Source organism: Litoreibacter sp. GN1-5, from assembly GCF_055693805.1.
The window spans coordinates 173015-226841 of record NZ_JBVFUP010000001.1 but is presented as its reverse complement, the minus strand read 5'-3'; the positions used below and the strand labels follow the sequence as shown (position 1 = coordinate 226841).

At 53.6% G+C, this 53827-nt stretch carries 59 protein-coding genes and 2 pseudogenes (2 of these 61 cut by a window edge); 30 read left to right on the top strand and 31 right to left on the bottom strand.

What is annotated here, in order from left to right; all coding sequences use genetic code 11:
• On the top strand, positions 1 to 398 hold the final stretch of the coding sequence (locus tag ACZ1HF_RS01120) for a DMT family transporter (RefSeq protein WP_472655781.1). The gene continues 466 nt to the left of window position 1, outside the view; the window shows 398 of its 864 coding nt (coding positions 467-864); its start codon lies off the left edge, out of view; its stop codon occupies positions 396 to 398.
• 3 nt (positions 399 to 401) lie between these two features.
• Complete coding sequence (locus ACZ1HF_RS01115) at positions 402 to 1352, top strand: lysophospholipid acyltransferase family protein (protein WP_472655780.1); 951 nt, start codon at positions 402 to 404, stop codon at positions 1350 to 1352.
• Here the strand turns inward: ACZ1HF_RS01115 and ACZ1HF_RS01110 are convergent.
• Together ACZ1HF_RS01110 and ACZ1HF_RS01105 are read right to left on the bottom strand one after the other, a co-directional pair.
• Positions 1304 to 2002, bottom strand: a complete 699-nt coding sequence (locus tag ACZ1HF_RS01110) for a DUF1223 domain-containing protein (RefSeq protein WP_472655779.1) — start codon at positions 2000 to 2002, stop codon at positions 1304 to 1306. The two genes, ACZ1HF_RS01115 and ACZ1HF_RS01110, sit on opposite strands and share 49 nt — an antisense overlap.
• Before the next feature lie 83 nt (positions 2003 to 2085).
• A complete protein-coding gene (locus ACZ1HF_RS01105) occupies positions 2086 to 2532 on the bottom strand; it encodes a methyltransferase family protein (protein ID WP_472655778.1) in 447 nt (148 codons plus the stop codon).
• A gap of 186 nt (positions 2533 to 2718) precedes the next feature.
• Between ACZ1HF_RS01105 and ACZ1HF_RS01100 the strand changes: the two genes are divergently transcribed.
• Positions 2719 to 3198, top strand: a complete 480-nt coding sequence (locus tag ACZ1HF_RS01100) for a hypothetical protein (RefSeq protein WP_472655777.1) — start codon at positions 2719 to 2721, stop codon at positions 3196 to 3198.
• Positions 3199 to 3248: 50 nt separating this feature from the next.
• Here the strand turns inward: ACZ1HF_RS01100 and acnA are convergent, their stop codons facing one another.
• Positions 3249 to 5939, bottom strand: a complete 2691-nt coding sequence (acnA, locus tag ACZ1HF_RS01095) for an aconitate hydratase AcnA (RefSeq protein ID WP_472655776.1) — start codon at positions 5937 to 5939, stop codon at positions 3249 to 3251.
• A 165-nt stretch (positions 5940 to 6104) separates the two neighbouring features.
• Between acnA and ccmA the strand changes: the two genes are divergently transcribed.
• The 4 genes from ccmA to ccmD all read left to right on the top strand — a co-directional run bounded on the left by ccmA (position 6105) and on the right by ccmD (position 8465).
• The gene (gene ccmA / locus ACZ1HF_RS01090) at positions 6105 to 6728 is read left to right on the top strand and encodes a heme ABC exporter ATP-binding protein CcmA (protein WP_472655775.1); all 624 of its coding nucleotides are present in this window, start codon (positions 6105 to 6107) and stop codon (positions 6726 to 6728) included.
• A complete protein-coding gene (ccmB, locus tag ACZ1HF_RS01085; RefSeq protein ID WP_472655774.1) occupies positions 6725 to 7381 on the top strand; it encodes a heme exporter protein CcmB in 657 nt (218 codons plus the stop codon). Before ccmA ends, ccmB begins: the two co-directional genes overlap by 4 nt.
• Before the next feature lie 144 nt (positions 7382 to 7525).
• Positions 7526 to 8299 carry a heme ABC transporter permease gene (locus ACZ1HF_RS01080; protein WP_472655773.1) on the top strand — a complete coding sequence of 258 codons (774 nt, stop codon included), beginning with the start codon at positions 7526 to 7528 and terminating at the stop codon, positions 8297 to 8299.
• Positions 8292 to 8465: a heme exporter protein CcmD gene (gene ccmD / locus ACZ1HF_RS01075; protein WP_472655772.1), complete on the top strand. Its 174-nt coding sequence runs from the start codon at positions 8292 to 8294 to the stop codon at positions 8463 to 8465. The genes ACZ1HF_RS01080 and ccmD overlap by 8 nt, the downstream gene beginning before the upstream one ends.
• Here the strand turns inward: ccmD and ACZ1HF_RS01070 are convergent.
• The 3 genes from ACZ1HF_RS01070 to ACZ1HF_RS01060 all read right to left on the bottom strand — a co-directional run bounded on the left by ACZ1HF_RS01070 (position 8462) and on the right by ACZ1HF_RS01060 (position 9690).
• Positions 8462 to 8962, bottom strand: a complete 501-nt coding sequence (locus ACZ1HF_RS01070; protein ID WP_472655771.1) for a MarR family winged helix-turn-helix transcriptional regulator — start codon at positions 8960 to 8962, stop codon at positions 8462 to 8464. The two genes, ccmD and ACZ1HF_RS01070, sit on opposite strands and share 4 nt — an antisense overlap.
• A gap of 69 nt (positions 8963 to 9031) precedes the next feature.
• Positions 9032 to 9295: a succinate dehydrogenase assembly factor 2 gene (locus tag ACZ1HF_RS01065; protein WP_472655770.1), complete on the bottom strand. Its 264-nt coding sequence runs from the start codon at positions 9293 to 9295 to the stop codon at positions 9032 to 9034.
• Complete coding sequence (locus ACZ1HF_RS01060; RefSeq protein ID WP_472655769.1) at positions 9292 to 9690, bottom strand: helix-turn-helix domain-containing protein; 399 nt, start codon at positions 9688 to 9690, stop codon at positions 9292 to 9294. The genes ACZ1HF_RS01065 and ACZ1HF_RS01060 overlap by 4 nt, the downstream gene beginning before the upstream one ends.
• A 97-nt stretch (positions 9691 to 9787) precedes the next feature.
• On the opposite strand from ACZ1HF_RS01060, the gene ACZ1HF_RS01055 reads away from it, so the two are divergent.
• The 3 genes from ACZ1HF_RS01055 to ACZ1HF_RS01045 all read left to right on the top strand — a co-directional run bounded on the left by ACZ1HF_RS01055 (position 9788) and on the right by ACZ1HF_RS01045 (position 12011).
• Entirely contained in the window at positions 9788 to 10990 is a 1203-nt protein-coding gene (locus ACZ1HF_RS01055) for a pyridoxal phosphate-dependent aminotransferase (protein WP_472658946.1), read from the top strand.
• A gap of 46 nt (positions 10991 to 11036) precedes the next feature.
• A complete protein-coding gene (locus ACZ1HF_RS01050) occupies positions 11037 to 11450 on the top strand; it encodes a RidA family protein (protein WP_472655768.1) in 414 nt (137 codons plus the stop codon).
• Between the two features lie 153 nt (positions 11451 to 11603).
• Complete coding sequence (locus tag ACZ1HF_RS01045) at positions 11604 to 12011, top strand: hypothetical protein (RefSeq protein ID WP_472655767.1); 408 nt, start codon at positions 11604 to 11606, stop codon at positions 12009 to 12011.
• An 18-nt stretch (positions 12012 to 12029) separates the two neighbouring features.
• Here the strand turns inward: ACZ1HF_RS01045 and ACZ1HF_RS01040 are convergent, their stop codons facing one another.
• The gene (locus ACZ1HF_RS01040) at positions 12030 to 13382 is read right to left on the bottom strand and encodes an MATE family efflux transporter (RefSeq protein WP_472655766.1); all 1353 of its coding nucleotides are present in this window, start codon (positions 13380 to 13382) and stop codon (positions 12030 to 12032) included.
• Between the two features lie 151 nt (positions 13383 to 13533).
• Between ACZ1HF_RS01040 and parE the strand changes: the two are divergent.
• Positions 13534 to 15479, top strand: a pseudogene (gene parE, locus ACZ1HF_RS01035) (DNA topoisomerase IV subunit B).
• 246 nt (positions 15480 to 15725) lie between these two features.
• Here the strand turns inward: parE and ACZ1HF_RS01030 are convergent.
• From ACZ1HF_RS01030 to ACZ1HF_RS01015, 4 genes are all read right to left on the bottom strand, one after another.
• On the bottom strand, positions 15726 to 16454 hold the full coding sequence (locus tag ACZ1HF_RS01030) for a BglII/BstYI family type II restriction endonuclease (protein WP_472655765.1): 729 nt from the start codon (positions 16452 to 16454) through the stop codon (positions 15726 to 15728).
• Between the two features lie 5 nt (positions 16455 to 16459).
• On the bottom strand, positions 16460 to 17107 hold the full coding sequence (locus tag ACZ1HF_RS01025; RefSeq protein WP_472655764.1) for an MT-A70 family methyltransferase: 648 nt from the start codon (positions 17105 to 17107) through the stop codon (positions 16460 to 16462).
• A 63-nt stretch (positions 17108 to 17170) separates the two neighbouring features.
• Positions 17171 to 18082, bottom strand: a complete 912-nt coding sequence (gene thyX / locus ACZ1HF_RS01020) for an FAD-dependent thymidylate synthase (RefSeq protein WP_472655763.1) — start codon at positions 18080 to 18082, stop codon at positions 17171 to 17173.
• Between the two features lie 76 nt (positions 18083 to 18158).
• Positions 18159 to 19748 carry a hypothetical protein gene (locus tag ACZ1HF_RS01015; protein ID WP_472655762.1) on the bottom strand — a complete coding sequence of 530 codons (1590 nt, stop codon included), beginning with the start codon at positions 19746 to 19748 and terminating at the stop codon, positions 18159 to 18161.
• A gap of 236 nt (positions 19749 to 19984) precedes the next feature.
• On the opposite strand from ACZ1HF_RS01015, the gene ACZ1HF_RS01010 reads away from it, so the two are divergent.
• Together ACZ1HF_RS01010 and ACZ1HF_RS01005 are read left to right on the top strand one after the other, a co-directional pair.
• Positions 19985 to 20893, top strand: coding sequence for a DUF817 domain-containing protein (locus ACZ1HF_RS01010; RefSeq protein WP_472655761.1), 909 nt, complete (start codon positions 19985 to 19987; stop codon positions 20891 to 20893).
• Positions 20890 to 21317, top strand: a pseudogene (locus ACZ1HF_RS01005) (VOC family protein). Before ACZ1HF_RS01010 ends, ACZ1HF_RS01005 begins: the two are co-directional and overlap by 4 nt.
• Before the next feature lie 72 nt (positions 21318 to 21389).
• Here the strand turns inward: ACZ1HF_RS01005 and ACZ1HF_RS01000 are convergent.
• The 5 genes from ACZ1HF_RS01000 to yajC form a co-directional block, all read right to left on the bottom strand.
• Entirely contained in the window at positions 21390 to 21752 is a 363-nt protein-coding gene (locus tag ACZ1HF_RS01000; protein WP_472655760.1) for an Mth938-like domain-containing protein, read from the bottom strand.
• A 7-nt stretch (positions 21753 to 21759) separates the two neighbouring features.
• On the bottom strand, positions 21760 to 22509 hold the full coding sequence (locus tag ACZ1HF_RS00995; RefSeq protein WP_472655759.1) for a TSUP family transporter: 750 nt from the start codon (positions 22507 to 22509) through the stop codon (positions 21760 to 21762).
• Positions 22506 to 23477, bottom strand: a complete 972-nt coding sequence (secF, locus tag ACZ1HF_RS00990; protein ID WP_472655758.1) for a protein translocase subunit SecF — start codon at positions 23475 to 23477, stop codon at positions 22506 to 22508. Before secF ends, ACZ1HF_RS00995 begins: the two co-directional genes overlap by 4 nt.
• Positions 23478 to 23480: 3 nt before the next feature.
• On the bottom strand, positions 23481 to 25082 hold the full coding sequence (secD, locus tag ACZ1HF_RS00985; RefSeq protein WP_472658945.1) for a protein translocase subunit SecD: 1602 nt from the start codon (positions 25080 to 25082) through the stop codon (positions 23481 to 23483).
• Between the two features lie 75 nt (positions 25083 to 25157).
• On the bottom strand, positions 25158 to 25475 hold the full coding sequence (gene yajC, locus ACZ1HF_RS00980; RefSeq protein ID WP_472655757.1) for a preprotein translocase subunit YajC: 318 nt from the start codon (positions 25473 to 25475) through the stop codon (positions 25158 to 25160).
• A gap of 157 nt (positions 25476 to 25632) precedes the next feature.
• On the opposite strand from yajC, the gene ACZ1HF_RS00975 reads away from it, so the two are divergent.
• From ACZ1HF_RS00975 to ACZ1HF_RS00950, 6 genes are all read left to right on the top strand, one after another.
• A complete protein-coding gene (locus ACZ1HF_RS00975; protein WP_472655756.1) occupies positions 25633 to 26370 on the top strand; it encodes a trypsin-like serine peptidase in 738 nt (245 codons plus the stop codon).
• A 79-nt stretch (positions 26371 to 26449) separates the two neighbouring features.
• A complete protein-coding gene (gene serS / locus ACZ1HF_RS00970; protein ID WP_472655755.1) occupies positions 26450 to 27742 on the top strand; it encodes a serine--tRNA ligase in 1293 nt (430 codons plus the stop codon).
• Positions 27743 to 27774: 32 nt separating this feature from the next.
• Positions 27775 to 28473: a hypothetical protein gene (locus ACZ1HF_RS00965; RefSeq protein WP_472655754.1), complete on the top strand. Its 699-nt coding sequence runs from the start codon at positions 27775 to 27777 to the stop codon at positions 28471 to 28473.
• Between the two features lie 56 nt (positions 28474 to 28529).
• Positions 28530 to 29315 carry a 5'/3'-nucleotidase SurE gene (surE, locus tag ACZ1HF_RS00960; RefSeq protein WP_472655753.1) on the top strand — a complete coding sequence of 262 codons (786 nt, stop codon included), beginning with the start codon at positions 28530 to 28532 and terminating at the stop codon, positions 29313 to 29315.
• Entirely contained in the window at positions 29312 to 29965 is a 654-nt protein-coding gene (locus tag ACZ1HF_RS00955) for a protein-L-isoaspartate(D-aspartate) O-methyltransferase (protein WP_472655752.1), read from the top strand. Before surE ends, ACZ1HF_RS00955 begins: the two co-directional genes overlap by 4 nt.
• Positions 29966 to 30010: 45 nt before the next feature.
• Positions 30011 to 31213 carry a peptidoglycan DD-metalloendopeptidase family protein gene (locus ACZ1HF_RS00950; RefSeq protein ID WP_472655751.1) on the top strand — a complete coding sequence of 401 codons (1203 nt, stop codon included), beginning with the start codon at positions 30011 to 30013 and terminating at the stop codon, positions 31211 to 31213.
• A gap of 68 nt (positions 31214 to 31281) precedes the next feature.
• On the opposite strand, the gene ACZ1HF_RS00945 is transcribed toward ACZ1HF_RS00950, so the two are convergent.
• The 6 genes from ACZ1HF_RS00945 to ACZ1HF_RS00920 form a co-directional block, all read right to left on the bottom strand.
• The gene (locus ACZ1HF_RS00945; RefSeq protein WP_472655750.1) at positions 31282 to 31917 is read right to left on the bottom strand and encodes a hypothetical protein; all 636 of its coding nucleotides are present in this window, start codon (positions 31915 to 31917) and stop codon (positions 31282 to 31284) included.
• 14 nt (positions 31918 to 31931) lie between these two features.
• A complete protein-coding gene (locus tag ACZ1HF_RS00940; RefSeq protein WP_472655749.1) occupies positions 31932 to 33914 on the bottom strand; it encodes an OmpA family protein in 1983 nt (660 codons plus the stop codon).
• A 191-nt stretch (positions 33915 to 34105) separates the two neighbouring features.
• Positions 34106 to 34942: an ATP-binding protein gene (locus ACZ1HF_RS00935; RefSeq protein WP_472655748.1), complete on the bottom strand. Its 837-nt coding sequence runs from the start codon at positions 34940 to 34942 to the stop codon at positions 34106 to 34108.
• Positions 34939 to 35796, bottom strand: coding sequence for a twin-arginine translocase subunit TatC (gene tatC / locus ACZ1HF_RS00930; protein WP_472655747.1), 858 nt, complete (start codon positions 35794 to 35796; stop codon positions 34939 to 34941). Before tatC ends, ACZ1HF_RS00935 begins: the two co-directional genes overlap by 4 nt.
• Positions 35797 to 35799: 3 nt before the next feature.
• The gene (gene tatB, locus ACZ1HF_RS00925) at positions 35800 to 36318 is read right to left on the bottom strand and encodes a Sec-independent protein translocase protein TatB (protein ID WP_472655746.1); all 519 of its coding nucleotides are present in this window, start codon (positions 36316 to 36318) and stop codon (positions 35800 to 35802) included.
• A gap of 24 nt (positions 36319 to 36342) precedes the next feature.
• Positions 36343 to 36558 (bottom strand): twin-arginine translocase TatA/TatE family subunit, encoded by a 216-nt coding sequence (locus tag ACZ1HF_RS00920; RefSeq protein ID WP_472655745.1) that lies wholly within the window; start codon positions 36556 to 36558, stop codon positions 36343 to 36345.
• Positions 36559 to 36766: 208 nt separating this feature from the next.
• On the opposite strand from ACZ1HF_RS00920, the gene ACZ1HF_RS00915 reads away from it, so the two are divergent.
• Together ACZ1HF_RS00915 and ACZ1HF_RS00910 are read left to right on the top strand one after the other, a co-directional pair.
• Positions 36767 to 37444, top strand: coding sequence for a helix-turn-helix transcriptional regulator (locus ACZ1HF_RS00915; protein ID WP_472655744.1), 678 nt, complete (start codon positions 36767 to 36769; stop codon positions 37442 to 37444).
• Positions 37445 to 37641: 197 nt separating this feature from the next.
• The gene (locus tag ACZ1HF_RS00910) at positions 37642 to 38403 is read left to right on the top strand and encodes a hypothetical protein (RefSeq protein ID WP_472655743.1); all 762 of its coding nucleotides are present in this window, start codon (positions 37642 to 37644) and stop codon (positions 38401 to 38403) included.
• A gap of 25 nt (positions 38404 to 38428) precedes the next feature.
• Here ACZ1HF_RS00910 and ACZ1HF_RS00905 read toward each other — a convergent pair whose 3' ends face one another.
• The gene (locus ACZ1HF_RS00905; RefSeq protein ID WP_472655742.1) at positions 38429 to 38854 is read right to left on the bottom strand and encodes a DUF6314 family protein; all 426 of its coding nucleotides are present in this window, start codon (positions 38852 to 38854) and stop codon (positions 38429 to 38431) included.
• A gap of 211 nt (positions 38855 to 39065) precedes the next feature.
• Between ACZ1HF_RS00905 and purB the strand changes: the two genes are divergently transcribed.
• Together purB and ACZ1HF_RS00895 are read left to right on the top strand one after the other, a co-directional pair.
• Positions 39066 to 40382, top strand: a complete 1317-nt coding sequence (gene purB / locus ACZ1HF_RS00900; RefSeq protein WP_472655741.1) for an adenylosuccinate lyase — start codon at positions 39066 to 39068, stop codon at positions 40380 to 40382.
• A 246-nt stretch (positions 40383 to 40628) separates the two neighbouring features.
• A complete protein-coding gene (locus ACZ1HF_RS00895; protein WP_472655740.1) occupies positions 40629 to 41702 on the top strand; it encodes a flagellar motor switch protein FliG in 1074 nt (357 codons plus the stop codon).
• Positions 41703 to 41854: 152 nt separating this feature from the next.
• On the opposite strand, the gene lon is transcribed toward ACZ1HF_RS00895, so the two are convergent.
• On the bottom strand, positions 41855 to 44269 hold the full coding sequence (lon, locus tag ACZ1HF_RS00890; protein WP_472655739.1) for an endopeptidase La: 2415 nt from the start codon (positions 44267 to 44269) through the stop codon (positions 41855 to 41857).
• Positions 44270 to 44533: 264 nt separating this feature from the next.
• Between lon and ACZ1HF_RS00885 the strand changes: the two genes are divergently transcribed.
• Together ACZ1HF_RS00885 and ACZ1HF_RS00880 are read left to right on the top strand one after the other, a co-directional pair.
• Positions 44534 to 45007 (top strand): hypothetical protein, encoded by a 474-nt coding sequence (locus ACZ1HF_RS00885; protein WP_472655738.1) that lies wholly within the window; start codon positions 44534 to 44536, stop codon positions 45005 to 45007.
• Positions 45007 to 45363 (top strand): hypothetical protein, encoded by a 357-nt coding sequence (locus tag ACZ1HF_RS00880; RefSeq protein WP_472655737.1) that lies wholly within the window; start codon positions 45007 to 45009, stop codon positions 45361 to 45363. The genes ACZ1HF_RS00885 and ACZ1HF_RS00880 overlap by 1 nt, the downstream gene beginning before the upstream one ends.
• Positions 45364 to 45368: 5 nt before the next feature.
• On the opposite strand, the gene tgt is transcribed toward ACZ1HF_RS00880, so the two are convergent.
• Positions 45369 to 46499, bottom strand: a complete 1131-nt coding sequence (gene tgt / locus ACZ1HF_RS00875) for a tRNA guanosine(34) transglycosylase Tgt (protein ID WP_472655736.1) — start codon at positions 46497 to 46499, stop codon at positions 45369 to 45371.
• A gap of 298 nt (positions 46500 to 46797) precedes the next feature.
• On the opposite strand from tgt, the gene ACZ1HF_RS00870 reads away from it, so the two are divergent.
• From ACZ1HF_RS00870 to ACZ1HF_RS00855, 4 genes are all read left to right on the top strand, one after another.
• The gene (locus ACZ1HF_RS00870) at positions 46798 to 47004 is read left to right on the top strand and encodes a cold-shock protein (protein WP_472655735.1); all 207 of its coding nucleotides are present in this window, start codon (positions 46798 to 46800) and stop codon (positions 47002 to 47004) included.
• 124 nt (positions 47005 to 47128) lie between these two features.
• Complete coding sequence (locus ACZ1HF_RS00865) at positions 47129 to 47362, top strand: YdcH family protein (protein ID WP_472655734.1); 234 nt, start codon at positions 47129 to 47131, stop codon at positions 47360 to 47362.
• Positions 47363 to 47600: 238 nt separating this feature from the next.
• Entirely contained in the window at positions 47601 to 47825 is a 225-nt protein-coding gene (locus tag ACZ1HF_RS00860) for a hypothetical protein (protein WP_472655733.1), read from the top strand.
• A 299-nt stretch (positions 47826 to 48124) separates the two neighbouring features.
• The gene (locus tag ACZ1HF_RS00855; protein ID WP_472655731.1) at positions 48125 to 48349 is read left to right on the top strand and encodes a hypothetical protein; all 225 of its coding nucleotides are present in this window, start codon (positions 48125 to 48127) and stop codon (positions 48347 to 48349) included.
• 34 nt (positions 48350 to 48383) lie between these two features.
• Here ACZ1HF_RS00855 and ACZ1HF_RS00850 read toward each other — a convergent pair whose 3' ends face one another.
• The 3 genes from ACZ1HF_RS00850 to ACZ1HF_RS00840 form a co-directional block, all read right to left on the bottom strand.
• Positions 48384 to 48611, bottom strand: coding sequence for a hypothetical protein (locus ACZ1HF_RS00850; protein WP_472655730.1), 228 nt, complete (start codon positions 48609 to 48611; stop codon positions 48384 to 48386).
• Between the two features lie 142 nt (positions 48612 to 48753).
• Positions 48754 to 49389, bottom strand: coding sequence for a ParA family partition ATPase (gene parA, locus ACZ1HF_RS00845; protein ID WP_472655729.1), 636 nt, complete (start codon positions 49387 to 49389; stop codon positions 48754 to 48756).
• An 81-nt stretch (positions 49390 to 49470) separates the two neighbouring features.
• Positions 49471 to 49674, bottom strand: a complete 204-nt coding sequence (locus ACZ1HF_RS00840) for a dodecin family protein (protein ID WP_472655728.1) — start codon at positions 49672 to 49674, stop codon at positions 49471 to 49473.
• Between the two features lie 113 nt (positions 49675 to 49787).
• Here ACZ1HF_RS00840 and ACZ1HF_RS00835 point away from each other — a divergent pair, with 113 nt between their 5' ends.
• Positions 49788 to 50357 (top strand): gamma-glutamylcyclotransferase family protein, encoded by a 570-nt coding sequence (locus ACZ1HF_RS00835; RefSeq protein ID WP_472655727.1) that lies wholly within the window; start codon positions 49788 to 49790, stop codon positions 50355 to 50357.
• Here the strand turns inward: ACZ1HF_RS00835 and ACZ1HF_RS00830 are convergent.
• The 3 genes in view from ACZ1HF_RS00830 to glpD are tightly spaced (at most 29 nt apart) and all read right to left on the bottom strand, a layout consistent with a single transcriptional unit that may run on beyond the window.
• Positions 50331 to 51722 (bottom strand): MATE family efflux transporter, encoded by a 1392-nt coding sequence (locus ACZ1HF_RS00830; protein WP_472655726.1) that lies wholly within the window; start codon positions 51720 to 51722, stop codon positions 50331 to 50333. The two genes, ACZ1HF_RS00835 and ACZ1HF_RS00830, sit on opposite strands and share 27 nt — an antisense overlap.
• Positions 51723 to 51751: 29 nt before the next feature.
• Positions 51752 to 53239, bottom strand: a complete 1488-nt coding sequence (glpK, locus tag ACZ1HF_RS00825; protein ID WP_472655725.1) for a glycerol kinase GlpK — start codon at positions 53237 to 53239, stop codon at positions 51752 to 51754.
• Positions 53240 to 53264: 25 nt separating this feature from the next.
• Positions 53265 to 53827: the final stretch of a glycerol-3-phosphate dehydrogenase gene (glpD, locus tag ACZ1HF_RS00820; protein WP_472655724.1), read on the bottom strand. It continues 1039 nt past the right edge of the window; 563 of the gene's 1602 nt are visible here — the last part of the coding sequence; the start codon falls outside the window, past its right edge; the stop codon is at positions 53265 to 53267.

Sequence of the window (53827 nt, the reverse complement as noted above, 5' to 3'; positions counted from 1 at the left end):
GAACGATCTGCTATTCAGCCTACACGCTGGCCACTCGTTATGCTGGCCGGGACGAAGATGTCTGGACCTCGCTCTTCTACACCGCCACCGTTGCAACACTGGTCCTGTCATTGATGGTTCCTTTCTTCTGGCAAAAACTGAACATCGGGGACCTCGCCTTCATGGGATTGTTGGGAATATTGGGCACAATCGGGCAGCTTTTGCTTATCCGTTCTCTGTCGCTGGCCCCCGCCTCACTGCTTGCACCATTTTCTTATGTAGCCCTGATCTTTTCGACGATCTGGGGTGTGGCGTTCTTTGCGAGTTACCCCGATCCACCAGTCTATATCGGCGCGCTTGTGATCGTGGGTGCGGGACTTTATGTCTGGCATCGCGAAACAAAAACAAAACAAAGTTAGACCATGGCATCGGGACCAACCTCCCCCACCGGGCGCAAAAGCCCGATAGACTTTCTATCCAATCTGGCGATCCGCGCGATCATCGGGCTGGCCATGGTTGTGCCTTACCGGCTGCGCGTTCCTATGGCGGGCTGGATTGTCTCGCGACTTGTCGCACCCATCGCGGGGTATTCCAATCGTGTGCGCGAAAACCTTGCCTATGTCTGCCCCGATCTGCCGGAAGCAGAAGTCAAGCGCCTGATCCGAGCTGTCCCCAATAATGCTGGCCGCACCTTGATCGAGATTTATTCTGGCAAATCGTTTACTGCGCGATTTGCACATGCCCCCTTGACCGGCCCCGGTGTCACCGCGCTGGAAGAAGCCCATGCCGCAGAACGCCCCGTCGTGCTGGTCACAGGGCATTTCGGAAACTACGACGCCCCGCGCGCAGCGCTCTTGGCGAAGGGCTTTCGTGTCGGCGCTCTCTACCGCGAAATGAATAATGGATATTTCAACCCGCATTATGTTGCCGCGATCTCGCAAATTGGAGAGCCCGTTTTCCCGCGTGGCCGCAAAGGCCTGTCGGGGTTCATCAAGTTTCTGCGGGGTGGCGGTATGGCAGGTTTTCTGATGGATCAATATATGTGGGATGGGGCTGATCTGAAATTTTTCGGCAAAATCGCCCCAACCGCCTTATCTGCCGCCGAGCTGGCCTTGAAGTACGATGCACTTGTTGTGCCGGTCTACGGCATTCGACAACCCAATGGTCTGGACTTTGAAGTGGTTTGCGAAGCACCCATCCCCCATTCTACGCCAGAAGACATGACGCAGGCGTTGAACGATTCACTGGAAGCACTGGTGCGCCAACATATGGATCAATGGTTCTGGATACACCGCCGTTGGAAACCGAACCGCGAAAGACCGGCTCAATCGACCCGCGATACAGCCAGCACTGGCCCGGATGTTCCGTCCTGAATAATCACGACGCTGGGCGCGTCCCCTGTAACATCTGCACGAAGGCTCAATGGGCCAGACCCATCCCAATCGCCCACACGTGTCCAGCTTGTCACAACATTCGTATAAGTTAGGCTGTGGCCTGCGTTTTCACCACGGGCAATCTCTACAATCTCTTTTGGCGAATATTGCACAAGTTGAACAGCCATATTTGTCGGTAGTTTGCTCAGGGCCTGCGCATCAACCTGTACCGATGAACCATTGCGTGTCGCAGTCAGTTCAACTGTTGATGCTCCGGCTTTATGGCGTTGTATCTGATCCGCCAGTTCCATGGCTTTTGTTCCAACCACATGATCGACCCCACCAACAACCATTTGCGGTGTATAGATCATCTGGCTGCCAGCCCTTGCAGCATAAGATTTCTGACGTGTTGTGAAAGCAGGGCTCGCGAACTGATCAGTCCAGCCCAGATAATCCCAGTAATCTACATGAAGCGATAAAGGCATCACATCGTTACGTGTCGCCAACTCACCCAGCAGCTTGTCGGCTGGCGGACAGGAAGAACACCCTTGCGATGTAAAAAGCTCAACCAGAACCATATCGGCGCTTGCCATAGTCGGCGTAATGAACCCAAGGCAAACGGCCAAGGCGCTGGTTAGAATTTTTCGCATACGAACTTTGATTCCTTTTCAGTCTGATTTCACCCTAAGCAAATCATCTAGGCGACGCCAATCAAGCCTTTGCGAGAATCGCGTCATAACCACCGCCTTGTCTTTTGCAGGTAGGCTTCTGCTTCGGAACCGAATGCCTGCATCAAACCATGTTCCTCTGGCGCAATGAACCGCCGGGTTATTACCCCAACGAAAAAGGGCAATAAGATCAAACAGGCAGGTTGACCTCGCCCAATAATTGCACCCAGAAGGATGACCCCCATTCCCAGATAGATCGGATTACGGGAAATGCGGTAAGGCCCTTCCACGATTAATACCTGTGGTGTGTGATGCGGCTCGATAGTCGTCTTGCGGCGCCAAAACCAATAGGTGGACCAGAAGATCAGGGCCAAGCCAGCCCAGATCAGACCCCAACTTAACAGCGTTAAAAACGAGCTTCCCGGATTGCCGGGGATCACCCAGGCAATACCCCAGTTTAAACCTAAAAACCCAACAAGCCAGATTGGCGGAAGATCCGGAAAACCTTTCATACCACTCACCAAAACAGCCCCGGAGCAATATTGTCAAACCACACAGTATCGCACCAAAATCCTGCTGCGATAGATTCAGTAGTCGTCCAGTCGCTGATATGCCCCACAAATGTCCTGATACTGCCTTTCGTCAGCCACCTTAATCTATTGAAAGCCACCTTGAACAATAAGTCGAGGATAAGAGAATTGTATAAAAATATTATTTTGGGCTTCAGCGCTGCCTTTCTGGTCGCCTGCGGCAATCCGGTTGAGGTCACGCAACCACCGGTGAATGTGACCCACACACAAAGTACGAAGAAAAATCTTCAGCGGTATCAGCCTGTTACAATATCGAGCAGGGTCAAAGAAGGTAAGAACAACAAACTCACCGCTGCCCAATGCCAATTGCAGGCCGACACGTTCAGAGCAGCTTTCACAACACCTGCGATTGTACGCATTCCGATTTACGGGGTCTCTTCTGAGCATTTGCTTGTCACCTGTAAAATCGGCAACAGAAGCAAAACGGTAACGCGGGAACCTTACAATGAAACACTCGCCAATGTCAGATCAAGTGGCTCAGGCGGCGGTCTGATCGGCGCCATCGTTGCGTCAGGAATTGCTGCTGGCAGAGGGAACAGAAAAGGCGACACATGGGCCTATCAAGACATACAGGTAGACTTCAAATAAATACGGACAGGGGCGCGTTGTCGTATACGCGCCCCGCCCATGTTTGGTAATTAGGCTGCTTTGGCCAAATCGCGCAGGACGTAATGCAGCACACCGCCATGTTCGATATATTCCTTCTCGATGGCAGTATCGATGCGGCACTTCACTGTAATTTCTTTCGAGCTGCCATCTGCCGTTGTGATTGTGCATGGCACTTCACTCAACGGCTTCAAATCACCCTCAAGTCCCGTAATGCTCACCGTTTCTTCGCCAGTCAATCCCAGCGATTTACGGGTATCACCGCCAGTAAACTCAAACGGTATCACACCCATTCCAACCAGATTGGACCGGTGGATCCGCTCAAAGCTTTCGGCAATCACAGCTTTCACACCTAATAGCGCCGTGCCTTTCGCAGCCCAATCACGTGAAGACCCGGCCCCATATTGCTCACCCGCAAAGATCACCAGATCACGGCCTTTTGTCTGATAGGACATTGCCGCATCAAAGATTGACATCTGCGATCCATCTGGCCCCTTGGTATAGCCGCCCTCAACCCCATCAAGCATTTCGTTCTTAATGCGGATATTGGCGAATGTTCCACGCATCATGATCTCGTGGTTGCCACGGCGCGATCCGTAGCTGTTGAATTCACGCGGGGCGACCTGGCGGTCAATCAAATACTGGCCTGCTGGTGTGCTTTCCTTGAACGACCCGGCTGGGCTGATATGGTCAGTCGTTACCATATCACCCAAGAGCGCCAGAACTTTGGCATCCTTGATATCCGAGATGACCCCGGCCTCGGGCGCCATATCCTGGAAATAAGGAGGGTTCTGAACATAAGTGCTGGTTGGCGGCCAGTCATAGGTCAGGCTGTCAGTCGTCTCAACACCTTGCCATTTCTCGTCACCCTTGAACACATCCGCATATTTCGATTGGAAAGCCTGACGCGTCACCGTTTTCTCGACAAGTTCTGCAATTTCGGCTTGCGACGGCCAGATGTCTTTCAGGAAGACATCCTTACCATTTTTGTCTTGACCCAGAGGTTCCGTGGTCAGGTCAATATCCATTGTGCCTGCCAGCGCATAGGCAACCACCAGCGGTGGTGAGGCCAGATAGTTTGCGCGCACATCGGGGCTGATCCGTCCCTCAAAGTTACGGTTGCCCGACAGCACTGACACGGCCACCAGATCGCCTTCTGCAATTGCTTCGGACAATTCCTGCTGGATCGGGCCCGAGTTTCCGATGCAGGTCGTGCAGCCATAGCCCACAAGATTGAACCCGATAGCGTCCAGATCGTCTTGCAAACCTGCTGCTTCCAGATAGGCGGAAACCACCTGTGACCCGGGCGCCAGCGAGGTTTTCACCCATGGCTTGCGGTTCAACCCCAACTCATGCGCCTTGCGTGCCACCAACCCGGCCCCGATCATGACATAAGGGTTCGATGTGTTGGTGCAGGACGTGATCGAGGCGATCACAACCTTGCCCGAAGACATCGGATATGCCTCACCATCTACAGCAACCTCCTTGTCCATCGGACGTTTGAAGGTCTCTTTCATCTCTTGCGAAAACGCCGCTTTCGCTTCGGTCAATGCAACGTAATCTTGTGGCCGTTTCGGCCCCGAGATCGCAGGGACAATCGTGCCCATATCAAGGCTCAGCGTGTCCGTGTAAATTGGTTCATAATCAGCGTCACGCCAGAAGCCGTTCTCTTTGGCATAAGCCTCAACAAGCGCAATCGTATCTTCATCACGACCTGTCGTATTCAGGTAGCGCAGGGTTTCCGCATCAATTGGGAAAAATCCGCAGGTTGCCCCATATTCCGGTGCCATGTTGCCGATAGTGGCCCGATCTGCCAGTGGCAAACGGTCCAGCCCGTCACCATAAAATTCAACGAACTTGCCCACGACGCCTTTCTCGCGCAGCATCTCGACCACTTTCAACACAAGGTCCGTTGCCGTCGTGCCTTCCACCATGGACCCTGTCAGCTTGAAGCCCACAACCTCCGGGATCAACATCGAGATCGGCTGGCCAAGCATCGCAGCTTCCGCCTCGATCCCCCCAACACCCCAGCCCAAAACGGCTGCACCATTGACCATGGTTGTGTGGGAATCTGTACCAACCAGCGTATCGGGATACGCAACCAGATCACTGGCCTGATCCATATCCGACCAAACAGTCTTGGCAAGGTATTCAAGGTTCACCTGATGGCAAATCCCAGTGCCGGGCGGAACCACACGGAAATTGTTGAACGCTGATTGGCCCCATTTCAGGAATGTGTAGCGCTCCATATTTCGTTCATATTCGCGATCCACATTCATCTGAAACGCGCGCGGGTTGCCAAACTCGTCGATCATGACCGAGTGGTCAATCACCAGATCAACCGGGTTCAGCGGGTTGATCTTTTCCGCATCACCGCCCAGCGCGACAATTCCGTCACGCATCGCCGCAAGGTCCACAACCGCTGGAACACCGGTGAAATCCTGCATCAGAACGCGGGCGGGACGGTACGCAATCTCACGCGGGTTTTTACCACCCTTCGCGCCCCATTCGGCAAACGCCTTGATGTCATCCACGCTGACAGTCTTGCCATCTTCGAAGCGCAGCATGTTCTCTAACACCACTTTCAGCGCGGCAGGCAGCTTTGAGAAATCCCCAAGCCCAGCTTCTTGGGCCGCCTTGATAGAATAATATGCGTAGCTTTTGCTTCCCACTTTTAGCGTTTTGCGGGTCTTTGCGGTATCCTGTCCAACGACGATCGGCATCTCATGGCTCCTTGGATTGGCTGTGATAACTGTATCTGCCAGCCTCTTGCCTCAAGCTGGACCAGCAATCAAGTGGTCACAGGCAGTTTTGGTATGCAATTGTATACAAATTTACTCCTATCCTCTCCCTTCCCGAGCGTTGAGCTTTGCGATAAGCGGGTTGGAATGGATTTTTTAGTCTCAAATCTTGCCTGCCAACGCGGCGACCTTACGGTCCTTTCGGATCTGAGTTGTCACGTCAATGCGGGAGAGGCTTTGATACTGCGCGGACCCAACGGGGCAGGCAAAACGACACTTCTGCGTTGCATTGCGGGCCTTACACCGCCGGTTGCAGGGCAAATGTCCTTCACCCCGGATGATGTCGCCTATGCAGGCCACGCAGATGGGTTGAAATCGCAGCTTTCCGTAGCTGAAAACCTGCGCTTCTGGGCTGCCATCTATGGCACTGCTGATCCTGACGCCGCAATCGAGGCATTCGATCTGGCACCACTGCTTGATCGTCGGACCCAATTCCTATCTGCCGGTCAAAAGCGTCGCCTATCGCTTGCCCGGCTGCTTCTGACAGGCCGCCCGCTTTGGGCTTTGGATGAGCCCACCGTATCGCTCGACACCGCTACAGTTGCAAAATTTGCAGCCGCTGTCAGTCGCCATCTGGCTGGCGGAGGCGCTGCTATCATCGCAACCCATATCGATCTGGGCTTACCCGACGCCCGTATTCTCGACATCAGCCCGTTTCGCGCCACGGGTCAGGCCGAGACCGATCCATTTCTGGACGAGGCTCTGTCATGATCGCCCTCCTACGCCGCGACCTGATGCTCGCAATTCGCGCGGGCGGCGGCTTCGGTCTCGGGCTTGCCTTCTTCCTGATCCTTGTCACATTGGTTCCCTTTGGGGTCGGCCCCGAGACTTCTGTCCTGTCGCATATCGCGCCTGGCATTCTGTGGGTTGGCGCACTACTTTCCTGTCTTCTGTCGCTTGACCGCATTTTCCAACTGGATTTCGAAGACGGCACGCTTGATTTGCTTGCTACAGCCCCACTGCCGCTTGAGGGCGTTGCCATTGTCAAAGCCCTTGCGCATTGGATCACTACCGGTTTGCCCTTAACCCTTGCAGCGCCGGTTCTTGGCATCCTGATGAACCTACCGGCTACCGCTATTCCATGGTTGATTGCCTCACTGGCCCTTGGCACGCCTGCCCTATCGATGCTGGGAACATTCGGTGCCGCCTTAACCGTCGGATTGAAACGCGGCGGCTTGCTCATCTCGCTTCTTGTACTGCCGCTTTACATTCCGACCCTGATCTTCGGTGCAGAAGCCGTCCGGCGAGGCACCGATGGCCTGAATGCGACAACACCGCTGATCTTTCTGGCAGGCATCACCGCAGGCACTATCGCATTGCTGCCGTTTGCCACCGCGACAGCCTTGCGCATCAACCTCAAATAATCGTCATTTTTGGATGAATAGCAAAAGCTCATAAAAGTCAAACCACCGAATAAACAAACCCGCGACGTAGAACGCGTCACAATTTAGGCAACTTCCCTGCGTGCCCCATTGTCGCGCGCATGTGCGATTGCCTAATGTCATCATATGTCGATCTGGGAATATGCAAATCCGAAACGCTTCATGCAAACGTCCGCTTGGGCGCTGCCGTATTTTGCCATAGCTTCTGTAGCGTGTTTGGTGGTCGGCTTGATCTGGGGGTTCTTCTTCACACCGGATGATTTCCGACAGGGATCGACCGTAAAAATCATCTACCTGCATGTCCCTTCAGCACTGATGGCAATTAACGTGTGGTTCATGATGCTGGTTTGCTCATTGATCTGGCTGATCCGACGCCACCATGTATCGGCCCTTGCCGCGAAAGCTGCGGCGCCCATTGGTGTTACGATGACGCTTATCGCACTGTTTACAGGCGCAATTTGGGGTCAACCTATGTGGGGAACTTATTGGGCTTGGGACCCGCGCCTGACGTCCTTTTTGATCCTGTTCCTTTTCTATCTCGGCTACATGGCATTGTGGGAGGCAATTGAGAGCCCCGACACAGCTGCCGATCTGACCTCGGTATTGTGTCTCGTGGGGTCCGTTTTTGCTGTGCTGTCACGCTATGCAGTCAATTTCTGGAACCAGGGTTTGCACCAGGGCGCGTCGCTCTCTCTGGATAAGGAAGAGAACGTCGCGGATGTCTTCTACTTCCCACTGCTGGTTTGCATCGCAGGCTTTGTGCTGCTGTTTATCGCACTGGTCTTGCTGCGCACCCGGACCGAGATCCGCGCACGCCGCCTGTCTGCGCTGATGTCACGTGAAAGAATGGGCCAACCTGTCACGTCGAGCTTGCCACAAGGGACAAAACCGAATGCCTGATCTGGGAAAATACAGCGATACCGTCACATCCGCCTATGCGATCTCGATCCTTCTGATCGCAATACTTGTGGGTATGTCCTTTTGGAAATCCAGACGGATCAAAGCGCATCTAGCGCAGGTCGAAGACCGCCGCCCGAAGGCAACGAACCCAAACATAGACCCTTAGTAAATATAGCGTATCTGATCGCTCCAATACCGCTCCATCCGGTGCAGGCTGGCATTTATGTCGTCAATGCCGGTCGGGCCAAGCAACCCCTTTGCTTCCAATCCATCCGCATGGCGGGAAAACAGTTCTGCAAGATTAGTGCGGACACCGCGCCCTTTTTCCGTAAGTCGCACCCTGACCGAACGCCGGTCGATCTGACAGCGTTGATGATGCATATATCCCATCTCAACCAATTTTTTCAAATTGTAGCTTACGTTCGAACCCTGATAATACCCGCGCGATTTCAGCTCACCGGCGGTTACTTCATTGTCGCCGATATTAAAGAGCAGCAATGCCTGCACTGCATTTATATCGATCAGACCCAACCGCTCAAATTCATCCTTGATCACGTCCAGAAGCAGCCTGTGCAACCGCTCCACCAAAGCAAGGCTTTCCAGATAGCCGGTCATGAAATCCTGCCCCGAAGATGGGCTGGGTAATGCGCTATGTATACTCATTCTGCTCTCCGCTCTTTACAGCTTACGGAGCACAGTCGGGCAAAATCCCCAATATTCGGTTAAACCGTTTCAGACAGCTTTATGAACAGTCAGAACCTTTTCCAAAAGAAGGGCATAGCGGGTCGGCACAGTCGTCTGACCTGATGCCCAATGATACAGGTCATGGTCATTTTCGGCGAGCATTTCATCATATAATTCAAGCTCTGCATTGCTCAGCTCTGCCATGGCCTGATCGGCGAAACTGCCCAGGATAAGGTCCATCTCTTTTATCCCGCGACGCCAGGACCGGATGCGCAAGCGTTTTAACCTGATCTCACGCGACTCCTCGCTCATCCACCCTCTCTCAACAGCTGATGCAACCGTTTTTCAAGCCGACCCATATGATCCGCAAGACGTGAAAACTCGGACCGGGTCTTGCGTAAATCCAGAAGAATATCGTTCACATCGCTCGACAAAGCCACTGTGTCCACAGGCGCATCAAGGCCGTCCCCATCGCCAGTCAGAAGCCACATGATAGAGACATTCATCAGCCCTGCCATCATTTGCAGCTTATTGGCGCGAGGCTCGGATAGATCATCCTCCCAACCACGGACGGTTTTCAGCTTGACCCCCAGCCTCTTGGCCAGGTCCTGCTGGGTCAGTCCTACGGCCTCCCGCGCGGCATGTACCCTGTCCCCAAAAGTTGCGTTTTCGTTACTGAAATACGTATCGTCCTGAAGGTCATCCATTGCCGCTCTCCTGAAAATCATGGGTGTTTGGCCTTGATCGTCTGCAGACCTGTCCCTAAGACACATCTGAGTGAAACACAAACCGGTGAGCCACGTTATGTCCTTTCTGTCGAAGACACTTTCGCGCGTAAAACCGTCGCCCACTATTGCAGTTACGCAAAAAGCCGCCGAATTGAAACGTGCCGGGAAAGACGTTATCGGCCTTGGCGCAGGTGAGCCGGATTTTGACACCCCCCAGAACATCAAGGACGCGGCTATTGCCGCAATCAATGCGGGCAAAACGAAGTATACTGCTGTCGACGGCATTCCAGAGTTGAAAGAGGCGATTTGCGCCAAGTTCAAACGCGACAACGGGTTGGACTATACACCTGCGCAGGTCAGCGTTGGCACAGGCGGCAAGCAAATCCTTTATAACGCGCTGATGGCGACCCTGAACGAAGGTGATGAGGTCGTCATTCCGGCCCCCTATTGGGTTAGCTACCCGGACATGGTTCTTCTTGCAGGCGGCACACCGATTGTGGCCGAAGCGTCACTGCAGACCAATTTCAAATTGACTGCCGATCAACTTGAAGCCGCAATTACACCGAACACCAAATGGCTGATCTTCAACTCGCCGTCCAACCCAACCGGCGCAGGCTATTCCCGCGTTGAACTCAAGGAACTGACTGACGTGCTGCTGCGTCACCCCCATGTCTGGGTGATGAGCGATGATATGTATGAACATCTCGCCTATGACGATTTCGAGTTCTGTACACCTGCGGAAGTTGAACCCGCTTTGTATGATCGCACCCTGACCGTTAATGGCGTCTCCAAAGCCTATGCAATGACAGGTTGGCGTATAGGATATGCCGCAGGTCCGGAAAAACTGATTGCCGCCATGCGCAAGGTGCAGTCGCAATCGACCTCCAACCCATGCTCTGTCTCTCAATGGGCTGCGGTTGAGGCGCTGAACGGCACGCAGGACTTTCTTGCGCCGAACAACGAAACCTTCAAACGGCGCCGCAACATGGTTGTCGAGATGCTCAATGCTGCCGAAGGTATCAGATGCGCCACCCCAGAGGGCGCATTCTACGTCTATCCATCCATTGCAGGCTGTATCGGGAAGGTCTCGGCAGGTGGTGTGAAAATCACTGATGATGAAACCTTTGCAACAGCCCTTCTGGAAGAAAAGGGCGTCGCCGTCGTTTTCGGAGCCGCCTTCGGCCTGAGCCCAAATTTCCGGGTGTCCTATGCGACATCGGACGAAGCGTTGAAAGAGGCTTGCACGCGGATACAAGAGTTTTGTGCGGAGTTGAAATAGGCGAAAGACGTCACAAAATCGCCGTTGATCTCGCACGGTCAAACCCGTGTTCATAGAGGTACACTCAGCAATGAGAGCACTATACCCAGCAGGGTCAGAGGCATCTGCAGACCAAATCAAGGTTTCGCCGGGCATCGTATCCGGCAATCATGTGTTTTTAACCGGCATAACTGGCAGCTGTTCAAATGGCTCAATGCCAAGCGACCTTGAAGAACAATTCCGGCAAACCTTTGAAAAAATCAGGCCCGTCTTGAGTGAAGCAGGTTTGGATTACAGTGCAATCGTTGAAATGACTTCTTACCACGTTGGTTTGCGCGACCATTTTGAGATATTCAATCAAATCCGATCTGAATACGTTGATGACACATACCCTGCGTGGACTGCAGTTGAAGTCGCTGGGCTGCGTCGAGAAGGGGCAGTGGTGGAAATTCGAGTTATCGCAGAAATTGAGTGTGACTGACTTTATCCAAAGCTTGTGTCAGCATTGGCGCGTCAACCGTAACATGCGTTGAGACCCCAAGAAAACCGATCCAAACCAGCATAATAACTCACTATTCCCAGCCCCTACCCTGTGCTAGCTTCATTGAAAGCAACAAACGGGTCAAACCGGTAAATGACAAGCGAGCTTCCAGAATTCTATTTCCGTGTCCGTGAAAACGGCGCGACTGTGTTTCGTGTGGACACGCAGAACCGCCAGCGTCGGATTGATATGAACCAGATTGCTGTCGTCAACATCCGAAATGGAGAGATCAAGCCCCATGGCAACCACTCTCTGACAGATCAGGAAGAGGCCGTCATCCGCGACTGGATGGAAGAACGTTTAACCGTTCTGTCCACCCGCGATATGGACGACATCTACCGCGCTGTCGACTACCTGAACCTCACCACTCAATGGGCGCAGTCTCGTGCCAGCGAGGAACAGCTTGAAGACGTCACAGACGCTTTGCTTCTGGCCATGCATGATCTGCGCTCGGTCCTGGTTCGTAAGAAGGCGGATCGGTTAATGAAGGTCCGCAAGTGAATTTTGGCCAGTACGCCTTTATGCTGTCCGCCTCATCGCGCCATACCGCTTCAAAAATCGCCACCATAAAAGCGCGCTGGCAAACAGAAGGCCAATGACCAGCCCGAACCACACACCAACGCCACCAAAACCCCAGGTGATGCCCAATAGATAGCTGGCCGGTATCCCCATGACCCAATAGCTGAATGCCGCCATGAGCATCGGCACGCGGGTATCCTGAATCCCGCGCAGCAATCCCAAAGCCATGACCTGCCCTGCATCTACCAACTGAAACAGTGCTGCGACTGCCAGCAGGGAAATTCCTATGGCGATGATCTGATCGCGCGCGGGATCATCGGGGCGTAGAAAGCCTTTCATAAGCAACTCTGGCACGCCCAGAAAGACCAGCATGGTCAGCGCCACAGCCCCCATCGACAGGCTTACTGCGGCTAAACCACCCCGGCCCAACCCGACTACATCTGCGCGCCCGATCGCACGACCAGCCCGTACCGTTGCCGCCTGACTTATTCCGATATGCACCATGAATGTGGCCGAGGTGATCTGTAGCGCGATCCCGTGCGCGGCCAACGGCAGCTTGCCAATCAATCCGATGATCAGGGCCGAAGCAGAGAACATCCCCGATTCCGCCAGATTGGTCAGACCAATCGGCCAACCCAGCCGAAACACCTCTGTGAAAGCGGGCGGATCAGGGCGCCAGAGCCGTTCAAACAGCGCATGATCCCGCGTTGCAACCCCTTTTATAACATAGCCGCCCAACACCAGAAGCGAGATAATATGCACCATGACAGAGGCCACAGCCGCCCCGCGCAATCCCATCTCGGGCAGCCCCATATTGCCGAAGATAAGCAGCCAGTTCAGCGCTGCATTCACACCAACAGCAGCCACCGTGACCCATAGCACAACCTGCGTTCGTTCCAAGGCGGCCAAATAGCTTTTGAGCACCATCACCAACAGCGCCGGGAACAGCCCCCACCCGGCAATCCGCAAATAGTCCTGCGCCAGCCCCGACAGCTCAACTTCTTGGCCAAAGGCGCGCAATATCGGGCCTGCCCAGATCATCGCAGGGATAAACACAGCCGCATAAAGCACCGACAGCCACATCCCCATACGTGTCACGCGGCGCACACGCACGCTATCATCCTGCGCTGCGGCCGAAGCCACCATCGGCATCACGGCAAAGGCAAATCCGGCGCCCATGATGAAGATCACAAAGAAAAACGACGTCGCCAACACGCTGGCCGCAAGGGCGGTTACGTCATACCAGCCCAGCATGATCGTATCGACCATATGCACCGCAAACTGCGCCAGATGACTGCCAACCAGCGGCAGCCCCAAAACCAATGTTGCGCGAATATGTTGAAGATAGGTCATCCCACGCGCTTACGTCGACGCAACCCTATTGGCAAGCGTGCACGCCTAAGCAGACGCAATCTTGTTTGGAGACAAATTTGATGCAACCAACATCTTCCCCCACCCTGTCTACTCTGGCATACTCATTTCCAACAAACAAAGAGCAGATAATATGAATGACCTCCTGTCTTCAGGTGATGACTATAATGCCTCCTCCATCGAGGTTCTGGAGGACATGGAACATGTCCGCCTGCGCCCCGGCATGTATATCGGTGGCAAGGATGACCGCGCACTTCATCACATGGTGGCCGAGATTATCGACAACTCCATGGACGAAGCCGTTGCGGGTCATGCTACCTGGATCGAGGTTGAGCTTCACGAAAACGGCCATGTCTCGGTCCGCGACAATGGTCGCGGCATCCCCACCGGCCCGCACCCTAAAGACCCTTCGAAATCCGCTTTGGAAATCATCTTCTGCACATTGAATGCAGGCGGCAAATTCTCGGGCGACAGTTACCAGACCTCAGGCGGGCTGCATGGCGTCGGCTCTTCCGTGGTCAACGCATTGTCAGACCATTTGCGCGTTGAAGTCGCCAGAAATAAAGAGCTTTTCGCGATGGAGTTCTCGCGCGGCATTCCGCAAGGCCAGTTGGAAAAGATTGGTGCGGCCCCGAACCGGCGCGGTACAGCTGTCACGTTCCATCCCGATGCGGATATCTTCGGCACGCTCAAACTAAAGCCTGCGCGCCTGTTCAAAATGGCGCGCTCCAAAGCTTATCTGTTCTCTGGCGTCAAAATCCGCTGGAAAACCGCTATCGACGACGGTGAAACTCCCAACGAGGCCGAATTCCACTTTCCCGGCGGGCTTTCTGACTACCTGTCTGAAACTCTTGGCGGGGCGACCACCTATTCCGACGCCCCCTTCGCAGGGTCCGTCTCTTTCGACAAATTCGACTCCCCGGTAAGGTGGATTGGGCCATCAATTGGACCCCGGCCCGCGATGGGTTTATTCAATCCTACTGCAACACCGTGCCCACCCCCGAAGGCGGCACCCATGAGGCCGGGTTCTGGGCCGCGATCCTCAAAGGCATCAAGGCTTACGGCGATCTTGTGGGCAACAAGAAAGCCGGCACCATCACCCGTGAGGACCTGACCACCGGGGCCGGTGCGCTGGTGTCCTGCTTCATCCGCGACCCTGAATTCGTGGGCCAGACCAAGGACCGTCTGGCCACGGTCGAGGCCCAGCGCATGGTCGAGAACTCTGTCCGGGACCATTTCGACAACTGGCTTGCCGCTGACACAAAATCCGCAGGGGCTATCCTAGACTTCCTGATCCTGCGTGCCGAGGAACGTCTGCGCCGCCGTCAGGAGAAGGAAACTGCCCGCAAATCGGCGACCAAGAAGCTGCGCCTGCCGGGCAAGCTGACCGACTGCACCTCGAAATCCCGTGAAGGGACGGAACTTTTCATTGTCGAGGGCGACAGCGCGGGCGGCTCGGCCAAGGGCGCGCGCAACCGCGAAACGCAGGCGCTTTTGCCGTTGAAGGGTAAAATCCTGAATGTGCTGGGGGCCGCGTCGAACAAGCTGACCAGCAATTCGGAAATTTCCGACCTGTGCGAAGCGCTTGGCGTTGGGATGGGCACCCGGTTCAACATTGACGATCTGCGCTATGACAAGATCATCATCATGACGGACGCCGATGTGGACGGGGCGCATATTGCGTCGCTGTTGATGACGTTTTTCTTCGTTCAAATGCGCCCGCTGATTGATCAGGGGCATTTGTATCTCGCCTGCCCGCCACTATACAGACTGACCCAAGGCGCGGCGCGGGTCTATGTGGCGGATGATCTTGAGAAAGAGCGCCTGCTGACCAAAGGTCTGGGCGGGAAGGGCAAAATCGACGTGCAGCGTTTTAAGGGTCTGGGCGAGATGGACGCGAAGGACCTGAAAGACACCACGATGGCCCCGAAGACCCGCAAACTGATCCGGGTGACAATCGATGAGGACATACCGGGCGAAACAAGCGATCTGGTGGAGCGGCTGATGGGGAAGAAACCAGAACTGCGGTTTGAGTACATTCAGGAAAACGCGCGGTTCGTGGAAGATGTGGACGTCTAGGGGCGTCAATGGTTTGGGCTGGGTATTCGCCGGACATCTTTATAGGTCAGAACAGCAAAACACCCGAGGGTATTAGGAGTACCGTGCCCGGACCGAGGGCGGGAAGCAACGCGCCCGCCCGTGGGGGTGGGTTAGATATGTCTCGGCAACTGTCCAGTGGACAGTTTCAATATCGAACGCGCAAAGCGCCGGACACGGGCGCGGCACGATCTTTGATCGTGCGAGGTCGAAACATTGAGGACTAATTTAGAAGGGGCCGTAGTCTTTTACGCAACTAGGTTTGATACCAATCGCCAAAACCGGACATCCTCCATTTCTTCCTGCATCAAGCCGATATAGCAACTTTCCCATCCAAGTCGTTGAGGCGCCAAATTTTTTATAGACATCGTCTGAGCCTTCAGATCCATCTTTTTTCAAAACCTTCCCCAAGCTTTTAAAGAATGCGTTGTCTAACGAACTGCCGCGCGTTATAATTATCCCAACGTCGATTGCGCCAGCCTCGTAGAATGCAGAAAAAGCATAAAGATCGCGATCATATGTCTGATCTTTGCTGTTCCACTCAAGATCTAGCGCTACACGCCCTTTTACAAAATCAATTCTGTGGCCATCAAGGAATCCTTCGCGTGTATACTCCTTAAGGACCTTGTCTTTAATTTGCGCATGCTGGAGTTTCACATGCAAATCAGCTGAAATTCTTGTTTCAATCCACGTATCATCGAAAATCGTGTCGACATATTTCGCGATTGGCCCTTTGCTTCCTCCAGGTTCTCGAATCATAGCCGTTGTTATTTCAAATTTTTGTAGGGCGAGACACAGCTCGGAAAACTCATGAGGGAAGCTCTCCTTCAAGATGGCCGCAGCGTTCCTGTAACTGTAAATCTCGAACTTATCTCTAATATATTCAGAAAAAATCGCATCCGTTAGGCGTTGGGGATCGGAAATTTTTCCAGACGAGACATCCTTATGATTCGTCACCTGCTCTAACCCGCGACCAGACCTGAATTGTATGAATAAGTTTTCCAATCGGGTTTATAACCTTCGTCAGCTTGATTGCCCCAAACGGTCCAGTTTTTGCGCTCACCTCTGGCAAAAAGTTCTAGAAATGGGCCGCTAGAACAGCTTTCGATGATTTCATACTGCTCGTCTGGTTTACGAGAATGCTCTCTCTTTCGTGTCTTGATGATATCTCCGTCAGGTTCTAATGCTCCGATGTAGTTCACCTGAGAACGCCCTGGCGCCAGGGTTCTAGCCTTCTTACCCCTAACGCCAAAAAGCAAAATTTCAGTCACATTGCGAAAGTAAAAGCCTACTCCTCGACCGTCTGGACCACCGTCCTTTCGTATCTTTTGCCAGATGATGTTTGATTTGTAGTCAAATCCCCATGCCTTCATCACCTGAAGGCCTTCGGGCAGCAATGCATTGGGCACCCATAAATACAAGTGAGCCGGGTCTCGCGCTAGTCCGGCAACTGGCATCTCGCATATGTCCTGCAAAGTCATTGTTGAATAACGATTGAGACGTTTGTGTTCTGGAGCCATTTTTCCAGTTCTGTTTTGAAACTGCCACGGCGGGTCTGCCATGATAGTTCCAAATTTCTGGTCGCCAAGTTCATCAAATATATCTGTCATGCTCTGTCGCCACCGATTTATTCGCCTATGAAAGGCTTTATTGTTTAAGAAAAGATTGCATCTCTAGGCATTACGAACAACCCCCTCAAATTCCCGCCATTCCCCCTTGGACATGCCGGATGTCTCTTGAGTAACCACCTCACCGGTTAACATTCTCTTAACGCAGTCGAGCGCCTTGCCGGAAAGCTGGGCACCGCCGAGGCGGTAATCCTCGAACGCGCCGTAGGCGGCGGGGACCCAATCCTTGACGACCTCGCAGATGGCGTCGGCGTAGACGCGGATCTCGTATTGGGCGTGGGCATCAGCGCGCAGGCGCAGGAAGTGGAAGAGGTTGTGCAGGTCCACCTTCCAGTACCATTGGGTGTAGATGTTTGCGGGCAGGTTCATGCGGGCCAGTTCGCGGGCAAGGCCTTGCTGGTCGTCCTGGCTGATCATTTCCTCGTAGTGGTCATAGGCGCGCGTGGCGTCGTCTTGCAGGTAGCGCAGGACGCGTTGGGCTTCTTCGCCCGACAGCGCCTCGCCCCGGCCCTGATTGTTGACGACGGATTGGGCGGCAAGGTCCTCGGGGGCGGGGATGTAGAATTCGCGGTCGAGGATGGAATAGCGAGCGGAGTATTCGTTGACGTTGGCGGTGCGGTGGCGGATCCATTGGCGGGCCACGAAGACGGGCAGTTTGACATGCAGCTTGATCTCGCACATCTCGAACGGGGTGGAGTGCCAGTGGCGCATCAGGTAGCGGATCAGGCCCTCGTCGTTTTGCACGGATTTGGTGCCCTTGCCGTAGGAGACGCGGGCGGCCTGACAGATGGCGCTATCGTCACCCATATAGTCGATGACCCGGATGAAGCCGTGATCGAGCACGTCATGGGCCTTATAGAGGTGTTGTTCGATGCCAGACACGGTGGCGCGCAGGGTCTGGGATGTCTGGCCGCGCTGCGCGTCGATTTCGGCCTGTTGGTCTTGGGTAATGGGCATCTTGGCCTTCCTTGCATCTGACGAGTCGGGTAAGGCTATATATAGACGTTAAACTATGGTATATATCAAGATGATGTTACTCGTCTTTCTCGATTTCTGTACCCTCAATCGTGTTCCACATAGGGGATGGATAAAGATATAACGTCGGCAGTTCGTCGACACTGCTATATAAAAACTGTGAACCAAGTTCCCCTAAACCCTCCGCACCAGTGCGGAAATCCTCAAAGGGAATATCGTAGTCATTTCGTAGCAAACGCCAGATGGCATCCCAACGACCGGGGGAATCCAAAGGTGAAACAGTCGCAAGCTGTATGTCATCAAACAGCTTCTGTGCGGCAGGGTATGACAGCGCTTCCCCTTCTGCCAATGCATAGCCATAGTTTTCAGGCAGATAGCGTGGGATATGCCCCGGACGCATAACTTCGGTCAGAGCAACCGGAAGCCGGGCAACGAACGGGTCTGTCAACGCGCAGGCATCCACGATATAGACCTGATCGCTCCAACGTATGCGCGCGCCGCCAATCAAGCCGCAGCCAGTTAAATACATCTCTGGCTTTGCATGATCTGCCGGTTGTGGCGTAGGCCATTCCCGATGTTCAGATCGCACGGCATAGGCGCGGGAATAGAACAGACGTTCATCCATAATCATCTGCCATTGGATTTTGAAGATATCGATGGTCCCGTTCCAAGGATGGGTAAAAAGCACGGCGAAAAAAACCGACATCATAGTGGTGATCTGTACCAGCCTGAACGGCGCGGCCCGCGCAAGAAGGAAACACGCGATAAAGGCATCCACGGCCAGAAAACGGCCACGCATGAAATCGCCGCCAATATGGATGAGGTAGGCCATATGCAGCAATATCCCAAGCGCAAGCCATCTGTCCCTGCCTGCAGTTGCCAGACCCGCAACGACTCCCATGGCAATGATGAAGAGCGTCACCTGCAAATGCAAAGCAGCACTTAGATAATAGAGCCATGCATTGTCCATCAGCACTTCGCGCGGGACCATACCGCCCATCTTGGCATAGAAGGTATTTGGTAAAGGCATCCCAAAGTAATAGAGCGAGAATGCATGCCAGCCGACAAGTAAGGCGCCCCCTGGCCATATATCCCGCAGGCGACCCTGCCCCTGCCACATCAGCCACAGGGCCAAAGGCCCGAAGTGCAACGCGTGATCATGACGGGTCAGAACAGCTAACGCGAGAACGAGCCAGAGCGCCTTGCCCCGCAACTCAAAGATCAACGCAGCCAAAAGGAAAGAGAGTGGCGTTTCCAATCCCGATGATGTGTAGTCCCGGATAGCCAGCGACATCAGTGGCAAAAGCATTAACAGTAGCGACCACATAGGCGCAAAATCGCGGCGTAAAATTGCGCGCCAGTAGACCGCTAATGCCCCAGCCCAGCACAGGGCAGATAATAGCAAAGTCCCCCAATAGAGCGAGCCGGTAACGAGATAGCCCAATGCCATCCCGAAGAACCACGATACATGGGTAAATGCCTGAACCCGCTGGCCAAGGTTCCAAACCATTCCTTCGCCTTCGACGAAGTTGAAAACTTGTCTCAGCGATAAAAGAGCGTCATCGCTGATCCAGGCAACCTGATAGAACTGGATTGCTGCCAGAATAGCAACGAAAGCCGCGAGCCCTTGTTTGCGAATATCAATCATATTTCACATGGCGCCTTACAGAAATCTTGGTGGTCTCAATTACAAAGGAAAGTGACGGAAATAGGACCCTTTCTCAAGAATATACAGACCGACCGAAGTGTTTTGAAATCGGCGTGGCAAATTGATCATTGGCCCAGCTGTGTCATATTCCATGACCCATATTCTGAAGTCGTCGCAACGCCTCTTGCCTCTGTCAAAACCACGCGGCACTCTGCCTACAAGAATACGGAGGCAGGATGGCAGATTGGGGTACGCGCGGGTTAGAGCGCAATATGGGCGATTGGGCGCGGGCGCGCCTGCCGGGCTGGTTGGCCGAGTTTGTCATGTTCGTTCTCAAACAGGGTTGGGCCGCGTTGTTCGGCATTCTGTTCATCCTTGCAATTCTTGGGACCAAAGCCGTCTGGCAGGATGGATGGGCGCTGACCCGCTATGACGGGTTATTTCTTTTTGCGGTGTTTACCCAGGCCTTCATGCTGATCTTCAAGCTTGAAACATGGGAAGAGGCCCGTGTGATCCTGTTATTCCACATCACAGGCACAGCAATGGAGTTGTTCAAGATCGAGATGGGCTCATGGGTCTATCCCGAAGCCGGTATCTTCAAACTTGGCGGCGTGCCCCTGTTTTCAGGCTTCATGTATGCCAGTATCGGGTCTTACATCGCCCGCGTCATCCGTATCTTCGAGATGCGCTTTGCCCCCTACCCGCCCTTTTGGGTCTCGCTACTATTTGGGGCAGCAATCTATGTGAACTTCTTCGCGCATCACTTTCTCCCAGACATCAGGCTGGCACTGTTTACAGGCTCGCTGATCCTGTTTGGCCGCACGCGGTTGTGGTTCTATGTGGGCCAGACACCACGCTGGTTGCCCATGCCGCTTTGTGCATTCATGGTAGCGCTGGTTGTTTGGGTAGCAGAAAATGTCGGCACGTTTACCGGCACATGGATCTATGCAGGCCAAAACGCGTTTGAGATGGTCGGCTTTGCAAAAATGGGATCATGGTACTTGCTGCTTTACGTCGCCTTTGTCACAGTCACGCTTGTCAGTCGCAGTGCATTGTCGCGCGCGGCAGTTAGACCGGAAACCCGTACCGATGGTGCCGCCCGCGGGATCATCATGACTGAAGCCACAGAAGGAGAAATCTCATGAAAATCGAATATCTGCATACGATGGTCCGGGTGAAGGATCTTGAGAAATCCAAAGCGTTCTACGAGCTTCTGGGGCTTGAGGAAACACGCCGTATGGACCACGAAGGCGGGCGATTCACTCTGCTTTTTATGTCACCCCCGGTCAGGAAAACGCTGCTGTTGAACTGACCTATAATTGGGATGGTGATGAAGGGTTGCCATCAGACGGCCGACATTTCGGGCATCTGGCTTACCGGGTCGAGAATATCTACGATATGTGCCAGCATCTGATGGACAATGGCGTAACAATCAATCGTCCGCCCCGCGACGGACATATGGCCTTTGTCAGATCCCCGGACAATGTATCGATCGAGCTTTTGCAGATGGGCGATAGCCTACCATCTGCAGAGCCTTGGGCGAGTATGGAAAACACAGGACATTGGTGAAAACACATGCTGCTGGTTGAGTTTCAGCTTGCCCGGTTGCTTCGATTAATAATTCCAAAAATACTCGAACCATTAAGACGCGGCGATTGCAAGCAACGCCGCGCCAATCCGCCGGCCCTCGCTCAGCAAAACATTATAGGTGCGGCAAGCGGTCGGCGTAGACATTAGTTCTACCCCGATACCAGCCACTTCAAGGCTGTCACGTATCGACGCCGGGATATGGGTGATCTCGGCCCCTGTTCCAATGAAAAGCACGTCAATCTTACCCGCCACCGACAGGATTGTATCCATATCATCAAACCCGGCCCAAGGGGTTACAGAATTTGGCAGCAACAGAACGCTGCCCTTATGCACCTCGCCGCCGATACGGAAAAATCCGGGGCCATAGCCGTCAACGGGTGGGGCATTGTCGTAGGAAATCTCGGTCAGGCGCATGATGTGTTCAATCCCAAAGCGGTAAGCTCATCAAAGCAGAGGCCGCAATAACTGCATAGGCAACGCGGCGGTAAATTACCTCGCGTTCAGGATGGAACATAGCAGCGCCAGCTATGTTTGCCACAAGATATAAAGGGATCAATATGACCCCAACCATGACCGCGTTGAAATCAAAAAGGTCAAAGATGAAGAAAATCCCTATCATCAGAATATCAATGAGCAAAAGATAAAGCAGGAAATTCGCGCGGATCATAGCAATTGGTCTTTTGCTGGCCATGTAGAGCATAATAACCGGCGGGCCGGGAAGGCCAGCAATGCCCCCAAGAAATCCACCAATCCCCCCAACGCCTGTGGTCAGGTAAGGTCCAAGCGTGCCAGCATATCGCCACCCCGCCATAAGCAAAACCAGAAGCATCAGCACAATACCGGACACGGCCCAGCCGAAAACATCGCCACTCAGAAACCCAAGGGTCCACAACCCAAGGGGCAGGCCAACAAGCGCACCAATGAGCAAATGGACCACGTCACGCTTGTCACCATTTCGCAAAGCGTTTTGCAGGTTTGGCAGCGGGCCGAAAAGTTCGATGACCGTCAGAAAAGCAAGGGCTGCATACGGGTTAAGAACTGACGAGGCCGCAGGCATAATGATCATGGCACTGCCAAAGCCCGAAAACCCCCGGACAATCCCGGCAGCAAAAACGGCGACGGCAAGCCAAATCAGACCAGGCGTTGCCAGCGCCTGTGCCCAAAAGCTCACGCGTCTATATTGCCGAACTGATTTCCTACAGCATTCGGATCAGGCTTTGACCAATCGCGCTTGACGCCTAAGAAAAGCAGCGCGGCTGAGGCCACAAAGACCGAGCTATATGTCCCCACAATGATGCCCCATGTCATAGCAAAGACGAAGCCACGGATAACGTCACCGCCCAGTATCAGCAGCGCAATCAACGCCAGAAGGGTTGTGCCAGATGTCATCAAAGTGCGCGACAGGGTTTCGTTGATCGACAAGTTCAGCACTTCCTTGAGGTCTTTTTGTTTGTACTTGCGCAGGTTTTCCCTGACCCGGTCGAATACGACCACGGTATCATTAATAGAATAACCAACGATGGCCAGCAAAGCGGCGATGATCGCCAGATCAAACTTGATTTGCAATTCCGAGAAAATACCCAGCGTCAGCACAACATCATGAACAAGCGCAAGCACAGCACCAACGGCAAACTGCCATTCGAACCTGAGCCAGACATAAATCAACATGGCACCGACAGCCAGCAGCACGGCTATTACAGCAGTCTGTATCAGCTCTCCCGAGACTTTGGGGCCGACGGATTCAACAGAGGGGAATTTCATCCCCGGATCTATCGTTTTAAGCGCCTCTTGAACCGCAGCAACCGTATCTGCAGTGATACTTTCCGCGCCTTCCTGCGCCTGTATTCTTACCATTGTCACGTGCTGATCGGCACGGAAGGTCGGGTCGAACACCTCGCTGATGGAGACATCGCCAAGCCCCAGAGGTTCAAGCGCTTGCCGATAGGTTGCGACATCCACCTCTTGCGTACTTTCTGTGCGGATTGTCGTGCCCCCGCGAAAGTCGATACCGTAATTCAGGCCCTGAATCATGAAGGATGCAAAGGCAATGACCACGAATATGGTAGACAGGCCAAGTGTGTATTTCGCAGTTCCAAAGAAATCCCAATTGGTGACAGAGGGAACAAGTTTCAGGCGCATTTGTTATACCTCAATCGTCTTGGGACGTTTGCGTTCGTACCAAATCACAATCATCACACGTGTCACATAGATCGCCGTGAAGACCGACGTGATGATCCCCAAAGCCAGCGTGATCGAAAAGCCGCGCACGGGCCCAGAGCCCATGACGAACAGAATGACCGCAATGATAAAAGTCGTGATATTGGCGTCCAGAATGGCCGAGAGCGCCTTTTCATAACCCAACTCGATGGCGCGGGCCGGGCCTTTGGCAGATTTCAGTTCTTCTCGGATGCGCTCAAAGATCAGCACATTGGCGTCCACCGCCATCCCGATGGTTAGAACGATGCCAGCGATACCGGGCAAAGTCAGCGTAGCGCCAATCAGCGACAGAAGACCGAACATAAGCCCCACATTAAGGATCAAGGCGACATTGGCGAAAACCCCGAACAAGCCGTAGCTCAGCATCATGAACACCAGCACCGCAATGAAAGCGACAATACACGCCAGCTTACCTGCGTCGATACTGTCCTGTCCAAGCTCTGGCCCGATTGTGCGTTCCTCAAGAAATGTCATTTCTGCAGGCAAAGCCCCAGCACGTAGCAGAACGGCAAGGTTGGTAGATTCCTCAACTGTGAAATTACCGCTGATCTGACCGGACCCACCTGTGATTGCTTCGCGGATGACAGGGGCTGACAAGACTTCTTCGTCTAAAACGATAGCAAAGGGCGCACCGATATTTTCCGAGCTGAAAATGCCGAATTTACGAGCACCCGTCGGGTTGAACCGGAATGTAACAGCGGGGGAGCCGTTTTGGTCGAACGCTGGTTGCGCATCAACCAGATCTTCGCCTGTCACAACCGGCACTTTCTCAAGGATATAGTATGTGCCCACATCCTGCGCATCGATAGACGGGTAGATCACATTGCCCACACCGGGGGACTGGTTTGCATTGCCTGTGCGACTGACCACAGCGTGAAAGCTGAGGCGTGCAGTTGTCCCGATCAGCGCTTTCAGCTCTGCCGCAGACCCGATACCCGGCACTTGGATCAGAATGCGACGCTCACCCTGTCGCTGGATCGTGGGTTCACGGGTGCCTACCTCATCCACCCGGCGACGAATAATCTCGACCGATTGCTGCATAGTCCTATCATTCATCGCCTGCCGCTCCGCATCACTCAGCGCAACAATCAGCGTATCGCCCTGCGCACGCGCTTCGATATCGTTGGACCCTGCCCCAGAAAGCGTCGGCACGAAAGTGGCAAGGCTACGCACACGTTGCAGCGCGACATTCATGCCGTCAGGGTTTTGCAGCTTGAGACGAAGTTCACCCAACGGCGCGTTTTGCCGCCGAAACGTCCCGATTGTATCTCGCTCGCCCCGCAAAGCGTTGCGGACTTCAAGCCACAGACCGTCCATACGGTCTTCATAGACATCCTCGACCTGCACTTCGGCCAGCAAATGCGCCCCGCCCCGTAGATCAAGCCCGAGATTCACAAGACTGGAGGGTAGAAAATCTGGCCAGCCAGCCAAATCCGCGTTCAGCTCTGGCGTGAGCTGCACACCCTGCTCAATCTCGGCCGCTGCGTCATTATGCTTTTCAACTTGCGTATAAAAGGCATTCGGCATGGCCAGAAGAATGCCAACCAGAACGGTTAAAAATATAAAAAACCGCGACCAGAAAGAGATTTGAAGCATGCTGGATTACTTTGCCGGTTCGGTCTTGTTAAGGACTTGCGCAATGGTTGAGCGTATAACGCGAACGCGAACGCCATCTGCGATCTCGATCTCCAACTCGCCATCATCCTTGACCTTGGACACTTTGCCGATCACGCCGCCTTGTGTGACAACCTGATCCCCGCGACGCAGAGCTGCAACCATCGCCTGATGGTCCTTAAGCTTCTTTTGCTGAGGGCGGATCAGAAGGAAATACATGATCGCAAAGATCAGGATCAATGGAATGAAACTGGTAAATGCGCCCTGTGCGCCAGCGGCCTGTGCATAAGCAGGTGATACGAACATCTGCGGTCCTTTGTCTTTGGGGGTTGCGGCCCCGTGTTGGCTTGGCGCGCACCCTACCTGCACAGGTCACGAGGCGCAACGGCTTTACGTTAGTTCCACCGGCTCTTATCACCGGCAAATAGGGATTGAATCCGCTTATGAAAAGGGGCTTACGAAAATGACCGGCACGGCGCGTCTTTTAGGTCTGGTATTTGGTGTTGCGTGGTTACTGCACATAAGCACGCAAGCTGGCCAGAGCCAAACCCAGCCGCCAATGATCACCGATGAGGAACGCGCAGACTGGCAGGCGATCGGCAAGGTCAATGTCGGCGGGTTCCGATCCCGCAGCACTTGCACCGGCACGCTAATCGCTTCGGATAAAGTGCTGACCGCTGCCCATTGCGTCATCAATGCCAAAACCGGCACGCACTATGATCCGTCGCGCGTGCAGTTCGTCGCGGGCTGGCACAAGGGAGAACATCTTGGAACAGCATCCGCCAAAACCATTGCCACACACCCTGAATATGTGTCTCGCAACCACCGCAGTATTGCGCGCGCCGATGTCGAGACCGATCTAGCGGTGATCACGCTTGCACAGCCAATAGACGACCTAACACCACTGAAAGTCGGGGCGGATTGGAAAGACACTGCCCCTGTCGCCCTGCTTGGCTATCGTCGTGATCGCGCGCATATCCTAAGCAAATATGAAGGCTGCATCGCAACCTACGACACCACAACCTTGGCGCTGAGCTGCGATGTAATGGAAGGCACCTCTGGCGCCCCGGTTCTGATCCGCGATGATAAGGCATGGCGCATAGTCGGCGTGATCTCGGCCAGACGAAACGGTGCAGGCCCGCACAAGTCTTTGGCCGCGCGGGTGAATGAGAAAACCCTACTGACGTTTGAAGACCCATAGGCACTGGACTTTTCTGCGAATTTCGCCATAGACCCGGCAGTGGGAATTCCCATGCTTTCAACTGATAAGGACATCTGAAATGCACGATATCCGCATGATCCGTGAGACCCCCGAGGTCTTTGACGCTGCCATGAAGCGCCGGAAATCGGATGTATCCTCTGCCGATATTCTGGCCATAGACGCCGCCCGGCGGGCAAAGATACAGGCTGCGGAAACAGCGAAGGCAGACCAGAATGCGGTCTCCAAACAGGTTGGCGCGGCCAAGGCCAAGGGTGATGAGGCAGAATTCGAACGTCTGCGCGCGCTGGTGGCCCAAAAGAAGCATGAGGTCGTCGACCTGAATGAAGAGGCCAAAGCCGAGGACGCACGGTTAACCGATATGCTGGCCCGGATCGATAATATTCCAGCGGATGACGTACCTGACGGGGACGATGAAGATGATAATGTCGAGGTGAACCGCTGGGACACACCGCCTGAATTCGACTTCAAGCCGAAAGAGCATTTCGAGATCAACGGCGTCGCAGCCTCTATGGATTTTGAAACGGCGGCCAAAATTTCAGGCAGCCGATTTGTGGTTCTTAAAGGTGCTGTGGCCCGCATTCACCGGGCGCTTGCACAATTCATGATCGACACGCATGTGGATAAAAACGGCCTGACAGAAATGCAAACGCCAGTCCTGGTCAGGGATGAGGCTATGTATGGTACAGATAAATTGCCGAAATTTGGTGAGGAAAGCTATCAGACCACGAATGGCTGGTGGTTGGTCCCAACCTCAGAGGTGCCATTAACCTATAGCGTCGCAGGCGACGTGCTGGACGAAAGCGCGCTACCGATCCGCATGACAGCGCATACTTTGTGCTTCCGCTCCGAGGCAGGCAGCGCGGGGCGCGATACCTCTGGCATGCTGCGCCAGCATCAGTTCGAAAAAGTCGAAATGGTGTCGATCACCCATCCCGACCACAGCGACGACGAGCAAAAACGCATGTTGCGCTGCGCCGAAGGCCTGCTGGAACAACTCGCTATCCCCTACCGTACTGTGATCTTATGCACCGGCGATATGGGGTTTGGCGCGCGCCGTACATTCGATATCGAAGCGTGGCTGCCCGGTCAGGACGCCTATCGCGAGATCAGCTCTGTTTCAACCACAGGCGATTTTCAGGCCCGGCGGATGAATGCGCGGTTTAAACCAGCGGATGGTGGCAAGCCTGAATTTGTGCATACGCTGAACGGGTCGGGCCTTGCGGTGGGCCGCTGCTTGATTGCCGTGCTGGAGAATGGCCAGCAAGAAGATGGCTCCGTAAAACTGCCTGACGTGTTGCAGCCCTATCTGGGCGACAAAACGATGCTGAGCGCGGATGGGACGTTGAAGTGATCCTTGAGCGTACTGATGCGTAAGGTGAGCCTGTGAAAGCTTATCTCGTTTTAGTCGCTGCGGTTGCCTTTGGGCTGGCGCCCTTCATCACGGAAGGGTTTGCTGGCTTCAGGCCTGATCAGTTTCCCATTCCGCAGGACAATGCGCCGGTACAGCCAGCGGGCTATGCGTTCTCGATCTGGGGTGTGATCTATCTTTGGCTATTGCTTTACGCCGTTATGGGCGTTTGGAAACACCGCGACGATCCAGTGTGGGAGGCGACACGCCTGCCTATGGTAATATCGATGGGCGTCGGCGCCGTCTGGATCAAGGTCGCCACCCTTTCGGTCATCTGGGCGACAGTATTGATCTGGGTGATGCTGATTAGCGCGATCTGGGCCCTGTTTGCCGCGCGCAAGGCAGGCCCGGCCTGGGCTGTTTCCTTGCCCATCGGGCTTTACGCCGGATGGCTGAGTGCCGCATCTTTTGTTACCGTGGGCCTGGTCGGCGCAGGGTATGGCCTGTGGTTAGGCGCATTAGGGTGGGCGTATCTGGCTTTGGGATTGGCATCAGCCTTTGCCTGTATTGTCCAGTATAAGACACCTTCAGTCTTCACATACAGCCTTGCCATCGCATGGGCATTCATTGGCGTCATCGCCACAAACTACCAGACCAATTACGGTTTGAGCGGTCTGCTTGTGATCGCCATCCTGTGTCTTGCGGCCATCGCAACCCGACAGTGGCGTCACTGACCTTTACGGCCCCGTCAGCCTCGTCTAATCAGGGCACAGGCAGAGGGCAGGATCATATGCGTATTCTCATCACCAATGACGACGGCATCAATGCACCCGGTCTGAAAGTGCTGCAAGCTATCGCATCCGAAGTCGCCGGTGACACAGGCGAAGTCTGGACCGTTGCTCCGGCTTTTGAAAAATCCGGCGTTGCCCACTGCATAAACTACGCGCACCCAACGATGATTGCCAAACTTGGCCCGCGCGAATTTGCTGCCGAGGGCTCGCCCGCCGACTGCGTTCTGGCCGGTCTGCATGAGGTTATGGCCGACGCACCGCCTGATCTGATCCTGTCAGGAGTGAACAAAGGCAACAACTCTGCCGAGAACACCGTCTATTCCGGTACGATTGGTGCCGCGATGGAAGGTGCGCTGCAAGGTATACGCTCGATTGCGCTGTCGCAATATTTTGGTCCCGACAATGCCACCTTGGACAACCAGTTCGAGGCGGCCGCCAGCCATGGCGCAACACTTGTCAAAAAACTGCATTCGGATGGCGTCTGGGGCGGTGATACCTATCATACGTTCTATAATGTCAACTTCCCCCCCATTTCAGCCAAAGATGTCAAAGGCACCCGCATTGTCAGACAAGGCCTGCGCGAAGCGGGTGGCTTTTCAGTTGTCTCGCACATGCCACCCAATGGACGAAAATATCTGTGGATCAAAGGCAACCCGCAAAATGTCCCCTCGGGCGATAACACAGACGGGACCGTTAATCTGGACGGTTGGATTTCTGTTACGCCGATGCGCTGTGATCTTACAGCCCATGACCTGCTGGACGATCTGGAGCAGCGTTTCACATGACCGGCGACGCCCCCTCCGACGCAGAGCGCAAGATGCAGTTTCTCTATACGCTGCGTTCCAAGGGCGTCATGGATGCGCGCACCCTGACGGCGATGGAAAAAGTGGATCGCGGGTTGTTTGTCACCGGCCATTTCGCCGACAAAGCATACGAGGATATGCCCCTGCCAATTGCCTGTGGTCAGACGATTAGCCAGCCTTCAGTTGTCGGGTTAATGACGCAGGCGCTAAATGTACAACCACGCGACAAGGTTCTGGAGATCGGAACAGGCTCGGGCTACCAAGCCGCCATACTCAGCCATCTGGCCCGGCGCGTCTATACGATAGACCGGCACGCCCGACTGACACGTCCTGCGCGCGCTCTGTTTGACAAGCTGAACCTTTCGAATGTGACCGTGGTGACAGGCGATGGAAGCCGCGGATTGCCCGAACAGGCACCGTTTGACCGTATAATTGTGACCGCTGCGGCGGAAGACCCGCCCGGTCCCCTCTTGGCGCAACTGCGAATGGGGGGTATCATGGTATTACCGGTTGGACAGTCGGATACTGTGCAAAGCCTGATAAAGGTTACGCGTGAACCTGAAGGCTTTGACTATGAAGAACTTTTACCGGTGCGTTTTGTCCCATTGTTAGAGGGATTGGCGCAAGAATAATAACCACCGGCTCAAATAAGGGCCGGGATATGAGGGTATGATGCGATGCGGAACAGGCGTTTTAGCAGAATTTTGCCACTTGTGGCGATTGGATTTGGCCTTTCGGCCTGCGGAGATCAGTTTGCAAATCTTGATCTTGACCTACGTGGCAAGGCCGGGGGACTGGACACTTCAAGCGCGGCCCGCGGCGCTACAGTAGACAGACCACAACCTGATGATCGGGGCATCATCTCTTACCCGAATTATCAGGTCGCGGTTGCCCGACAGGGCGACACGCTACAAGGTCTTGCAACCCGGATTGGCGTAGACGCGGGCGAGCTGAGTCGCTTCAATGGCTTACGTCCAACCGATAGCTTGAACAGGGGTGAGGTCGTGGCCCTGCCCAATGTCATTGCAACATCGCCGGGTGGCAGCACGCAAGTTGCCGGTGCTGGCGGCGCGACAGCGCCTCGCGATATAACCGAGATCGCAACAACTGCTATTGGCCGTGCGCCAACCACTGATATTACCCGCGCCGAACCATCCCGGCGCATTGACGGGCCAGAGCCTGTACGCCATCAAGTTGCAGCGGGTGAGACCGCTTATACGATTGCCCGGCTCTACAATGTTTCAGTGCGCGGGCTTGCCGATTGGAACGGACTTGGTCCGGACCTTACGATACGCGAAGGGCAGTACCTGCTGATCCCATTGACGCCGCAGCAGCAAGCACAGCAAGTCGCTGCTGCGCCAACCGCTACGCGCCCTGGTCAAGGCACGCAAACGCCAGAGCCACCTTCAGCATCGCAACCCCTGCCCCCACCAGTTGAACCCGCAGTTGCAACAGCACCCGCTCAACAAAGCGCGCCAGCTACCCCGACCCCACAACAAGCAACCCCTGAACCGCAACAGGCGGCGAGTGGAAGTCGCTTCCGTGCGCCTGTCGCGGGTAAGGTGCTGCGCCCCTACAAAAAGGGCAGCAATGAAGGGATTGATATCTCAGCCGCCGCTGGCACCGCGGTCAAGGCTGCGGCAGATGGCACAGTCGCAGCGATCACTCGTGATACGGAACAGGTTGCAATTCTTGTGATACGTCACCCGGACAACTACTTGAGCGTTTATGCCAATATATCTGACATCTCGGTGAAGAAAGGCGACCGCGTTAAGTCAGGGCAATCCGTTGCCAAGGTCAGCCCCGGCAGTCCGTCTTTCCTTCACTTTGAAATCCGCCAAAGATTTGAGAGTATCGACCCTGCGCCATTCCTGAAGTGACTTGAGAATAGAAAAAGCCCTCTTTGAGAAATAAAGAGGGCTTTTTATCATGGAATATGGCGTTCAGATCAGTACATTTCACCCTTATCAACGCGCTTTGAGAAGTCCGTCTCGCCACCTTCGGCAAGCAATTTGGCCTGAGTGACCCAATCGTCACGGCTGACGCGTCCCTTGAAACCTTCGAGATTTGCATCGACCCAGGCCAGTTCTTCCGGGGTCCACGCTGCAATTTGATCGAAGTGGTAGAAACCAAGCTCATTGCAGAGTTTCTCAAGCTCGGGTCCTACGCCTTTGATCCGCTTCAGATCGTCTGCGCCGCCGTCACGTGGACCCGATAAGGTCACAGGTTTCACGCCTTCGTTTGCACCTTCGGCTACGCCATCACCATCAAAATCATCAGCAACAAGGGTGGTGGCCGGGGTGCTTGTGGCGGTCAGTTGCGCCTCCAGATCAGCGATGCGCATGTCACGTTCATTGATCTTGGCCTGCATGTTGTTTGTCTGGCGTTCCAGATTGCCAACATTGGTGCTGCAGGCTTTGAGCTTCGCCTCAAGCTGCTCAGCCCGGACTGTATTAGCATTCGGTTCTGCCGCAACCTCCCGGCGCCCGCCCCAGATCAGCCAGCCAGCAAACATGCCTAGAAGTGCTGCAAGAAGGATCAAAACCCATATCTCGCCAAGCAGGAAACCCCAATTTTCAAACATGCCTATTCCCCTTTTTATTCCGTCGTAGCGGCTTCACCGCCTTCAGTTTCGCCACCATCTTCAGCAGTTGCACCGTCTCCATCCGCTTCCGGCGTTTCATCAGACACAGGTTCTGCGCTTTCATCAACTTCGGGTTGCGGAAGTTCTTCTGTGTCGGATTGAGGAGCCTCATCCACCTCGGGTTCAGGGGCTTCAGCCACTTCATCCCATGTCACAGTAGTCCTGCGGTTAGCGGCAAGCCCTTCTTCCGTTTCATTATCGGCAATCGGTTGCGTCTCGCCATAACCTTTGGCGGTCAGCCTCTCTTCGGCGATACCACGGCTGATCAATGCAGCCCGCACGCTTTCAGCACGCTCCAGGCTGAGCGCAAGGTTGGCATCATCATTCCCTGTGCTGTCCGTATGCCCGCCCAATTCTATGACCAGAGCATTATTACCCGCAAAACATTCAGTGATGACACCCGTTAAGGCATTCAGTACCTGGCGCGAGGTTGCATCAAGGTCTGCCGAGCCTTCCAGAAACAAAATTTGTTGCCCTTCAAGGATTTCTGTTGAGATATCGCCGCATACTTCAACTGATGCCTCTGACACCGTAGCTTTCGGGATCCAGAACCCTTGCATGAAGGTTTCCGATTTACCCGTCAGCGGATTGATGCGGGTGTCACCTTCATTATAGCTCACCGTTGCGCGTGTGACGATCACATCATCCAAACCCTTCAGAGCCGAAAGACGGTTTGTGATCTGATCCAGATCCGCGTCTGCCAACGTTTCTGCAACCAGTTTAGTTTGGTCCCCTGCAATAGTAAGTTCCATGGTTTCAAGCTCACCCAGAAAGGGCTGCACTTCTTCCAACGCACCAATGATCGGGTCAGCCTCGTCTGTCGCTGTTTCCTGCAAATCGCCTTCAATCGCAGGCGCAAGCAATGCTGCGGCAACACGGGCAGCTGACAGGCCTTCGGGCGCAACGCCATCTACAAAGAGCCCACGTTCCTGATCGTAGGTAACGGACATCTCGGCCGGAATATCCGGCGGTATGAAAGTGATTGCATTCTCTACGGTATAGCCATCGGGCAAGGCATCCAGTGCAGCGGCAGTGGCAGTAGCAACCTCTTCGGTTGGGGCCGTGCCTTCGATGCGTATCTTGTTGTTTTCGATGCTTAGCGCACCTGTTTCAAGCTGTGTCAAGACGTCTGACGCGCCAATAATCGCAGACGACCATCCGTCCGGCACGTTGGCGGCAAGACTAAATACCGGGCTCAGCCCCGTGGTCTCTGCAATTTTGGCGCTGTCTTCTTCGGTCGGAGCGTTCCCTTCGGCTGTGATCTCTTCAGCCGTCTTGGTCACCGTAAAACGGTATATATCCACATCAGGGCGGAGGACGGTTACGGTGTTGGCCCAATCATATCCTTCGGGTGACAAAGCACTTATAGTTTCGATCTCATTCAAATCGGCGCTTGTATCGGCTTCGCCAGTCAGCGTGACTGTCTGATCTTCAACCTGAAGCTTTCCTGTCTGCATCTTCTTAAGTGCAGCCAGACCAGCCATAACGCTGTCAGACCAGCCATCAGGTGCGCCGGATGCCAGCTCAAGCGTGTCTAGGCCAGCAACCTCTGCGTCAGCCGCCAGCGTATCACGCACCGCTTGGTTTGGAGCATTGCCAGTGGCATTGATTGCCCCATCGGCCATTTTTTCAGCGCTAAGCATGTATGGCGAGGCAGTTGGCAATATTTCAAAATCGCTATGAACAACACGACGCCCCTCAATGGCGTCGGCTTCCTGCAACAAACGGTCCGCTTCTGATTGGCTGTCCACCAGACCGCTCATCGTTATGTCACGACCCGATACGTCTGCCACCACGGAATGCGTTGCTGTTTGCGCCAACGATCTGGCCTGCACCTTAATTGCAGTCTCAATTTTACGGGCGTGATCTGCGTGCCCCCAATAACCTAAACCTGCAACTCCAGCGACTAGAACAAGGTATCCCAAACCTTTTGACACGAAAACCCCCTTGTAAAACCCTGTTATTACTCGAAAAGATGCACTTCATGGAGTATGCTACAAAGCACTTCTTTGCAAGCAGAGATGAATCAGCGGCGAACCGCTTACGGCGACCTGTCATTCAATAAAGTTATTTTTGAGGATTTTTTGAGACTTGCAATATTATTTTGCAGACTTAAGCCCGTTGAAGTTCAGACCATGACCCCATTTCGACCTGCCAGGTCTATGAAATATTGCCAGGCGACACGGCCAGATCGGCTGCCACGGGTCTGTTGCCACTCGATCGCTTCGGCGACCATGATATCCTCGGCGATTTCGATGCTATAGGCTATGCAGTAACCTCGGATCATCGCGAGGTATTCGTCCTGAGTGCAGGGGTGAAAACCAAGCCACAGCCCGAAACGGTCGGACAAGGATACCTTCTCTTCTACGGCCTCAGATGGATTAATGGCGCTGGAGCGCTCATTTTCGATCATATCACGCGGCATCAGATGCCTGCGGTTTGAGGTGGCGTAGAAGATCACATTTTCTGGCCGACCTTCGATCCCACCATCCAACACCGCCTTAAGCGATTTGTAGTGCTGGTCATCATGTGAAAAGCTCAGATCATCGCAAAACAGCACAAATCGCTGCTCTGCGGTGCGCAAATGACCGAGCAGACGCCCAATGGAGGGCAGGTCTTCGCGTTGCACTTCGATCAGTTTCAGATCTTGCCCTTCGCCCACAACATCCGCGTGGATAGCTTTGACGAGCGAAGATTTCCCCATCCCCCGTGCGCCCCAGAGCAACGCATTATTGGCGGCGAAACCTTCGGCGAACTGTCGTGTGTTTGCCAGCAGCACATCGCGGGCACGGTCGATGCCCAGAAGCAGGCTCAGGTCAACACGATTGATCTTTGGGATAGGCTGAAGCCTGTCCGGGCTCACATGCCACAAGAATGCATCAGCCGCCCCAAAATCCGGTGCGGGCGCTGCCTCGGGTGACATACGTTCCAAAGCAGCAGCAATCCGATCCAACGGATCACTCATGCAGTCGGATCCTCTGGGTCTCTGACCGTATCTTCTTCATCCCACAGACCTTCCTCTCGAAGTTTGATCTCTCGCTCTTTCTCTACCCTTGCCACGAGGAAGATTGAAACTTCGTAAAGACCATATACAACGACGAATAGAATAACCTGCGTAATCACATCTGGCGGTGTCACAAGTGCTGCCAGCACCAAAATGGCCACCACCGCATATTTGCGCATATCTGCCAACCCAGCAGAGCTTACCAACCCCGCCTTACCCATTAGTGTCAACAACACCGGCAATTGGAAACACAGGCCAAAGGCCACGATGAACTTGATCGTAAGGTTCAGATATTCCTGCGCCGAGCCTTGAAAAACCACGCTTAAAGGCGCTGCCCCTTCAGTGACGGCCTCACCTTCAGCCCCGAACTGTTGAAAGCCAAGGAAAAAGTTATAGGCCAGCGGCGTGACTACATAAAAGGCGAAGGATGCGCCAAGGATAAACATAAAGGGCGACGCAATAATGAAGGGAAGAAATGCCCCCCGCTCGGACTTATACAAGCCCGGTGCGACGAAACGCCAAAGCTGGTGAGCGATGAAGGGGAATCCCAAAATAAAACCCCCAAGAAACGACACCTTGATCGCAACGAAGAACCCTTCCTGCGGGCTAATGAAGATCAGATCACAATCCTGACCGCGATCAGCCAGCACGCTGCACAATGGATCTGTCAGGAAATTGAAGAGCGGGGTAGCGACCGTAAAGCAAATGATCATGCCAACGAGAAATGCCAAAACAGACTTGATCAGACGCGTGCGCAGTTCGGCCAGATGTTCGATCAGCGGGGCACTGCTGTCTTCAATCTCATCAACAGCCATATGTCAGGTTCCAGTTGATTTCGGCTTGGACGCCGGTTTCTTTGCAGCAGATTTCCGAGCTGCCGGTTTTGCCGTAGTTTTCGCCGCAGTCTTGGGGGTCTTGGGCTTGGGTGTAGCTCTCTTGGGGGCAGGCTTCGTCGCAGCCGCAGCTTCCTTTGCTTGACGCGCACGGGCAGTCTGAGCAGTCTTTTCACGGACTTTGTCGGCTATTTCCGCACGTTCTTTCGACAGTGTCGCGGTGCCGCTATCCTCATCTGGCCCATCCAGATTGGTCGCGCTTTTCAAAGCGTCCATCCCAAGGTTTTTCGGTGAGGTCACATTGCGCAAATCCGCAGCCACATCCTTGACCCCGGCCTCATCCGCCGCCGCCTCCATAGAGCGCTGGAATTCCCGTGCCATACGGCGTGCCTTTGCCGTGAACTGTCCAAGGGTACGGAACATGCCGGGCAAGTCTTTGGGGCCGACCACAATCAACGCAACCAGCCCAATCAGCAGTAACTCGCTCCAACCGATATCAAACATGAGGCATTTCCTCTGTCCGCACGATCAGACTTTGTCTTTCTCGTCTTCCGGCGTGACGTCCTTGGCTTCTTCCATCATCGCGGTGTCGATTTCCTTCTTGCCATCATCGACGCCTTTCTTGAACGCCGTGATGCCCTTACCCACTTCGCCCATCAACGATGAAATTTTGCCGCGCCCGAATAGAACAAGCACGACGACCGCAATCAGAAGAAGCCCCGGCAGGCCAATATTGTTCAGCATTGCTTTTCTCCCATAAGGCGCGGGATGTGCGCCTGTGAAACTGATCCATCATTATCTATGCCCTCAAGGCCGCCGGGAAAAGGACCAAAACCATCCGCGCAGCAATTTATCTGTAATTTACGCCAGACGAGTGGCTTGGGAAAACGCTCCTGACAAGTTAATGTCAGTTATGGGGCGTTGTATGGCCCTATTATAAAGAGAATCACTCATGCGACGGACGGACCGCCTGTTTGACCTGATCCTAGTGCTGCGTGATGGGCGACTGCATCGGGCCGAGGATCTTGCTGAAAGCCAAGGCGTATCAGTACGCACCATTTATCGTGACATGGACATTTTACAGCAATCGGGTGTTCCCGTAGCGGGTGAACGGGGACTGGGCTACATAATGACGGCGCCCATTACCCTGCCCCCGTTGAACCTGACCCTTACCGAGCTGGAGGCTCTGCACTTGGGCATGGCCGTTGTTGGAGAAGCCGCTGATGAGGAATTGCAGGATGCCGCTCGCACTCTTTCGGCAAAGATAGATGCGGTGCTCCCCGAAGACCGTTCTGCCACACCGTCGAGTTGGGGGTTTGCGATCTATCCCTTCGCAGACGCTGCTGGTGGGTTCCGATTTATGCCCGCCATTCGCAAATCCATCCGGGCCCACCAAAAACTGCGCGTCACCTACGCAAATGTCACTGGCGAGTTGAGTGAACGGACAATCCGCCCCTTGCAGATGGAATATTGGGGGCGCGTATGGACCACGACATGCTGGTGCGAGCTGCGCGCCAACTTCCGTGTTCTGCGTATCGACCGTATTCGCGCGTTAAAACCTCTTGCTGAGTTGTTCGTCGAAGAACAGGGAAAATCTCTTGCAGATTATGTTCAAAGTAAGAAGCCGTAGAATCAAGACCAGCTAGCTCCCCCTCGCAATGTTTACAAATTGGAAACTGTCTTAGCGCTGGTGGAGAATTTAGTAATATCTACCGAATATGCCCCGAATTAAACCGTAATCGCGCCGGATTTGTGACATATTTTACGCCTAAGCGGCCTTATTTAGTGTTTTAGCGAGTCTACTGACTCAACGTATGAGGTATTTAAATGGGCAGCGTAACAAATACAGACACCGCAAAAGTAATCTGGGCTATATTTACACTTGTTTTTGCGGCCTCTGCAGTGCCAAGCACCGCGGGAAATCTTGAAGAAGCAATCGCAACACCAGTCGTGGAAACCGCAACAAAGACCCGTGGCTGGCATATTCTTGGTATCGAAGGCGGGTTTAGCTATTCAGACTTGCAAGGAACGCACACCTCCAGCGGCGATCCAGACAATCAATTCACATTTCAGTCGGCAGAAATCGCGCTGGTTTTTGCTAACCGCGACCTGACACCCGACCGCGCCCGTCTTCTTGTATCCCCTTTTGCGCGCATTGCGATTTCAGGCGAGGAAGACCTTGCGTCAGGTATCTTCATATCTGATGGCGACGGCCTAAGTTTTGAAGAAGCCGGCCTTCGGATTGAGCGCGAAGCTTATATAAACGAGCGCTGGTCCTGGACCATCGGCGCAAGTCTTGCCTATGCAGACGTTTATAGCGTTCAGCGACGCGACACAGGTACGTCCCCTCTTCTTGAACGTGGCAGCAGAGGTTACCGCGCCGGGTTACATATTGGGGCCAACGCAAGGCTTCGTGATAATCTTGTCTTCACATCACGGCTTGGTTACAGCGTGTCAGAATTCAATGAATATGCGGAATGTATCTATGCCGCCGGTGTCTGTGTTCCGCAAGCTAATCCCGCGAATGCCGATCATGATACAGATATAGATGGTTTCGAGCTTGGCATCGGCCTGCGTTACGAATTCTAGGGGTTTGTCCGCATAGACCAATCTTCTATTTGACCCGGTGATACTGCGATATCATGCGGTAATTCTTTGTAGGTCCGACGACCCGCCAGACAGATTGCCACACCGGCCAATGGGCGAAGTCATAGTTGACATGATAGAAATCCGGATCGCAGATATGTTCCGCATCGGGCATCAATCGATCACGCGCAATGCAATGGAAGGGGCGACCATCCTCAAATAGAACCTCAATCCTTCCGTTTGCATCAAGCCAATGATACCGCCGCGTGGCAAGCATAGGTGCTTGCTGGGCATAGATCAGTGTTCCGCTTTCTTCGTAAAGCAAGCCGCCTTTTTCTTTGGTGAAGCGTGCTTCTCCTGTCAGGCGCCCTTCGCTTTGTGCACGACGGTCCTCGATCACCCGCGTCAGCCGCCAACGCCCCTCAAACTCGCTCAATTCTGGCCCCTTGGCCATATTGCCACTCCTGAAATTTCTCCACTTGGGCCTTCAATCGTAACGCAGAGCCTGTAACGCGCAATGATCCGCGTCAGTTTTCAGGTTTTCATTATATATTGATCTACTCCGCCCTGCAAAATCGCCCTAAATGACATGGCTGTAAGCTTGTAGCGGCCTTGCAGCCAGTCTATGAGGCACTGACGCTGACAAATCTCAGGATAACCTGCCTATGATCCCCCGCTATTCCCGCCCCGCCATGGTAAAAATCTGGTCTCCAGAGACCAAGTTCCGCATCTGGTACGAGATCGAAGCCCATGCCTGCGACGCACAAGCCGATCTGGGTGTCATCCCACGTGAAAATGCCCAAGCCGTGTGGAAAGCCAAGGATGTCGAATTCGATGTCGCCCGCATTGACGAGATTGAGGCTGTGACCAAGCATGATGTCATCGCGTTTCTAACCCATCTGGCGGAAATCATAGGCAATGATGAGGCGCGCTTTGTTCATCAGGGCATGACATCCTCGGATGTTCTGGACACCACCTTCAATGTTCAACTTGTCCGCGCTGCCGACATCCTGATCGCTGACATGGAAGACCTGCTGGCCGCCCTGAAACGCCGCGCGCTAGAGCATAAGAATACTATCCGCATTGGCCGATCCCATGGTATCCACGCTGAACCTACGACAATGGGTCTGACCTTCGCGCGGTTTTACGCAGAAATGGACCGCAACCTTGCACGTCTAAAGACTGCCCGTGCCGAGATTGCAACCGGCGCTATCTCGGGCGCTGTCGGGACGTTCGCCAATATCGATCCGGCTGTAGAAGAACATGTGTGCGCACAATTAGGCCTGACGCCAGAGCCGATCAGCACCCAAGTTATCCCCCGCGACCGCCACGCGGCCTTTTTCGCAGCGCTTGGCGTTATTGCCTCCAGCATCGAGAATATCGCCACCGAGATACGTCACATGCAACGCACAGAAGTGCTTGAGGCAGAAGAGTTCTTCTCTGCCGGGCAAAAGGGATCTTCCGCGATGCCCCACAAACGCAATCCGGTGCTAACTGAAAACCTGACAGGCCTCGCCCGGCTTGTGCGCATGGCTGTAGTGCCAGCAATGGAAAACGTGGCGCTCTGGCATGAGCGTGACATTTCTCATTCATCTGTGGAGCGCAACATAGGTCCTGACACCACAATTACACTGGATTTTGCGCTGTCGCGTCTGACCGGGGTGATCGACAAGCTGGTGATATATCCGGATAACATGCTGGCTAACATGAACAAATTCCGCGGCCTTGTGATGAGCCAGCGCGTGTTGCTGGCGCTAACTCAGGCTGGTGTCTCTCGCGAGGACAGTTACAAATTGGTCCAGCGTAATGCCATGAAAGTCTGGGAGGACGGCAAGGATTTCAAAACCGAATTACTGGCCGACAAGGACGTTCTGAAGGCCTTAAGCTCGGAAGAAATAGAGGAAAAATTTGATCTCGGCTATCACACAAAGCATGTGGACACGATCTTTGGACGTGTTTTCGGGACTGACTGTTTGCCGTAAAGCTGCAAGCCTGGCACCATCTGTAATGCAAATGCCGGTATATATGTGTGGAAAAACCAAGCGGCTGATTTGACTTCAAAATATAGTTAATTTGGTGGGGCTTTAGCATAGGCCCCACATTTTTTGATGTTTTATCTTTTGATAAATCGAATTGTCTACAAATCCATCCTGTGGCGGTGAATTTCATAAACCACCTCTTAACCCCAGCTGCGCTTAAATGAATACGCGAGATCAGGGGATAATATTATGCAATTGGCAGGCTTACCGGCACCGACACCTTCGGGGGTTATGGCAAATCAATTTATCGGGGACGAAATTCCCTTAAGTGGATCACAGAAAGCCGCGATCATCGTGCAGATGATCCTGGCAGCCGGTGGAAAACTATCTCTGGCCAATTTGTCAAAGGTCGGCCAGGCGAAACTGGCCCATCACTTCACATCTCTTGGTAAAATCAATCAAGCCACATTGAACGCAGTTGTCGCAGAATTCGAAGGACAGCTTGATACCGGCGGTCTACGCTTTCCTGATGCAGCAGATAGCGCGCTGAACGCGCTGGATGGGACGCTGAGCCCATCCCTGCTGTCCGAGATACGACAAAAATTCGGTGTAAAACCTACGGGCGACCCATGGCATAAGCTTGCGGACACAGACCCACAAGCACTGGCTGATGTGCTGGCGAAAGAAAGCCCACGGGTTGGCGCAATCATTCTGTCAAAACTTGCGGCTGAGAAAGCTGCCCTTGTTGTTGATGCGCTATCGCCCGAGGTAGCCCACGCGATTACCTTTGCCATGTCAGAGGTTACAGCCGTATCCCCCGAAAATGTGGACCATGTCGGACGCGCGATTGCGGGCTCCCTGTCTCACAGCAAACCGCAGGCATTTTCGGATGCGCCGTTTGAGAGAGCTGCTGCGATCCTTAATGCCACAAGTGGGTCACAACGCGACGCTGTGCTGGAAGCACTGGCAGGTGACGACCCGGATTTTGCAGCACAGGTCAGGAAAGCGATCTTTACATTTGCCGATATTCCGGACCGGATCGACGTAAGCGATATCCCAAAAATCGCGCGCGCTGTGGCTGCGGAAGATATGGTTATTGCTCTTGTCGCCGCTCAGCCAGAGATACCGGAGGCCGTGGATTATATTCTAGGCAATATGTCCCAACGTATGGCCGATCAGCTACGCGAAGAAATGTCCGAGATTGCGGATGTAAAAGCCAAAGACGGCGAAGCCGCTATGGCGCAGGTTACAAATGCTATTCGCACATTAGCAGACCAAGGCGAGCTTGCCTTGCGTAATAAAGGTGAAGACCAAGACGATTAACGCAATGATTGCTCAAAACACCAAACTCGTTGCAGAAGTGACTGAAACTGATTTTCTGCACAGAATCATAGCCTTGGCGTATTCGTATTCTTAGATAAACAAAAGGCGGCCTTTCAAAGACCGCCTTTTGTTATATTCTGACAAGATATCACTCAATGTGCAACGGCACCACTTTCATCCTTGTTAGCGTTCTGCAAAGCCGCTTGAGCAGCGGCTTCCTCTTCCGCCGCCTGATCCCATTCGATAGGCTCAGGCTGCGACACAAGCGCATTTTTCAAGACGTCTGATACGTGGGCAACAGGGATGATATTCAAGCCTTCTTTGACGTTATCAGGAATTTCCGCCAAATCCTTTTCATTCTCTTCCGGAATCAAAACCGTTGTTATTCCACCGCGCAGGGCCGCTAGAAGCTTTTCCTTCAAGCCACCGATCGCAAGAGCATTCCCGCGCAGCGTCACTTCACCCGTCATAGCGATACCCTTTCTGACAGGAATGCCCGTGAGCACCGATACGATGGATGTGACCATAGCCAAACCTGCCGAGGGACCGTCCTTGGGTGTTGCCCCTTCCGGCACGTGGACGTGAATGTCCATCTTGTCAAACGCAGGTGGCTTCACCCCGATTTGCGGGCTGATGGAGCGGACATAAGATGATGCCGCGTCAATCGACTCCTTCATCACGTCGCCCAGCTTACCGGTCGTTTTCATGCGTCCTTTCCCAGGAAGACGTAGCGCTTCGATCGAAAGTAATTCACCGCCAACAGACGTATAGGCCAAGCCAGTCACAACACCGACCTGATCCTCCGCCTCAGCGAGACCATAACGATATTTCTTCACGCCCAGATAATCGTCGAGATTTTCTGGCGTGATCACCACCTTGTCTTCGGCTTTACGCACAATTCGCGTAACGGCCTTCCGGCACAGTTTTGCAATTTCACGTTCCAGATTTCGAACACCTGCTTCGCGCGTATAAACACGGATCATGTCACGCAAAGCCTCATCCGTCAGCTCGAACTCACCCTTTTTCAGACCATGGTTCTTGATCTGTTTATGAATCAAATGCTGCTTGGCAATTTCCTGCTTTTCATCCTCGGTGTAGCCCGCAAGCGGAATGATCTCCATCCGGTCCAGAAGCGGCCCCGGCATATTATAAGAATTTGCCGTGGTCAGGAACATCACGTTGGACAGGTCATATTCGACTTCCAGATAATGGTCCACGAAGGTCGAGTTTTGTTCCGGGTCAAGCACTTCCAGCATCGCAGAAGCCGGATCACCACGGAAATCCTGCCCCATCTTGTCGATCTCATCGAGCAAAATCAGCGGATTGGTGGTCTTGGCCTTTTTCAGCGCTTGAATGATCTTACCGGGCATGGAGCCGATATAGGTCCGACGGTGGCCGCGAATTTCGCTCTCGTCGCGAACCCCGCCCAGCGAGATGCGAATGAATTCGCGCCCCGTGGCCTTGGCAACAGATTTGCCCAGAGACGTCTTGCCAACACCCGGAGGCCCGACAAGGCACATGATCGGACCTTTCAGCTTTTTGGAACGTTGTTGCACAGCCAGATATTCTACGATCCGCTCTTTAACTTTTTCCAAACCGTAATGGTCGTCATCCAAGACTTTTTCGGCCCGGCCAAGGTCTTTTTTGACGCGGGATTTCACCCCCCAAGGGATCGACAGAATCCAATCGAGATAATTACGGACAACAGTCGCTTCCGCGCTCATTGGTGACATGTTTTTCAACTTTTTCAGCTCAGCATCCGCCTTTTCGCGGGCCTCCTTGGACAGTTTGACCTCGTCGATCTTCGCCTCAAGTTCTGCAACTTCGTTCGAGCCTTCCTCGCCGTCGCCCAGTTCCTTCTGAATGGCCTTCATCTGCTCATTCAGGTAATATTCACGCTGGGTCCGCTCCATCTGCGTTTTCACACGCGATTTGATCTTTTTCTCGACCTGAAGCACAGACATTTCGCCCTGCATCAAGCCATAGACTTTCTCTAGGCGGTCGGCAACATTCAGCGTTTCAAGAAGCTCTTGCTTTTGATCAACTTCGACCCCGAGATGCCCCCCCACCAAATCAGCAAGCTTGTCGCTTGCCTGCGTTTCCGCAACAGACGTCAGAGCCTCTTCGGGGATATTTTTCTTGATTTTGGCATACCGTTCAAATTCATCTCCAACCGAGCGCACAAGCGCTTCAACCGAGGCAGGATCACCCGGCACTTCTTCCAATAACGCTGCACGGGCCTCAAAGAAGTTTTCGTTTTCGATATAGTCGATGATCTTCACACGGCTCCGACCTTCGACCAGCACCTTGACCGTACCGTCCGGCAGCTTAAGCAGTTGCAGCACATTGGCCAAAACGCCAACATTATAGATGCCATCTGATGTTGGATCATCAATCGAAGGGTCCACCTGACTGGACAACAAAATCTGCTTGTCATCCTTCATCACCTCTTCAAGCGCACGCACAGATTTGTCGCGCCCAACAAAAAGTGGCACAATCATATGTGGAAACACCACAATATCGCGCAATGGCAAAACAGGATAGGATTGGTTCAATTGCTCGGGCATAGTTTTTTCCTTGTTAGGCAAACCGCCGGATCCCAAATATTTGGCAATGCGCAGCGATCTCCGATCATGGATCAGGAATTGGGGCTTTCTCAGCCATTTTTCAACCCGAACCGTAAATTCTTCACCTTTATTGTGCCAATCCATCGGCTCGACTACAAGGCTGCATTCGCCCAAAAACTGACGCGAGGTTTCCCATCTGCGCCACAGCTCTGACAAAAAGCAAATTTAGGAAGATCAAACAACAATGAGCGATGAGGCATCTGAATGTTGCGTTACGTTATACGCAATTACCGTAGAATCGGGCTGTTTTCCTTTGGGATGACTGCTTTGAGCAGTGCTATGGTGGCAACCTCTGGCGCTGATCTGTCGCTGGTGCAGTTTACCAGAATGATTCTATCCTGCACATTGCTGTTTTGTGTCATTTCAATGTGTATGCTGATTTATGCACCTTCACAGCGTGGCGCATTGGAAATTACCGGGATCGGCAGTATCGTGGCTGCAACCACCACGATTTCTATTCCATGGTCCGGAACTGTGGCTCTTCTGATTGGTCTTGTGGTCTTTGCAGCGACATTTGCAGGTGTAGGCGGCCTGCTTCAAAGCGAATTGGCGCGAAAACTGGGCCGCAAGCGAACTTTCAATCAATTGCATTCAAGCCATGTTCCATTCTCGGCCAAACTGATTTGGGAGCATACAGTACCAGGCGCAGCCCCCCCGATGAGCATTGCACAGGCCTGATGGCTGAATACGAAGTCGATGAGGAAGATCCCGACACATTGAATGTCTTACTGCGCGGGCGCACTCTGACACCTGCGCGCTATGCGCTCACCTTCCTTGAGCTGGACGAGCCCGAACATTGTCACTTCTTCTTTCAAGGTAATGAGGCGGACAATACGCTGGTGGATGGCACGTTTGAGATGCGTTTGACGCAGATTAATCGTGACTCCTGCTATATCACCACACGCGAAGACCGGACCGGACTATCCCTTGGAACTGTAGTTGAGCGCTGGTTCGACGACTCCATGGGATTTTACCACGACCGGCTGAAGCAGTTTCTGAAGAAGGTCGATAAGGACGCCCGCAAACAACACTGAATTGTTTAAAGTGGCTCAATATCACCTTCTGCACGTTTCTCATGAAAGTCCTTGACGAAATTATCAAGCTGGCCTTGCGCAATCGCGGCTCTGATCCCTGCCATCAGTTCCTGATAATAATGCAGGTTATGCCATGTAATCAGCATTGAGCTAATGATTTCCTGTGCCCGAAAAACGTGGTTGAGATAGGCACGGGAATAGCTGGAGCAGCACGGACATGTGCAATCCGAATCCAGCGGGCGGGGGTCGTCTATGTGACGTGCATTCTTGATATTGACCACACCGCGCCGCGTAAACGCCTGCCCGGTCCGACCAGAACGTGACGGCAGCACACAATCGAACATATCTATTCCGCGCTGTACTGCACCCACTATGTCATCTGGCTTGCCTACCCCCATTAGGTAGCGCGGCTTGTCCACCGGCAACATATCCGGGGCGTAATCCAGCACCTCGAACATCAGCCCCTGACCTTCACCAACGGCCAAACCGCCGACGGCATAGCCCTCAAATTCAATGCTGCGCAATGCCTCAGCGCTCTCGGCGCGCTGGTCACGGAACACTGAACCCTGCTGGATGCCAAACAACGCATATCCTGGCCTGTCACCAAACGCCGCGCGCGACCGCGCGGCCCACCGCATGGACAGTTGCATAGACCGCAAACTTTCCTGTTCAGTGGCGGGGAATGGTGTGCATTCGTCAAAACACATCACAATATCAGAGCCGAGCAAGCGCTGTATTTCCATCGATCGTTCTGGCGTCAGAACATGCTTTGAGCCGTCGATATGCGATTTGAAGGTCACGCCGTCCTCGGACATTTTGCGCAGCTCATTCAGGCTCATGACCTGAAAACCGCCCGAGTCCGTCAGGATGGGCCGGTCCCAATTCATAAACTTATGCAACCCACCCAAACGATCAATCCGTTCTGCCGTCGGGCGCAGCATAAGGTGGTAGGTGTTCCCCAACAGAATATCCGCCCCCGTGGCACGGACATTTTCAGGCAACATCGCCTTTACCGTCGCAGCCGTACCGACAGGCATGAAGGCAGGTGTTCGAATGTCGCCCCGAGGGGTTGAGATCACCCCGGTGCGCGCCTTGCCGTCTGTACCGGTGCAGTTAAATTTGAACTTGGTTGTCATGGTGCATGGCTTTAGGGGCAAACCGGCTCTGAACGCAACCGCTGTCGTCAGACCGCCTGCGATTTGAGCCTTGAAACTGTGCTGCATCCTAGTTCAGAGCTGTTCGGCATTGATTTGCCTCAATCAGATAGACGCTCTCCAACCCTTTACTTCACCACGCAGGCCTGCCATATGCAGCATTGCTACGTTTGCCTATTTCGACCACTGTCTTCCTAACTTGGCCGTCAGTCTTTCGTTACAGACCAACAACGCCAAGTTGCCGCATAATGCGGGCAGCATCTATTTATGGAGACACACGATGGCCACTGGCACCGTGAAATGGTTTAACCCAACAAAAGGCTTCGGCTTCATTGCACCTGATGGCGGCAGCAAAGATGTATTCGTACATATCTCTGCGCTGGAACGCGCAGGTCTGTCGACGCTGGAAGACAATCAGAAAGTGACCTTCGACATCGAAGCTGGTCGCGATGGCCGCGAAAGCGCTGCGAATATCGCACTCGCCTGATTTTTGACTTTCGGGGATGCGCGCGATTGCGTGCATCCTTGACCCATATCAAGGCAAGCCATCGCTTGCCGCTTAAGGTTCCGATGATCGCTTTAAAAGCGACATATCTATAGAGGAGCCGAATATGTCCCACACACCCCATGAACTGACAGAAGAATTCCCTGACAAGCTGGAACAGCTTCATCGTCTGAAAGAGACTGACGCGCATTTCCGCAAACTGTCAGATGAATATCATGAGGTGAACCGCGCCATACACCGGGCCGAGACGAATGTGGATCCAATGGATGAATTTTCCGAACAAGATCTACGCAAGAAACGCCTGACACTTAAGGACCAGATTGCAGCGATGCTGTCATAAACGCATTGGGTCCGGCGGTTATGCCGGGCCCAAAACCAATTTTGGAGCCAATTCCAGCCCAAAACCAAGAATTGTTGCGCTCGCCGCAAGCTAACCACATTCTTTCCGCAATAGATCACAACCTTGCCCGATTAAATCACAGACCCGCCCAACTCTCGGCGCGATGCCCCTGTTTATTGATCCTTAAGAGATATCAAGGATCATTCCCCAAGTGGGATCTAAACAAGAGGGTAAAAAAATGGTAGCACTCGTATTCGTGATTGGCAGCATCATCAGCCTGTTCGCCTCCGTCGCATCAGTAGCCTTTTTCGGCGCTGGCCTTGAGACGGCGTTTTCAATCTATATCAGCAGCGGCATTGCCTTGGGCGTAGGTACGATACTTCTCTCCTTGCTCGGCAAGAAAGAACAAGCCATCAAGAAAGAACGCGCAGCTACTATGGTAGCAACGCCAAGCATTGCCTGATCATCCGATCAGGACCCAAAATGGCATAAGTTGCTTTGAAAGATAAGGATGGCGCTGTTCTGCGCCCCCAATTAAGTTCATGAAGCTTCTAAACTCAGCAGGGGCTTTCTTGAGACAAGTATCTGTAAATAAAAAAACTTATAACGCATAGCATCATATTGCCATGTAAGTTAAAGACCCTCTGCCCAAACGAAAACATATGCTTGCCTTATTCTCGGCAGAAATGAGTCGTTAATTTTTGTCTAAGAATTGATGGGCGATATTTCCCATTAGGGAATATTTTAAAGCGAGGAATAGAAATGGCCGTTGTGGGTTTGATTATGGGCAGCTTTGCCGGATTGATTACTTCCGTTATTTCACTGCTGGTTTTCGATGCCAGTTGGACAACAGCAATCGGTCTTTACTTTGGAAGTGCGACAGCTTTGGCAATGTGCATGATTGCAGTAGCATTCCTCAAAGCACCTCAATCTATGCACAAAACCGTCAAAGTAAATCTTCCACCAAACGCGGCCCGGACAGCTTAAAGCTATCTGTTAGTCTTATTTCAGAACACAACTTTCAGAACACAACGCGCCAGAACAACAAAACCGGCACGATCATTGCGCACCAGATGCAAAACCACATCGCCCCGCGCGATAGTTTCCCGAAGCGCCCATCACCCAAAGCCCCTTCACCGTAAGCCATAGCGCCACCAATAACGGCATACCCGGCAGCTTCTTGTCGTCTCTGATCATCGACAATAGACATCAGCGCCTGCGCAGTTTTCTCATTGAGATCAGATTTCATGGCTGACTTTCGATCTTCTGAACCTGACATGTCATCCCCGCTGATTTCATTTGATATGTGACATGGGGCGACCACCATAAAAGGCAACACATATTCAAAAGCATTTCGAAAGTGTCACAAAGACCGTCAGGGCCTGATCTGATTATTTCAGTGCAGACAGGATTTCCTGCGTCAAAGCCTGTATCTCGACCGCAGCAGGGCCAGTTTTCTTGACCTCACACACTGCTTTCCCATACCCAAGAGTTTCTGCATAAATCACCCGATTGGACAGAACTGTCTGAGCTTCCTGACAGGGCATATCTTGCAATGATAACTTAATCTCGCCGGCCAGACGGGTCCCTGCCCGCGAACGGTTCATAACAGTCATAACCGGCCGATCTTCTTTCGCCGCTAATTCAATCACAGAGGCTGTGGCCCAGACGTCCACTTGGGATACCGACACCGGCACCAGAATAAGATCAGACGCCCGGAATGCCGGCCGCAAATCCGAGTCGATTTTGGGGGGCGTATCCACGATGACTAGATCATGGTCCGCCTTAAGTTTATCGCACTCATAGGCAATACCCCAAGCGCTGGCGGTCGAAAAATCCAGATCAGGCTGGCCCGATAATGCCTCAAGTCGCAACATGAACCACTGACCAAGACTACCTTGCGGATCACTGTCAATCAAAGCCACGGATTTGCCTGCCAGCACAGCGGCAACAGCAATATTCACTGACAGTGTCGTCTTGCCCGACCCGCCTTTTTGCTGTGCAACGGTGATAACTTTGCCGCCCATACCATCAGAATGCCGCATCCTGACGGTTTAGGAAAGCAGATATGCCGCGCCTACGGTAATATTCTGCAGCGCGGCATTATCTCAGTCTTCAAGAACAAAGGTCACTTTCAGAATGACACGATATTCAGAGATCTTGCCATCTTTGACCGTGCATTTCATATCCTGCACCCAAGCACCTTCAACATTCTTCAATGTTTTGGACGCGCGGGCGACGCCGCTTTCGATAGCATCTTCAAAACTTTTCTTGGACGAGGCGATAATTTCTGTAACGCGTGCTACTGACATCTGAATGCTCCCTTTGTTTCTCTTTTCAGAACATTAAGCTACAGTATCCTGTCAAATGTGCAAACTCGCGTCTGCCTCTTGCGAAACCAAACAAAAAATCCAAATGTTATGTTATGACTGAGCCCTACTTCTTTGGCTATGGATCGCTGGTAAATACGGCGACCCATGATTATGAAAACCCGCAATCTGCACAAGTGCGGGGCTGGCGCAGACGCTGGCAACATACAAAGCTGCGCAAGTTAGCATTTCTGAACATTATTCCTGATCATAAGACACAAATCGATGGCCTGGTCGCACGCGTGCCGGGCAATGATTGGTCGGCGCTAGATCTCCGTGAAGCCGCCTATTCCCGCAGCCCCGTGTCGGCAGAAGATTTGGACCACAGCGTTCCAACCCCGATCCATGTACAGATTTATCAGACTAGGTCTGATCAAAACATTGAAACACCCATGCGCGCCCCTATCCTGCTGAGCTATATTGATGTCGTTGTGCAAGGGTTTCACAGGGTTTTCGGTGAAGACGGTGTAGAGAGGTTCTTTGACACAACCGAAGGCTGGGATGCCCAAATTCATAATGACAGGGAAAATCCGCTTTATGCGCGCCATCAGACGCTGAGCATTTTCGAAAAAGCGTTAGTGGACCATCATCTGGATCGCCTATCGGCGCAGGTGGAACAGCTGTAACAAGCGTGCCTGCCGCGAAAACGGGTCGCGCTCGGGTACATCGCCCTGATGCGACATCACCCGCTGTGCCAGAATCAGGGCAATAGCCGCGAAGACTAAGCCACCAAGCGCCTGACCAATCAGCACACCCGGCGCGCCGAACAGGTATCCTCCGAGTAAAACAAATGGGATCGTACCCAGCGTGTGGCGGCCCCAATTGACCCATGTTGAATAGAACGGATGCCCCAAATTATTGAAGGCAGCATTCGCCACGAACAGGACACCGTTGAAAAAGAACGCCAGCGCCAGCGGCCCGCAGAACAGGTAAAGCAAGTCGATTGCCACGCCCTCCAGCCCAAATAGCTTTGCAATATGGCCGCGTAGCGCGAATAGGATGATGGCGACGAACAGCACATAAAGTGCCACAAATGTCAGCCCATCCCGGAACGATTGCCGCACGCGATCATAGTTCTGGGCTCCGAAATTCTGCCCGATGATCGGACCGATTGCACCAGACAAGGCAAAGATTACCGCGAAAGATACAGGTGTCAGACGTGACACAACGGCGAAGCCTGCAACGGCGGATTCGCCAAACTCGGCCATCGCACGGGTAACATAGGCCTGACCAATGGGCGTGGCCAGCTGTGTCAGAATCGCTGGCAAAGCAATAGCCAGAACCGGCATCAGATCAAGACGAACCCCTTGCACGGTTGGTCGGTCCAGCCCGCCGTAATGGCGCAGGATAGGTCGCAGAGCAAAGACGGCAATTGCAATGCGCGCCAGAACGCTGGCAATTGCAGCGCCAGTTAGTTCCAGATCAAGGCCGAAGATCAGGATTGGATCAAGAACCGCATTCACCACACCCCCGGCGATAGTGGCCATCATCGCTCTGCGGGCATCCCCATAAGCACGTAGGATAGCACCACCGACCATACCGACCAACAGGAATGGCAGGCTTGGGACGATGATCGACAGGTAGCCTATCGCAAGATCCTGCGTCTCGCCCGAGGCACCGACCAGCCCTGTCAAGCCGCGCAGATTGATCCAAACGAGACCGGCAAACAAAGCCCCTGCAAGCACACCGTAGATCACCGCATTGGTGGTCAGCCTACGTGCTTTCGCCTCATCGCCCTCACCCAAAGCACGTGCCACAAGCGCGCCGCCTGCGATAGCCATGCCGATCCCGAATGACGTGGTGAAGAACAGGATTGCGCCCGCATAGCCGATTGCTGCGGCAAGGGCCGCATTGCCCAGCATCGAGATGAAGATCATATCGATAAAATCGACAAGGAATACTGCCATCAAACCGATAGACGCAGTTAGCGACATCACCGTGATGTGCTTAAACAGATTCCCATCCAGAAATTTGGCTTGCGGTGTTGTCATTGGAGCCCGTTAGTTCGAGGGCACCACCTTCACACAGACATGGTTGCCGTAACAGCCCTTTTCCAGGCAGCATATTTCCGGGTCCGTGTCGCGTCATCCATCGTAGGGCCAAACCGTCGCTCCAGCGCCCAGCTTCTGGCAAACTCGGCGCGGTCTGGATAGAGCCCGACGCGTGATCCGGCCAACCAAGCTGCACCCAAGGCCGTTGTTTCCAGAACTTCGGGACGATCTACCGATGCGCCAATGATGTCCGACAGAAACTGCATTGCCCAATCGCTGGCGCTCATCCCGCCATCAACACGTAGAACCTCGGCATCAGAAGCCCCATCCCAGTCAGCAAACATCGCTTCCAGCAAATCGCGAGTCTGGTAGCCGACGCTTTCAAGCGCAGCGCGGGCAAAGTCCTCGGGGCCAGAGTTTCGGTTCAGCCCATAAATAGCCCCGCGACATTCTGCGTTCCAGTAAGGCGCACCAAGGCCCGTGAAAGCTGGCACCAAAATAACCGATTGTGACGGGTCAGACGCCTCAGCCAGAGCTTGGGTTTCCTTCGCGTCGCGGATAATTTTCAAACCATCCCGGAGCCACTGCACCACAGCACCCGCAATGAAAATCGATCCTTCCAAGGCATAGGTTGGCTTGCCATTAAGCTGATAGGCAATGGTCGTCAGCAAACGGTTCTGCGACGTCACAGGCGTATCGCCTGTATTTAGCAATGCAAAACACCCCGTCCCATAGGTCGATTTCAGCATACCCGGCTCAAAGCAGGCCTGCCCGACGGTGGCCGCTTGCTGATCCCCCGCAACACCTAATATCGGAATCTCCTGCCCGAACAAATCAGCCCGCGCCATACCAAAATCAGCAGCGCAATCCCTGACCTCGGGCAGCATAGCCATGGGAATATCCAGCATGTCGCACATGGTTTTCGACCAACGCCCTTGCCGGATGTCATACATCATCGTGCGCGCGGCATTGGTGGCATCCGTGACAAACGACGCCCCACCCGTCAGCTTCCAGATCAGATAGGTATCCACAGTTCCGAAAAGCAGCTCTCCTTTTTCGGCTCGTGCTCTTGCGCCTTCTACATTCTCCAAAATCCAGCGCAACTTGGTGCCTGAGAAATACGGGTCCAACAATAGCCCCGTCTTTTTCGTGACAACCGGCTCATGCCCCGCCGCTTTCATGTCCTGACAGAACTCCGACGTGCGCCGGTCCTGCCAGACGATAGCTTTATGCACCGGCTGACCTGTGTTTTTATCCCAGACGATTGTAGTTTCGCGCTGGTTGGTGATCCCGATAGCGGCAATATCACCAGGTTTCAGCCCAGCTTTTTCGATCACGGCGCGGCACGTCCCCGCAGTCGAGGACCATAGATCGCCTACATCATGTTCCACCCAACCAGACGCCGGGTAATGCTGAGTGAATTCTTCCTGTGCAATGGCGACGATCTTCATCGCTTTGTCAAAGATGATTGCCCGGCTTGATGTTGTGCCTTGATCGATTGCAAGGATATGGGACATCGAAATCTCCTGTTCTTTGGGGATATTAAGCCTGTTCTGTGGCCGCTTGCAAAGCGTCTTGCGCCATGTTGGCCTGCATGAAGATGTCCAGCGTCTCAATCTGTTCTGCCGTCAATCGCAACCCAAGTTTGGAGCGCCGCCAGACAACATCCTGTGCCGTGCGGGCATACTCGTTTTTCATCAGCCAAAGAATTTCGCGCTCGGTCAAGCTAGCCCCAAAGACCTGCCCCATGTCTTCCAAACTTTTTGCCTGCCCAAGCACCTCTGCGGCCAGCGTCCCATAAGCTTTGATCAAACGGTGTGCCCAGAAATCATCCAGAAAGGCATAATCTGCTTTCAACTTGGTAATCAGGTCGTCCGTACCGCCAACCGGAAAATCACCGCCGGGAAGGGCAACACCGGCAGTCCAACTGCCCGATGTACCAGGGAAAAACGGCACGATCTTTTCCAACGCATGCTCAGCAAGCTTGCGGTAGGTCGTGATCTTGCCACCGAAGACATTCAGCATTGGTGCGCCGCCATCTTGATTGACCTTCAGAACATAGTCGCGCGTTGCAGCCGTCGCCGAAGTCGCACCGTCATCATATA

What these genes read in the sequence shown, in the direction of transcription:
- secD (WP_472658945.1), bottom strand. Translation starts at nt 25,082, where the DNA reads ATGCCGAATGCCTTTTATACGCAAGTTGAAAAGCATAATGACGCAGCG.
- ACZ1HF_RS00945 (WP_472655750.1), bottom strand. Translation starts at nt 31,917, where the DNA reads ATGTTTGAAAATTGGGGTTTCCTGCTTGGCGAGATATGGGTTTTGATC.
- secF (WP_472655758.1), bottom strand. Translation starts at nt 23,477, where the DNA reads ATGCGCCTGAAACTTGTTCCCTCTGTCACCAATTGGGATTTCTTTGGA.
- ACZ1HF_RS00830 (WP_472655726.1), bottom strand. Translation starts at nt 51,722, where the DNA reads ATGACAACACCGCAAGCCAAATTTCTGGATGGGAATCTGTTTAAGCAC.
- lon (WP_472655739.1), bottom strand. Translation starts at nt 44,269, where the DNA reads ATGCCCGAGCAATTGAACCAATCCTATCCTGTTTTGCCATTGCGCGAT.
- ACZ1HF_RS00955 (WP_472655752.1), top strand. Translation starts at nt 29,312, where the DNA reads ATGACCGGCGACGCCCCCTCCGACGCAGAGCGCAAGATGCAGTTTCTC.
- ACZ1HF_RS00915 (WP_472655744.1), top strand. Translation starts at nt 36,767, where the DNA reads ATGCGACGGACGGACCGCCTGTTTGACCTGATCCTAGTGCTGCGTGAT.
- ccmA (WP_472655775.1), top strand. Translation starts at nt 6,105, where the DNA reads ATGGATTTTTTAGTCTCAAATCTTGCCTGCCAACGCGGCGACCTTACG.
- ACZ1HF_RS00840 (WP_472655728.1), bottom strand. Translation starts at nt 49,674, where the DNA reads ATGTCAGTAGCACGCGTTACAGAAATTATCGCCTCGTCCAAGAAAAGT.
- ACZ1HF_RS00880 (WP_472655737.1), top strand. Translation starts at nt 45,007, where the DNA reads ATGGCTGAATACGAAGTCGATGAGGAAGATCCCGACACATTGAATGTC.
- ACZ1HF_RS00870 (WP_472655735.1), top strand. Translation starts at nt 46,798, where the DNA reads ATGGCCACTGGCACCGTGAAATGGTTTAACCCAACAAAAGGCTTCGGC.
- tatB (WP_472655746.1), bottom strand. Translation starts at nt 36,318, where the DNA reads ATGTTTGATATCGGTTGGAGCGAGTTACTGCTGATTGGGCTGGTTGCG.
- ACZ1HF_RS01080 (WP_472655773.1), top strand. Translation starts at nt 7,526, where the DNA reads ATGTCGATCTGGGAATATGCAAATCCGAAACGCTTCATGCAAACGTCC.
- tatC (WP_472655747.1), bottom strand. Translation starts at nt 35,796, where the DNA reads ATGGCTGTTGATGAGATTGAAGACAGCAGTGCCCCGCTGATCGAACAT.
- ACZ1HF_RS01110 (WP_472655779.1), bottom strand. Translation starts at nt 2,002, where the DNA reads ATGCGAAAAATTCTAACCAGCGCCTTGGCCGTTTGCCTTGGGTTCATT.
- ACZ1HF_RS01000 (WP_472655760.1), bottom strand. Translation starts at nt 21,752, where the DNA reads ATGCGCCTGACCGAGATTTCCTACGACAATGCCCCACCCGTTGACGGC.
- surE (WP_472655753.1), top strand. Translation starts at nt 28,530, where the DNA reads ATGCGTATTCTCATCACCAATGACGACGGCATCAATGCACCCGGTCTG.
- ACZ1HF_RS00865 (WP_472655734.1), top strand. Translation starts at nt 47,129, where the DNA reads ATGTCCCACACACCCCATGAACTGACAGAAGAATTCCCTGACAAGCTG.
- ACZ1HF_RS00975 (WP_472655756.1), top strand. Translation starts at nt 25,633, where the DNA reads ATGACCGGCACGGCGCGTCTTTTAGGTCTGGTATTTGGTGTTGCGTGG.
- ACZ1HF_RS00895 (WP_472655740.1), top strand. Translation starts at nt 40,629, where the DNA reads ATGCAATTGGCAGGCTTACCGGCACCGACACCTTCGGGGGTTATGGCA.
- ACZ1HF_RS01055 (WP_472658946.1), top strand. Translation starts at nt 9,788, where the DNA reads ATGTCCTTTCTGTCGAAGACACTTTCGCGCGTAAAACCGTCGCCCACT.
- parA (WP_472655729.1), bottom strand. Translation starts at nt 49,389, where the DNA reads ATGGGCGGCAAAGTTATCACCGTTGCACAGCAAAAAGGCGGGTCGGGC.
- serS (WP_472655755.1), top strand. Translation starts at nt 26,450, where the DNA reads ATGCACGATATCCGCATGATCCGTGAGACCCCCGAGGTCTTTGACGCT.
- ACZ1HF_RS01060 (WP_472655769.1), bottom strand. Translation starts at nt 9,690, where the DNA reads ATGGATGACCTTCAGGACGATACGTATTTCAGTAACGAAAACGCAACT.
- ACZ1HF_RS00835 (WP_472655727.1), top strand. Translation starts at nt 49,788, where the DNA reads ATGACTGAGCCCTACTTCTTTGGCTATGGATCGCTGGTAAATACGGCG.
- ACZ1HF_RS01045 (WP_472655767.1), top strand. Translation starts at nt 11,604, where the DNA reads ATGACAAGCGAGCTTCCAGAATTCTATTTCCGTGTCCGTGAAAACGGC.
- ccmD (WP_472655772.1), top strand. Translation starts at nt 8,292, where the DNA reads ATGCCTGATCTGGGAAAATACAGCGATACCGTCACATCCGCCTATGCG.
- yajC (WP_472655757.1), bottom strand. Translation starts at nt 25,475, where the DNA reads ATGTTCGTATCACCTGCTTATGCACAGGCCGCTGGCGCACAGGGCGCA.
- ACZ1HF_RS00905 (WP_472655742.1), bottom strand. Translation starts at nt 38,854, where the DNA reads ATGGCCAAGGGGCCAGAATTGAGCGAGTTTGAGGGGCGTTGGCGGCTG.
- ACZ1HF_RS00860 (WP_472655733.1), top strand. Translation starts at nt 47,601, where the DNA reads ATGGTAGCACTCGTATTCGTGATTGGCAGCATCATCAGCCTGTTCGCC.
- ACZ1HF_RS00950 (WP_472655751.1), top strand. Translation starts at nt 30,011, where the DNA reads ATGCGGAACAGGCGTTTTAGCAGAATTTTGCCACTTGTGGCGATTGGA.
- tgt (WP_472655736.1), bottom strand. Translation starts at nt 46,499, where the DNA reads ATGACAACCAAGTTCAAATTTAACTGCACCGGTACAGACGGCAAGGCG.
- ACZ1HF_RS00935 (WP_472655748.1), bottom strand. Translation starts at nt 34,942, where the DNA reads ATGAGTGATCCGTTGGATCGGATTGCTGCTGCTTTGGAACGTATGTCA.
- ACZ1HF_RS01025 (WP_472655764.1), bottom strand. Translation starts at nt 17,107, where the DNA reads ATGACAGATATATTTGATGAACTTGGCGACCAGAAATTTGGAACTATC.
- ACZ1HF_RS00850 (WP_472655730.1), bottom strand. Translation starts at nt 48,611, where the DNA reads ATGAAATCTGATCTCAATGAGAAAACTGCGCAGGCGCTGATGTCTATT.
- ACZ1HF_RS01115 (WP_472655780.1), top strand. Translation starts at nt 402, where the DNA reads ATGGCATCGGGACCAACCTCCCCCACCGGGCGCAAAAGCCCGATAGAC.
- glpK (WP_472655725.1), bottom strand. Translation starts at nt 53,239, where the DNA reads ATGTCCCATATCCTTGCAATCGATCAAGGCACAACATCAAGCCGGGCA.
- ACZ1HF_RS00855 (WP_472655731.1), top strand. Translation starts at nt 48,125, where the DNA reads ATGGCCGTTGTGGGTTTGATTATGGGCAGCTTTGCCGGATTGATTACT.
- ACZ1HF_RS01040 (WP_472655766.1), bottom strand. Translation starts at nt 13,382, where the DNA reads ATGACCTATCTTCAACATATTCGCGCAACATTGGTTTTGGGGCTGCCG.
- ACZ1HF_RS01015 (WP_472655762.1), bottom strand. Translation starts at nt 19,748, where the DNA reads ATGATTGATATTCGCAAACAAGGGCTCGCGGCTTTCGTTGCTATTCTG.
- ACZ1HF_RS00920 (WP_472655745.1), bottom strand. Translation starts at nt 36,558, where the DNA reads ATGCTGAACAATATTGGCCTGCCGGGGCTTCTTCTGATTGCGGTCGTC.
- ACZ1HF_RS01010 (WP_472655761.1), top strand. Translation starts at nt 19,985, where the DNA reads ATGGCAGATTGGGGTACGCGCGGGTTAGAGCGCAATATGGGCGATTGG.
- thyX (WP_472655763.1), bottom strand. Translation starts at nt 18,082, where the DNA reads ATGCCCATTACCCAAGACCAACAGGCCGAAATCGACGCGCAGCGCGGC.
- ACZ1HF_RS01070 (WP_472655771.1), bottom strand. Translation starts at nt 8,962, where the DNA reads ATGAGTATACATAGCGCATTACCCAGCCCATCTTCGGGGCAGGATTTC.
- acnA (WP_472655776.1), bottom strand. Translation starts at nt 5,939, where the DNA reads ATGCCGATCGTCGTTGGACAGGATACCGCAAAGACCCGCAAAACGCTA.
- ACZ1HF_RS01105 (WP_472655778.1), bottom strand. Translation starts at nt 2,532, where the DNA reads ATGAAAGGTTTTCCGGATCTTCCGCCAATCTGGCTTGTTGGGTTTTTA.
- ACZ1HF_RS00885 (WP_472655738.1), top strand. Translation starts at nt 44,534, where the DNA reads ATGTTGCGTTACGTTATACGCAATTACCGTAGAATCGGGCTGTTTTCC.
- ACZ1HF_RS01065 (WP_472655770.1), bottom strand. Translation starts at nt 9,295, where the DNA reads ATGAGCGAGGAGTCGCGTGAGATCAGGTTAAAACGCTTGCGCATCCGG.
- ACZ1HF_RS00910 (WP_472655743.1), top strand. Translation starts at nt 37,642, where the DNA reads ATGGGCAGCGTAACAAATACAGACACCGCAAAAGTAATCTGGGCTATA.
- ccmB (WP_472655774.1), top strand. Translation starts at nt 6,725, where the DNA reads ATGATCGCCCTCCTACGCCGCGACCTGATGCTCGCAATTCGCGCGGGC.
- purB (WP_472655741.1), top strand. Translation starts at nt 39,066, where the DNA reads ATGATCCCCCGCTATTCCCGCCCCGCCATGGTAAAAATCTGGTCTCCA.